The organism is Pseudomonas sp. SST3, assembly GCF_003325755.1.
In genome coordinates, this window is the sequence record NZ_QORI02000004.1 from 170,155 (window position 1) to 227,825 (window position 57,671).

49 protein-coding genes and 3 pseudogenes (2 of these 52 only partly in view) are annotated in these 57,671 nt (G+C 60.3%); 25 read left to right on the forward strand and 27 right to left on the reverse strand.

The features are described 5' to 3' along the window. The 6 genes in view from DQ405_RS05885 to DQ405_RS05910 are tightly spaced (at most 40 nt apart) and all read left to right on the forward strand, a layout consistent with a single transcriptional unit that may run on beyond the window. Positions 1 to 147, forward strand: partial view of a GspH/FimT family pseudopilin gene (locus DQ405_RS05885; RefSeq protein WP_168423332.1) — the 3' end only. Its footprint begins 330 nt before the window's first position; 147 of the gene's 477 nt are visible here — the last part of the coding sequence; its start codon lies beyond the left edge, outside the window; the stop codon is at positions 145 to 147. Next, on the forward strand, positions 147 to 608 hold the full coding sequence (gene pilV / locus DQ405_RS05890; RefSeq protein ID WP_168423333.1) for a type IV pilus modification protein PilV: 462 nt from the start codon (positions 147 to 149) through the stop codon (positions 606 to 608). The genes DQ405_RS05885 and pilV overlap by 1 nt, the downstream gene beginning before the upstream one ends. Beyond that, positions 605 to 1,630 (forward strand): PilW family protein, encoded by a 1,026-nt coding sequence (locus tag DQ405_RS05895; RefSeq protein WP_168423433.1) that lies wholly within the window; start codon positions 605 to 607, stop codon positions 1,628 to 1,630. Before pilV ends, DQ405_RS05895 begins: the two co-directional genes overlap by 4 nt. Continuing rightward, positions 1,627 to 2,100, forward strand: coding sequence for a pilus assembly PilX family protein (locus DQ405_RS05900; RefSeq protein WP_168423334.1), 474 nt, complete (start codon positions 1,627 to 1,629; stop codon positions 2,098 to 2,100). The genes DQ405_RS05895 and DQ405_RS05900 overlap by 4 nt, the downstream gene beginning before the upstream one ends. 40 nt (positions 2,101 to 2,140) lie before the next feature. Next, positions 2,141 to 5,965, forward strand: coding sequence for a pilus assembly protein (locus DQ405_RS27435; protein WP_241729846.1), 3,825 nt, complete (start codon positions 2,141 to 2,143; stop codon positions 5,963 to 5,965). Next, positions 5,965 to 6,414 (forward strand): type IV pilin protein, encoded by a 450-nt coding sequence (locus tag DQ405_RS05910; RefSeq protein WP_168423335.1) that lies wholly within the window; start codon positions 5,965 to 5,967, stop codon positions 6,412 to 6,414. Before DQ405_RS27435 ends, DQ405_RS05910 begins: the two co-directional genes overlap by 1 nt. A gap of 25 nt (positions 6,415 to 6,439) precedes the next feature. Here the strand turns inward: DQ405_RS05910 and ispH are convergent, their stop codons facing one another. From ispH to murJ, 6 genes are all read right to left on the reverse strand, one after another. Then, a complete protein-coding gene (ispH, locus tag DQ405_RS05915; protein WP_168423336.1) occupies positions 6,440 to 7,384 on the reverse strand; it encodes a 4-hydroxy-3-methylbut-2-enyl diphosphate reductase in 945 nt (314 codons plus the stop codon). 165 nt (positions 7,385 to 7,549) lie between these two features. Continuing rightward, complete coding sequence (gene fkpB / locus DQ405_RS05920; protein WP_168423337.1) at positions 7,550 to 7,987, reverse strand: FKBP-type peptidyl-prolyl cis-trans isomerase; 438 nt, start codon at positions 7,985 to 7,987, stop codon at positions 7,550 to 7,552. After that, on the reverse strand, positions 7,980 to 8,483 hold the full coding sequence (lspA, locus tag DQ405_RS05925) for a signal peptidase II (protein ID WP_168423338.1): 504 nt from the start codon (positions 8,481 to 8,483) through the stop codon (positions 7,980 to 7,982). The genes fkpB and lspA overlap by 8 nt, the downstream gene beginning before the upstream one ends. 165 nt (positions 8,484 to 8,648) lie before the next feature. Beyond that, positions 8,649 to 11,480 carry an isoleucine--tRNA ligase gene (gene ileS, locus DQ405_RS05930; RefSeq protein ID WP_168423339.1) on the reverse strand — a complete coding sequence of 944 codons (2,832 nt, stop codon included), beginning with the start codon at positions 11,478 to 11,480 and terminating at the stop codon, positions 8,649 to 8,651. A gap of 1 nt (position 11,481) precedes the next feature. Beyond that, the gene (gene ribF, locus DQ405_RS05935) at positions 11,482 to 12,432 is read right to left on the reverse strand and encodes a bifunctional riboflavin kinase/FAD synthetase (RefSeq protein WP_168423340.1); all 951 of its coding nucleotides are present in this window, start codon (positions 12,430 to 12,432) and stop codon (positions 11,482 to 11,484) included. A gap of 83 nt (positions 12,433 to 12,515) precedes the next feature. Next, on the reverse strand, positions 12,516 to 14,063 hold the full coding sequence (gene murJ / locus DQ405_RS05940; RefSeq protein ID WP_168423341.1) for a murein biosynthesis integral membrane protein MurJ: 1,548 nt from the start codon (positions 14,061 to 14,063) through the stop codon (positions 12,516 to 12,518). Between the two features lie 217 nt (positions 14,064 to 14,280). Between murJ and rpsT the strand changes: the two genes are divergently transcribed. Beyond that, positions 14,281 to 14,559, forward strand: coding sequence for a 30S ribosomal protein S20 (gene rpsT, locus DQ405_RS05945; protein ID WP_014854146.1), 279 nt, complete (start codon positions 14,281 to 14,283; stop codon positions 14,557 to 14,559). 110 nt (positions 14,560 to 14,669) lie between these two features. On the opposite strand, the gene DQ405_RS05950 is transcribed toward rpsT, so the two are convergent. The 5 genes from DQ405_RS05950 to rplU form a co-directional block, all read right to left on the reverse strand. Then, positions 14,670 to 15,128 (reverse strand): CreA family protein, encoded by a 459-nt coding sequence (locus tag DQ405_RS05950; protein WP_168423342.1) that lies wholly within the window; start codon positions 15,126 to 15,128, stop codon positions 14,670 to 14,672. Between the two features lie 8 nt (positions 15,129 to 15,136). Beyond that, positions 15,137 to 16,255, reverse strand: a complete 1,119-nt coding sequence (gene proB, locus DQ405_RS05955; protein WP_168423343.1) for a glutamate 5-kinase — start codon at positions 16,253 to 16,255, stop codon at positions 15,137 to 15,139. A gap of 106 nt (positions 16,256 to 16,361) precedes the next feature. After that, positions 16,362 to 17,579, reverse strand: coding sequence for an Obg family GTPase CgtA (gene cgtA / locus DQ405_RS05960; protein WP_168423344.1), 1,218 nt, complete (start codon positions 17,577 to 17,579; stop codon positions 16,362 to 16,364). Between the two features lie 170 nt (positions 17,580 to 17,749). Further along, the gene (gene rpmA / locus DQ405_RS05965) at positions 17,750 to 18,007 is read right to left on the reverse strand and encodes a 50S ribosomal protein L27 (protein ID WP_003281574.1); all 258 of its coding nucleotides are present in this window, start codon (positions 18,005 to 18,007) and stop codon (positions 17,750 to 17,752) included. Positions 18,008 to 18,041: 34 nt separating this feature from the next. After that, a complete protein-coding gene (gene rplU, locus DQ405_RS05970) occupies positions 18,042 to 18,353 on the reverse strand; it encodes a 50S ribosomal protein L21 (protein ID WP_003302133.1) in 312 nt (103 codons plus the stop codon). Positions 18,354 to 18,601: 248 nt separating this feature from the next. Here rplU and DQ405_RS05975 point away from each other — a divergent pair, with 248 nt between their 5' ends. Continuing rightward, a complete protein-coding gene (locus DQ405_RS05975) occupies positions 18,602 to 19,570 on the forward strand; it encodes a polyprenyl synthetase family protein (protein WP_168423345.1) in 969 nt (322 codons plus the stop codon). Between the two features lie 175 nt (positions 19,571 to 19,745). Next, positions 19,746 to 19,973 (forward strand): PA4570 family protein, encoded by a 228-nt coding sequence (locus DQ405_RS05980; protein ID WP_168423346.1) that lies wholly within the window; start codon positions 19,746 to 19,748, stop codon positions 19,971 to 19,973. A 9-nt stretch (positions 19,974 to 19,982) separates the two neighbouring features. Here DQ405_RS05980 and DQ405_RS05985 read toward each other — a convergent pair whose 3' ends face one another. The 4 genes from DQ405_RS05985 to DQ405_RS06000 all read right to left on the reverse strand — a co-directional run bounded on the left by DQ405_RS05985 (position 19,983) and on the right by DQ405_RS06000 (position 24,356). Further along, the gene (locus DQ405_RS05985) at positions 19,983 to 20,600 is read right to left on the reverse strand and encodes an FKBP-type peptidyl-prolyl cis-trans isomerase (protein WP_168423347.1); all 618 of its coding nucleotides are present in this window, start codon (positions 20,598 to 20,600) and stop codon (positions 19,983 to 19,985) included. Positions 20,601 to 20,740: 140 nt separating this feature from the next. Continuing rightward, positions 20,741 to 21,229, reverse strand: coding sequence for a TIGR00645 family protein (locus DQ405_RS05990; RefSeq protein WP_168423348.1), 489 nt, complete (start codon positions 21,227 to 21,229; stop codon positions 20,741 to 20,743). A 166-nt stretch (positions 21,230 to 21,395) separates the two neighbouring features. After that, positions 21,396 to 21,731, reverse strand: a complete 336-nt coding sequence (locus DQ405_RS05995; RefSeq protein WP_168423349.1) for a PA4575 family protein — start codon at positions 21,729 to 21,731, stop codon at positions 21,396 to 21,398. A gap of 174 nt (positions 21,732 to 21,905) precedes the next feature. After that, positions 21,906 to 24,356: a Lon protease family protein gene (locus DQ405_RS06000; RefSeq protein WP_168423350.1), complete on the reverse strand. Its 2,451-nt coding sequence runs from the start codon at positions 24,354 to 24,356 to the stop codon at positions 21,906 to 21,908. Between the two features lie 275 nt (positions 24,357 to 24,631). On the opposite strand from DQ405_RS06000, the pseudogene DQ405_RS06005 reads away from it, so the two are divergent. Further along, a pseudogene (locus tag DQ405_RS06005) lies at positions 24,632 to 25,149 on the forward strand (nitric oxide reductase activation protein NorD); the annotation flags it as partial. Positions 25,150 to 25,198: 49 nt separating this feature from the next. Here DQ405_RS06005 and mscL read toward each other — a convergent pair. After that, positions 25,199 to 25,609 (reverse strand): large-conductance mechanosensitive channel protein MscL, encoded by a 411-nt coding sequence (mscL, locus tag DQ405_RS06010; RefSeq protein ID WP_168423351.1) that lies wholly within the window; start codon positions 25,607 to 25,609, stop codon positions 25,199 to 25,201. Between the two features lie 206 nt (positions 25,610 to 25,815). On the opposite strand from mscL, the gene DQ405_RS06015 reads away from it, so the two are divergent. Then, a complete protein-coding gene (locus DQ405_RS06015; protein ID WP_168423352.1) occupies positions 25,816 to 26,085 on the forward strand; it encodes a YdcH family protein in 270 nt (89 codons plus the stop codon). 172 nt (positions 26,086 to 26,257) lie between these two features. On the opposite strand, the gene DQ405_RS06020 is transcribed toward DQ405_RS06015, so the two are convergent. Continuing rightward, positions 26,258 to 26,692, reverse strand: coding sequence for a CopD family protein (locus DQ405_RS06020; RefSeq protein ID WP_168423353.1), 435 nt, complete (start codon positions 26,690 to 26,692; stop codon positions 26,258 to 26,260). Positions 26,693 to 26,808: 116 nt separating this feature from the next. Between DQ405_RS06020 and radA the strand changes: the two genes are divergently transcribed. Then, entirely contained in the window at positions 26,809 to 28,170 is a 1,362-nt protein-coding gene (gene radA, locus DQ405_RS06025; RefSeq protein WP_168423354.1) for a DNA repair protein RadA, read from the forward strand. Positions 28,171 to 28,203: 33 nt separating this feature from the next. Here radA and DQ405_RS06030 read toward each other — a convergent pair whose 3' ends face one another. The 6 genes and pseudogenes from DQ405_RS06030 to DQ405_RS06055 all read right to left on the reverse strand — a co-directional run. After that, entirely contained in the window at positions 28,204 to 28,584 is a 381-nt protein-coding gene (locus DQ405_RS06030) for a PilZ domain-containing protein (RefSeq protein ID WP_168423355.1), read from the reverse strand. Positions 28,585 to 28,646: 62 nt separating this feature from the next. After that, positions 28,647 to 29,108 (reverse strand): methyltransferase family protein, encoded by a 462-nt coding sequence (locus tag DQ405_RS06035; RefSeq protein ID WP_168423356.1) that lies wholly within the window; start codon positions 29,106 to 29,108, stop codon positions 28,647 to 28,649. Positions 29,109 to 29,226: 118 nt separating this feature from the next. Beyond that, complete coding sequence (locus DQ405_RS06040) at positions 29,227 to 29,865, reverse strand: response regulator (RefSeq protein ID WP_168423357.1); 639 nt, start codon at positions 29,863 to 29,865, stop codon at positions 29,227 to 29,229. A gap of 202 nt (positions 29,866 to 30,067) precedes the next feature. Beyond that, positions 30,068 to 31,420 carry a cache domain-containing protein gene (locus DQ405_RS06045; protein WP_168423358.1) on the reverse strand — a complete coding sequence of 451 codons (1,353 nt, stop codon included), beginning with the start codon at positions 31,418 to 31,420 and terminating at the stop codon, positions 30,068 to 30,070. Between the two features lie 133 nt (positions 31,421 to 31,553). Further along, positions 31,554 to 32,807 (reverse strand): serine hydroxymethyltransferase, encoded by a 1,254-nt coding sequence (glyA, locus tag DQ405_RS06050; protein WP_168423359.1) that lies wholly within the window; start codon positions 32,805 to 32,807, stop codon positions 31,554 to 31,556. Positions 32,808 to 32,981: 174 nt separating this feature from the next. Then, positions 32,982 to 35,604: pseudogene (locus DQ405_RS06055) on the reverse strand (sensor domain-containing protein); the annotation flags it as partial. Between the two features lie 566 nt (positions 35,605 to 36,170). Between DQ405_RS06055 and ettA the strand changes: the two are divergent. Next, on the forward strand, positions 36,171 to 37,838 hold the full coding sequence (ettA, locus tag DQ405_RS06060; protein ID WP_168423360.1) for an energy-dependent translational throttle protein EttA: 1,668 nt from the start codon (positions 36,171 to 36,173) through the stop codon (positions 37,836 to 37,838). Positions 37,839 to 38,061: 223 nt separating this feature from the next. Here the strand turns inward: ettA and DQ405_RS06065 are convergent, their stop codons facing one another. Together DQ405_RS06065 and gbcA are read right to left on the reverse strand one after the other, a co-directional pair. Next, a complete protein-coding gene (locus DQ405_RS06065; RefSeq protein WP_168423361.1) occupies positions 38,062 to 38,583 on the reverse strand; it encodes a gluconokinase, GntK/IdnK-type in 522 nt (173 codons plus the stop codon). 256 nt (positions 38,584 to 38,839) lie between these two features. Beyond that, entirely contained in the window at positions 38,840 to 40,129 is a 1,290-nt protein-coding gene (gene gbcA, locus DQ405_RS06070) for a glycine-betaine demethylase subunit GbcA (protein ID WP_168423362.1), read from the reverse strand. 394 nt (positions 40,130 to 40,523) lie between these two features. On the opposite strand from gbcA, the gene gbcB reads away from it, so the two are divergent. From gbcB to fdhA, 8 genes are all read left to right on the forward strand, one after another. Continuing rightward, entirely contained in the window at positions 40,524 to 41,624 is a 1,101-nt protein-coding gene (gene gbcB / locus DQ405_RS06075) for a glycine-betaine demethylase subunit GbcB (RefSeq protein WP_168423363.1), read from the forward strand. A 557-nt stretch (positions 41,625 to 42,181) separates the two neighbouring features. Then, positions 42,182 to 43,435 carry a serine hydroxymethyltransferase gene (gene glyA, locus DQ405_RS06080; protein ID WP_168423364.1) on the forward strand — a complete coding sequence of 418 codons (1,254 nt, stop codon included), beginning with the start codon at positions 42,182 to 42,184 and terminating at the stop codon, positions 43,433 to 43,435. A 121-nt stretch (positions 43,436 to 43,556) separates the two neighbouring features. Then, a complete protein-coding gene (locus tag DQ405_RS06085) occupies positions 43,557 to 44,807 on the forward strand; it encodes a sarcosine oxidase subunit beta (protein ID WP_168423365.1) in 1,251 nt (416 codons plus the stop codon). A 55-nt stretch (positions 44,808 to 44,862) separates the two neighbouring features. Then, positions 44,863 to 45,189: a sarcosine oxidase subunit delta gene (locus tag DQ405_RS06090; RefSeq protein WP_168423366.1), complete on the forward strand. Its 327-nt coding sequence runs from the start codon at positions 44,863 to 44,865 to the stop codon at positions 45,187 to 45,189. Beyond that, positions 45,186 to 48,218 carry a sarcosine oxidase subunit alpha gene (locus DQ405_RS06095; RefSeq protein ID WP_168423367.1) on the forward strand — a complete coding sequence of 1,011 codons (3,033 nt, stop codon included), beginning with the start codon at positions 45,186 to 45,188 and terminating at the stop codon, positions 48,216 to 48,218. Before DQ405_RS06090 ends, DQ405_RS06095 begins: the two co-directional genes overlap by 4 nt. A 103-nt stretch (positions 48,219 to 48,321) precedes the next feature. Beyond that, entirely contained in the window at positions 48,322 to 48,951 is a 630-nt protein-coding gene (locus DQ405_RS06100) for a sarcosine oxidase subunit gamma (protein WP_168423368.1), read from the forward strand. A gap of 106 nt (positions 48,952 to 49,057) precedes the next feature. After that, on the forward strand, positions 49,058 to 49,915 hold the full coding sequence (locus DQ405_RS06105) for a formyltetrahydrofolate deformylase (RefSeq protein ID WP_168423369.1): 858 nt from the start codon (positions 49,058 to 49,060) through the stop codon (positions 49,913 to 49,915). Positions 49,916 to 50,135: 220 nt separating this feature from the next. Then, complete coding sequence (fdhA, locus tag DQ405_RS06110; RefSeq protein ID WP_168423370.1) at positions 50,136 to 51,335, forward strand: formaldehyde dehydrogenase, glutathione-independent; 1,200 nt, start codon at positions 50,136 to 50,138, stop codon at positions 51,333 to 51,335. A 354-nt stretch (positions 51,336 to 51,689) separates the two neighbouring features. Here the strand turns inward: fdhA and DQ405_RS06115 are convergent, their stop codons facing one another. Both DQ405_RS06115 and DQ405_RS06120 read right to left on the reverse strand, forming a co-directional pair. Then, positions 51,690 to 52,154 (reverse strand): thioesterase family protein, encoded by a 465-nt coding sequence (locus DQ405_RS06115; protein WP_168423371.1) that lies wholly within the window; start codon positions 52,152 to 52,154, stop codon positions 51,690 to 51,692. Positions 52,155 to 52,243: 89 nt separating this feature from the next. After that, positions 52,244 to 52,549 (reverse strand): annotated as a pseudogene (locus DQ405_RS06120) (L-carnitine dehydrogenase); the annotation flags it as partial. A 180-nt stretch (positions 52,550 to 52,729) separates the two neighbouring features. Between DQ405_RS06120 and DQ405_RS06125 the strand changes: the two are divergent. The 4 genes from DQ405_RS06125 to dgcB form a co-directional block, all read left to right on the forward strand. Beyond that, positions 52,730 to 53,707 (forward strand): dipeptidase, encoded by a 978-nt coding sequence (locus DQ405_RS06125; protein ID WP_168423372.1) that lies wholly within the window; start codon positions 52,730 to 52,732, stop codon positions 53,705 to 53,707. 193 nt (positions 53,708 to 53,900) lie between these two features. Then, entirely contained in the window at positions 53,901 to 54,431 is a 531-nt protein-coding gene (locus DQ405_RS06130; protein WP_168423373.1) for a 4-vinyl reductase, read from the forward strand. A gap of 153 nt (positions 54,432 to 54,584) precedes the next feature. Continuing rightward, positions 54,585 to 56,645, forward strand: coding sequence for a dimethylglycine demethylation protein DgcA (dgcA, locus tag DQ405_RS06135; RefSeq protein WP_168423374.1), 2,061 nt, complete (start codon positions 54,585 to 54,587; stop codon positions 56,643 to 56,645). A 162-nt stretch (positions 56,646 to 56,807) separates the two neighbouring features. Beyond that, a protein-coding gene (dgcB, locus tag DQ405_RS06140) for a dimethylglycine demethylation protein DgcB (protein WP_168423375.1) crosses the window boundary here: on the forward strand, positions 56,808 to 57,671 show its start. It continues 1,125 nt past the right edge of the window; 864 of the gene's 1,989 nt are visible here — the first part of the coding sequence; its start codon is at positions 56,808 to 56,810; its stop codon lies beyond the right edge, outside the window.

Below are 57,671 nucleotides of genomic sequence, written 5' to 3' on the forward strand. Positions count from 1 at the left end.
ACCGGGGTTGTGTTCCATAGCAGCGGGATGGCCGAAGCGGTTGCCAGCTTCACCGCAACCACATCCAGCTGCACTAGCGGAAGCAAGTACACGATCGACGTTTCCTTGACCGGGAGCGCGACCACCAACAAGACAGGATGTCCATGATGCCCGCCCACCCCTTTCACAAAGAAGCCGGGGCGACACTGATCGAAGTGTTGGTCGCCATGGTGGTACTTGCCATCGGCCTCCTTGGCCTGGCAGGTCTCCAAGCCACCAGTATACAGAGCAATCACAGCGCCTATTACCGTTCACAGGCCACACTGCTCGCTGGCGACCTGGGCGATCGCATGCGAGCCAATCGCGCCCAGGCGACGAACGGCGATTACAGTATCGACTTTCCCACCTCATCAAGCAGCCACAGCGTAAGTGGCACACAGGCACAGAAGGACACGGCTGAATGGTTGAACCGACTAGCTCTGACGCTTCCCGAAGGCACTGGCAAGGTGGAAAGGAACGACACCCTCGTAACCATTTCCATACGATGGAACGACACTCGAGGCCAGATCAAGGCCAGCGACGACAACAAAACCCACAATGAAACCTTCGTCTACCGGACCGAGATATGACCTCCTCAATCCTTCAGCGACAGCGCGGCCTATCGCTCGTTGAACTGATGGTTGCCATGGCCTTGAGCTTGTTACTCATGCTCGGCGTCATTCAGATCTTCCTCAGCAGCAAGCAGACTTACAACACAAACAATGCTCTTTCTCGAGTCCAGGAAAGCGGTCGTTTCGCCATACAACTGGTTGTTCCCGATATTCGTAACGCTGGCTACAAGGGTCAATGCTTAGGCGAGCCTAATAATCTACTAAACACCGCTGACGATATGTTCTCGCTCAGCGATCCTGTAGAGGGCTGGGAGGGCTCCAAGAACGAGCAGCACGCTCATCTGGCGGGTAAAAACAGGCTCGCGGGCACCGACTCAATCTTTGTGAAGTTTGCAGCGGGGACAGGAAATTTCAACGGCGACACCAGCAACGCTACTTCAACGCCGAATCTCGGAGTTACGGAGGCAAGCACTGGCATATCGGCGGGAACCATAACACTAGTTTCCGATGCGCTCGGCTGCGACATTTTCCAGAACACCAATAACGAACAAGCAAGCGTTCTTCAACAAAGCGGCGGTAACGTCAAGCCTGGAAACAAAGGCAAGGATACTGATGGCAATTACTGGAGCCATGAATATACAGGCGAGATGGAGATCCTAACGCTACAGAATGTCCTCTTTTATGTGAGGGATAACGGCGACCGCCCCCCTTCCCTCGTTCGTAGCCGCCTGACAGTAGCGGGCACCGAAGCCAAGTTTATTAACGAAGAGTTAGTAGAAGGCATTCAAGATATGCAGATCAGGTACGGAATTACTAACGGGACAAACAAGCAGGTAATTGAATACCGAGATGCGGACAAAATAACTAACTGGGACAACGTCGCGGCCGTTCGCATAGAGCTGCTTGCTGTGAGCAATGCTGCCAACGTAACACCGGAGAACCAGATTGTCCGTCTCAACGGCACGGACGTCACCATAACGGAGCGCCGCCTTGCTCAGGTTTTTAGCTCGACAATTGGCATACGGAACCGCCTGCCATGATCAGACATATCGTTTCGCCTCGCGCAGAGCGTGGCGCAGTACTCATCGTCGCGCTGGTCATGCTGCTTCTGCTGACGGTTATCGGGCTAGCCAGCATGCGTGGCACTTCGCTACAGGAAAGCATGGCAGGTAATCTTCGAGACGGTGATGTCGCGTTTCAAGCGGCGGAAGCCTCCCTGCGCAAAGGTGAAGAAGTCGTCACCACACGCTTTATCGCTGGCACTCACAACGCGCTGGAAACCGCGAACATAACTGGCACTTACGAAAACTTCCCCGGTTCTAGCGAAGATCCCGAATACACAATCACTCTGCTAGCCAAACTCAGAACCAGCACTGAAGCCGGCGCGCCTATCGACGACGAAGGCGCATTGGTGCGTGTCGAGTCCGATGGCTATGGCCTCAGCACCAATAACAATGATCAACCCAGCGTCCATATACAGCTCCGCTCCACCTTTTTGGTCGAGCAATAAAAATTAGTTGCTTGACCAAGCTTGTCACGGAGTTTCCTCTATGAAGTCCTGTCCTTTCGCCTTGAGCACACTGAAATCCAACATTAGCTTTGCGCTGTCACTCTGCATTGCGGTAGCAGCTACTCCCAGCTTTGCGGCTGTATCACAAGCACCTCTGCTGCTCGGAGGCGGTAGCGTGCCGGGCAATTTGGCACTAGTGCCTTCAGTCGAGTGGCCCACGGTGCTCTCGGTTGCAAATACCGGGAGCTATAGTCCTTCAAGTATCTACGTCGGCTATTTCAACTCTAAAAAATGCTACATCTATAACCAAAGCAGTGAATGGTTCGAGCCTGACACCGACGCTATCGAACATATATGCTCCGGTAACAAACGCTGGAGCGGCAACTTTCTCAACTGGGCCGCAACACCCACGATCGATCCGTTTCGCAGCGCTTTAACAGGTGGCTATCGGTATCGTGACACAGCCACCGAGACGATTCTTCAGAAAGCCCGCCATGACGGACAGAGCAGTGCTGGCAACCGCCTAGAGCATACGAACAACAACCCCCAGGGCCTGATAGTTAAATCCGACATTGCAGGAGCAACGCCCGCTGGCACCGACTGGGACAATTTTTATATCCGCCTTCAGGGGCAAGGCCATACCATGTTGTTTTCTAATTGGAAAGATGGTATCGGCGGAGGCGGATCGACGGGCGAGAAGACAGCTGAATGGATAAATTACGAACCCAACACTAGTGCGCAATGGGAAAACAATCGCCTTAAGACAGCCTATACTCCATCCAATCAGATTAAAAGCGTATACCGCGTCAAAATTCGGGTTAAAGTTTGCGACCCCAATAAAGGCCTGGAGACTAACTGCGAGCGCTACCCAAACGGAACCTACAAACCGGTCGGACTTCTCCAGCAATACTCGGGAAATTTACGATACAGTGTATTCGGATACTTGAACGACGGAAACATGCTGAGAGACGGCGGGGTGCTACGGGCTCAGCAGAAATTCATTTCCCCCGACGCTGCAAATCCCGAGTGGAATGCAAACACCGGCGTAATGCTTACCAACCCCGATGCTATCTCAAGCAGCCTAGGGCGCCCTATAAGCAACAGCGGCGTAATGAACTACTTGAATAAATTTGGCGAGCTTAACAATAACAGCTTCAAATCCCACGACCCGGTTAGCGAGCTTTATTACGCCGCTCTGCGCTACTTCAAAAACCAAGGCAATGTCGCTGCTTATAGTGCCTCCACGCCTGCGCACAACCCAAACCCAGGCAATGATACATTGGATCGTTGGAATGATGGCTTCCCTGTTATCACTAACTGGAACGACCCCGTCCAATATGCTTGCCAGAAAAACGTGATCTTGGGGATCGGTGACACCAACACTCACCGCGATAAAAATTTGCCGGGGAATACAGTAGTTACAGATGAGCCGACCGTGCCAGCGGAGGTTAGCGCCGACACCACAATTAACGTTGTTACAGCTACTCAAAAAGTCGCGGAGCTCGAAGGCATCAGCATTGCCACCCCATTCAACAATGGGCGTCGTAGCTCAGCCTATATGGCAGGCCTTGCCTACGATGCGAACACTAAAGACCTACGTTCTGATTATACAGGCAGACAGAATGTGTCTACCTATTGGGTTGACGTTAGGGAAGGGCAAAGTCTTGCGGGAAAAACAGGGAACCAGTACTGGCTTGCAGCTAAGTACGGTGGCTTCAAAGTACCTAAAGACTTCGGGGATCCCTATGCGCGTACAGCCCCGCTGGAAACAGAATGGTGGCGCACCAATACCGATATGCTAGCCACAAACTACCCGCGCCCTGACAACTTTTTCGTCGCCAGTGACGCCACGAATATGGTGGAAAGCCTTCGGAAAGCTTTTGCTCAGATCTCTAATGAGGTACAGAGCACAACCGCCTCCCTGGCGACCAACTCCACCCGCCTGGAAACCGATACGGCCGTTTTCCAATCGCGACTGGATAGCCGTTTCTGGAGCGGTGACCTACTCGCGCGGCGTGTCGGTGCCAATGGCGAGGTAGAAAATGATGCCGCCTGGAGCGCCGCGCAAAAGCTCGACAATCTGAGCCCTGTCGATTCCCGCAAGATTTTCTCCATCACGCCTGCCACTACTTCCGGCAATTCTGGTGAGGCAATTGCTACCAATGGCACCAGTTTCACCTGGGACGGCCTGGATAATGCCCAGCGAGCCTTGCTACAAAGAATTTCTGAAACTGACTCGGTAGAAGCCCAGAAACGTTTAGCTTATCTTCGTGGTGATCGTACGAACGAAATCACTACCGATGACCGTACCAAGCCTTTCCGCCAGCGCGGTAGCCGTCTGGGCGATATCGTCAATTCTGACCCGCAATTCATCCACAAACAGGACTTTGGCTACTCGCGCCTGAGTTGGAATGATGGTGCCATAGGCTCGGCCTACAACACTTTCCGTACCAGCAGCGCCTATCAGAACCGTATCCCTACGGTGATAGTGGGCGCCAACGACGGCATGCTGCATGGTTTCGATGCCCGCGTCAGCGCGACGGCAGACACCAACGGCGGCGCTGAGCTGTTCGCCTATGTACCCAATAGCGTGTTCAGCAACCTTATCAACCTGACCGACCCCGCCTACTCCCACCGCTACTTTGTCGACGGCACCCCTCGCGTATCAGATGTATGGGTAAGCGGGAGCTGGATGACCATGGTTGTAGGTACCACCGGGGCAGGCGGAAAAAGCGTTTTTGCCCTTGATGTAACAAACCCGGGCAGCATGACAAGTGGCGATGTCATGTGGGAGTTCAGCCATCCCGATATGGGCTATACAGTGGGCCAGCCAGCACTAGTAGCGCTACCGAACGAGAAATTTGGGGTTGTCGTCAGCAGCGGCTATCACGACACCGCACCAGAGAGCGGTAAAATCTGGATCTTGGACGCAGCTGACGGCGCCATCATCCGCCAGATAGATTTACCAACCACTGGCAACCTGGGCTCGCCATTGGCTTCGGACACCAATTTTGACCAAGTGGCGGACCGTGTTTATGTCGCCGACACCCTCGGATATGTCTGGCGCATCGACTTGTCAGGCGGGAATCCATCGAGCTGGGATATCCCCAAGAGTTTGGGTGATGACCCGCTGTTTATCGCCAAGAACGCCAGCGGTAACCGCCAGGCTATCACCGCGCCGCTGTCCTCGGCCTTCAATGACAAGAACGAACATATGGTGTTCTTCGGAACCGGCAGTTTTTACCGCGACGGCGATAACGAAATCCCGGAGAATCCGTCCGTCGACACCTTCTACGGCATTATTGACAGAGGCGAGACTATCGATGGCCGTGGTTCGCTGCTGAAACAAGCCGTCATCAAGGAGGCGAAACTGGAGAGCGGGATCAACGCACGGGCAATCACCAACAACGCTCTAACTACCGAAACCGGCTGGTACATAGACCTTGGTTGGCTGGAGGGTGAAGGCGCAACAGGTGCACGAGGTGAACGCGTGATTGCCAAGGCTACATTACGTTCTGATCGTGTGATCTTCACTACGATGACACCTTCAGCCGATCCCTGCGCTTTTGGCGGCACGAGCTTTATCATGGCGATGAACCTCTTCAGCGGCTCACGCTTGAACTATGTTTATTTCGACACCAGCGGCGATGGGAAGCCAGATGATGGAGACACAACCTCCAGCGGCGATGATAAGAACATTCCATGGACAGGCATCGACATAGGTGACGGGGTGGTCAAAGGCACCGCCCCGCTACCAAAACTGCTGTGCTTTGCCGGCTCTAGCGGAGCCACCCCACAATGTATTCCTGTTGCAGGATCGCAACGTTTTGGCCGCCATTCCTGGCGTGAAGTGAGGACGAATTAATGGCTCACGCACCTAAATCGAGCGCGGGTTTCACCTTAATTGAAGTAATGATCGCCGCGGCAATCATCAGCATCCTCGCCGCCATTGCGTATCCGTCATATCAGGAGCATGTACGCAAGGCGCGCCGTGCAGATGCTCAATCTGCCCTGATGGAGTTGGCTCAATTCATGGAGCGTCACTATACGGCGAACGGCAGGTATTTGACGGCCGCTAACGCGAACCCTGCTAACGCAGCCCCTGCGTTGCCCTTTACAGATGCACCAAAGGACGGAGCGACAAAGTTCTATACTTTGGAATTTGCAGCAGCCCCAACCGCCAGCGGCTACACTCTTCGTGCAGTGCCTAAGAATGCCATGGCAAATGATAGTTGCGGCACGCTCACGCTTGCGCATACCGGAGCAAAGGGGCAGAAAGCCGGGGCGACACTAGCACAGTGCTGGAGACGTTAAAAAATAGACGAAATCGAAGGGAGCATCATAGCTCCCTAATCCGCAGCTCCTTGGGCATTGAAAACGTCACATTTTCCGGCCGCCCATCGAGCTCATCCATCCCCGTAGCCCCCCACTCGCGGAGCCGCTCGATTACCCCGCGCACCAGCACCTCGGGTGCTGAAGCGCCGGCGGTGATGCCTATTCGCTCGATGCTCTCGAACCACTCTCGCTTGAGGTCTTCGGCGCCATCGATCAGGTAGGCTGGCGTGCCCATGCGCTCGGCCAGTTCGCGTAGGCGGTTGGAGTTCGAGCTGTTGGGGCTGCCGACTACTAGCATTACATCGCACTCACCGGCCAGTTGCTTGACCGCATCCTGGCGGTTCTGGGTGGCGTAGCAGATGTCGTCCTTGCGCGGGCCGCCGATGCTGGGAAAGCGAGTACGCAGCGCGTCGATCACTCGGCTGGTGTCATCCATCGAAAGAGTGGTCTGAGTAACGAAGGCCAGCGATTCGGGATTACGTACCTGCAGCTTGGCAACGTCTTCCTCATCTTCAACCAGATAAATCGAGCCGCCGTTGGCAGTATCGTATTGGCCCATGGTGCCTTCGACCTCCGGATGACCTTCGTGGCCGATGAGGATGCATTCGCGCCCTTCTCGGCTGTACTTGGTCACTTCCAGATGAACCTTGGTCACCAGCGGGCAAGTCGCGTCGAAGACCTTGAGACCGCGCTTGTCGGCTTCCATCCGCACCGCTTGGGACACGCCGTGAGCGCTGAAGATCACAATGAAGCCATCCGGCACCTGGTCCAGCTCATCAACAAAGATGGCGCCCCGCTCGCGCAAATCTTCCACCACGAATTTGTTATGCACCACCTCATGACGCACATAGATCGGTGGCCCGAACACCTCCAGGGCGCGGTTGACGATCTCAATGGCACGATCAACACCGGCACAGAAGCCACGCGGATTGGCGAGTTTGATTTGCATAATAAATTCCCGACGCTCTGAGCGGGTAAGTTTGAAGTATACCGACTGCCTATAGCGATGAAACGCAGTGGTCTGCAGTGCGCATACGCACAATGAAGCGGCATGATCGCCAGCGAGGACTAAGCATCCCCTGCGCCCCACAAGCCACAGTATGCGATCTGACGATCAGACCGGCTTGACCTCGAATATCTCCACTTCAAAGGTCAGTGCCTTGCCTGCCAGCGGATGATTGAAGTCAACGGTAACTTGGCGATCATCGAAGCTTTTGACAACCCCAGGCAGCTCCGCCTTGGCTGCATCATTGAAAATCACCAGCAGCCCTTCGGATAGCTCCATGCTGTCGAATTGACTGCGCGGCATGACTTGCACGTTCTGCGGATTGTGCTGACCGAAGCCCTGCTCCGGTGCAATCTGGAAGGTGCGCTTGTCGCCGGCCTTGAGTCCGAACAACTGCTGTTCGAATCCTGGCAGCAGGTTTCCATCGCCGACCTTGAACGTCGCCGGTTGTTTGTCGAAGGTAGTGTCAACCTGCCCGCCGTTTTCCAGACTGAGCGCGAAATGCAGCGTCACCTGCATGTCCGGCCCGATGCGCTGTTCAGTCATTTACCGTTTCTCCCGTTTTACTGCTACGGAACATATCCAGCGCCAGCATGACGGCGCCGATGGTGATGGCGCTGTCGGCGATGTTGAACGCAGGGAAGTACCAGCGGTTCTGCCAATGCACCAGGATGAAATCGACGACATGGCCGAGCATCACACGATCATAAAGATTACCCAGTGCGCCACCCAGCACCAGGGCAAGGGCAACGGCAAGCCAAGTCTCACCGACCTTCAAACGCTTCATCCAGACCACCAGCACGACGCTGACGCCAATGGCAATCGCTGCAAACAGCCAGCGCTGCCAGCCGGAGTGATCGGCCAAAAAGCTGAAGGCGGCGCCCGTGTTATAGGCCAGGGTCCAGGCGAAGTAGTCGGGAATCACATCGACTTTCTGATACAGGCGGAAATTGGCTTCGAAATAATGCTTGGTCGCCTGATCCAGCGCGATGATGAGCACGCTCAACCATAGCCATGACAACTTGCCGAGACGGGCACTCATGCAATCAGCCTCGCGTTCACCAAAAGGCTTTCACCGCCAACGCGCAACTCTGACAAGTGCCGCAGAATGGTATGGGTGCTGCCCCGCTGCGATTCTTCGAGAATCGAGCTGCAGCGACGGTGGGCTGAAGCCCACCCTACCCGTACCATGAGCATCGAGCCGCAATCACGCATAGTGGCGGACCTCGCCGGCGCCTTCGATGTTTTCAACGCAGCGACCGCAGATTTCCGGATGCGCCGCATGGATACCGACATCGGGCAGGTGATGCCAGCATCGGCCGCATTTAACGTGGCCGGTCTTGCTGATCCGCAGCTTGAGGCCAGAAAGCTCGCTCTGTACGGCCTCAGCCGGTGCGGCGGTAAGAGGCGCTACCGTCACTGCTGAGGTGATCAGCACGAAGCGCAGCTCGCTGCCCAGCTTGGCCAGGTCAGCTACCAGCGCGTCTTCCGCGTAGAGCACCACTTCAGCTTGCAAGTTGCCACCAATGGTCTTGGCAGCGCGCTGAGCTTCCAATTCCTTATTTACAGCGGCCTTGACCGCCATGACTTTGCCCCAAAACTCACGACCCAGCTCGACATCGTCCGGCAGTTCGGCCAAGCCTTCATACCATGTATTGAGCATCACCGATTCGTTGCGCTCGCCCGGCAGGTATTGCCAGATCTCGTCGGCTGTGAAGGACAGAATTGGTGCTATCCAGCGCACCAGTGCCTCGGCGATGTGGTACAGCGCGGTCTGGCAGGAGCGCCGCGGCAGACTGTCGGCACCTGTGGTGTATTGACGATCCTTGATGATGTCGAGATAGAAGCCGCCCAGCTCCTGCACGCAGAAGTTATGTACTTTCTGGTAGACGTTCCAAAACTTGTACGTGCCATAGGCTTCTTCGATCTCCCGCTGCAACAACAGGGCGCGGTCAATGGCCCAGCGGTCGAGCGCGATCAGCTGGTCGGCTGGAACCTGATGCTGCGCCGGGTCGAAACCGTCGAGGTTGCTCAGCAGGAAACGTGCGGTGTTGCGGATACGCCGGTAGGAATCTGCGCTGCGCTGCAGAATCACCTTGGAAACCGCCATCTCCCCGGAATAGTCGGTGGACGCCACCCACAGACGCAGGATATCGGCACCCAAGGTGTCGGTAACTTCCTGCGGCGCGACGACGTTGCCCAGCGACTTGGACATCTTCCGGCCGTTCTCGTCGACCACGAAGCCATGCGTCAGCAGCCCCTTGTAGGGCGCGTGGCCGTCTATCGCCGAACCAGTCAGCAACGAAGAATGGAACCATCCACGATGCTGGTCGGAGCCTTCGAGATAGAGGTCCGCACGCGGGCCCTGGTCGTGCCCCATCGGGTGCGAGCCACGCATGACGTGCCAGTGAGTGGTACCGGAATCGAACCAGACGTCCAGCGTGTCACTGATCTTCTCGTATTGCGCCGCTTCGTCGCCCAGCAGCTCGGCTGCATCCAGCTTCGACCAGGCCTCAATGCCGCCCTGCTCGACGCGTTGCGCGACGGCTTCCATCAGCTCGACGGTACGCGGATGCAGCTCGCCGCTTTCTTTGTGCAGGAAGAATGGGATCGGCACACCCCAGGTACGCTGACGCGAGATGCACCAGTCAGGACGCCCGGCAATCATGCCGTGCAGCCGGGCCTGGCCCCATGCGGGAACAAATTCAGTCTGCTCGATGGCGTCCAGCGCGCGGCGACGCAACGAGCTGCCATCGTGCGCCACCTTGTCCATGCCGACGAACCACTGCGCCGTGGCTCGGTAAATCAGCGGCGTCTTGTGCCGCCAGCAATGCATGTAGCTGTGTTGGATCGACTCGTGTTTGAGCAGCGCGCCGACTTCACGCAGCTTTTCTACGATCGCAGGATTGGCTTTCCAGATGAACTGGCCGCCAAAGAACGGCAGGTCCGACACGTAAACGCCGTGGCTCTGCACCGGACTGAGAATGTCGTCGTTTTCCATGCCGTAATGCTTGCAGGAGCGGAAGTCGTCTTCACCGTACGCGGGCGCAGAGTGAACGATGCCGGTGCCAGCGCCGGTTTCCACGTACTCAGCCAGATAGACCGGCGCGAAACGCTCGTAGAACGGGTGACGGAAGCGGATGAGCTCCAGCGCCTTACCCTCGCAGCGGGCAATGATCTCGCCCTGCAGCTCGTAGCGCTGCAGGCAAGACTCGACCAGCTCCTCGGCGAGTACCAGCAACGTGTCGCCAGTGTCGACCAGCGCATAGACGAAGTCGGGGTGCACGTTAAGTGCCTGGTTGGCGGGAATGGTCCAGGGGGTGGTCGTCCAAATGACGATGCTGGCCGGCTTGGCCAGCGCTGCGACGCTGAAGGCCGAAGCCAGCTTGTCCGCGTCCTCGACCTGGAAGGCGACATCAATGGCGTCGGATTTCTTATCTTGGTACTCGACCTCAGCTTCAGCCAGTGCCGAGCCGCAATCGAAGCACCAGTTAACCGGCTTTAAACCCTTGAAGACGAAGCCGCCTTCAACCATCTTTGCCAACGCACGGACTTCGCCGGCCTCGTTGGCGAAATCCATGGTGCGGTACGGGTTTTCCCACTCACCGAGCACGCCGAGGCGGATGAAGTCAGCCTTCTGTCCCTCAATCTGCTCCGCGGCATAGGAACGGCAACGCTCGCGCGTCAGGTCAGCCGGCTGATTCTTGCCGTAGGTGATCTCGACCTTGTGTTCGATCGGCAGGCCATGGCAGTCCCAGCCCGGCACATAGGGCGCATCGAAACCGGCCAAGGTTTTGGAACGGACGATGAAGTCCTTGATGACCTTGTTCACCGCATGACCGATGTGAATGCTGCCGTTAGCGTACGGCGGGCCATCGTGCAGGACGAACTTAGGACGACCTTCGCCGATCTGCCGCAGCTTCCCGTAGAGGTCAATGCTGTTCCAGCGCTGCAGGGTCTCCGGCTCGCGCTGTGGCAGACCGGCCTTCATCGGAAATGCCGTAGACGGCAGATTGAGGGTCGCTTTGTAATCGGTCATTTCAGTCCTGACTCGTGGTAAAGGGTGAAGCTCGCCAGTATTCGCGAGCCGCGGCGATATCTGCTTCGATCGCCGTCTTGAGTGCCTCCAGCGAGGCGAAGCGCTGCTCGTCACGCAGCTTGCTATGGAAAGTCACGCGCAGCAGACGGCCATAGAGGTCGCCCTGATAGTTGAGCAGATGCACTTCCAGATGCGGCTGCCCGTCACTTTCCACCGACGGCCGCATGCCGATGTTGGCCACTGCCGGCTGAGTGATGCCGTCAACTTCCGTGCTCACCATGAACACCCCGCTGAGCGGCGTGCTCTTGCGCTTGAGCTGGATATTGGCAGTCGGCGCGCCAAGCTGACGCCCTAACGCCTGCCCATGCATGACCCGCCCGGTAATGCTGAACGCTCGGCCGAGCAGCTTGTGCGCCAGCGTCAGATCGCCATTGGCGAGTACCTGTCGCAGTCGCGTGCTGCTAACGCGCTCACCGTCGACCTCGATAGTGGTGGCGGCCTCGACCGAGAAGCCTTCCATAGCGCCCGCTTTCAACAGAAAGTTGAAATCGCCGGCACGGTCACAACCGAAACGGAAGTCGTCACCAACCTCCAGATGCCGCACACCAAGCCCTTCAACCAGCGTCGCGTGGACGAACTCGGCGGCGCTCAACTCGCGTAAACGCCGATTGAACGCCAGGCACAGCACCAGATCGACGCCCTGCTCATCCAACAACCGAAGTTTCTCACGCAGCCGGGTCAACCGCGCGGGCGCCTTGTCCGGCGCGAAATATTCTCGCGGCTGCGGCTCGAAGATCACTACACAGCTAGGCAGACCGAGCTCGGCGGCACGCTCGCGCAAGCGCGCCAGGATGGCTTGATGCCCCCGGTGAACCCCGTCGAAATTGCCGATGGTGGCGACGCAACCCCGATGCCGGGGTCGCAGGTTATGAAGACCTCGAACCAGCTGCATACCGCACTTCTTGCTTGAAAAGTCGTCGATTATACGCATGAGCCGGCAGCCGCGGACAGGTTTGCCACCCGCCTACCGGCGGATCAATGGCGTATATGCCGCGGCCGCAAGCCGAGCAATACCAGCCCTGCCGAAAAAGCGCCCAGTCCCGCCACCACGAGCAGTCCTAGCTGCAGCGCGCGCTGCTGCCAGCTCCAGGCGAACCATTCGACCGACGGCGCGTTGAGCCACCAGACCATCGCCACCATGGCGGCGCAACCGCCAGCCAAGCGCAGCAGAAACAGCCCCCAGCCCGGCGCGAACTGAAACACGCCGATCCGATACAGCCCCCAGAACAGCAGCCCGGCATTGAGCATCGACGACAACGACGTGGCCAGCGCAAGCCCAACGTGCTGGAGCGGCCAGATGAGCATCAAGTTCAGCGCCATGTTGGCAATCATGCAGATGATGGCGACGCGCACCGGCGTCTTCAAATCCTGGCGCGCGAAGAAACCCGGCGCCAGCACCTTGATCAGCATGAACGCCAGCACACCCAGCGAGTAAGCCTCGAGCGCATTGGCCGATTGCACCACGGCCTCCTCGCTCATCGCGCCGTAAAAGAACAGGCTGGCAATCAGCGGCTCGGCCAGGATACCCAGCGCAAGCGCGGCGGGAATCCCCACCAGTAACACCATTCGCAGCGCCCAATTGAGGGTATTGGAAAAGGCCTTGGGGTCTTCGCCAGCGTGCTGGCGCGACAGGCTCGGAAGGATCACCGTGCCGATGGCGATACCGAAGGCGCCGAGCGGCAACTCCGAAAGCCGATCCGCGTAATAGAGCCACGACACGCTACCGGTCTGCAAAAAGGAAGCGAGCACCGTGTCGAGCAGCAGATTGATCTGGCTGACCGACACCCCGAACAACGCCGGGACCATCAGCAGCATGATACGCCGCACCCCTTCATCACCGAACTTCACCCGAGGCCGCGGCAACAGCCCCAGCTTGGCAACATAAGGAAGCTGGAAGGCCAGCTGAGCGAAGCCGGCAATGAACACACCCCAGGCAAGCGCCATGATTGGCTGATCGAAATAGGGTGTAAGGAACACCGCCGAGGTGATCATGGATACATTCAGCAGTACCGGGGTGAAGCCCGGCACCGCGAAATGTCCATAGGTGTTGAGCACGCCAGAAGTGAATGCCGTGAGGGAAATCAGCAGCAGATAAGGGAAAGTGATGCGCAGCAGCTCTCCTGCCAGCTGCATCTTGGCCGGCTCATCATGAAAACCCGGCGCAAACACCATTACCACATAAGGTGAGGCCAGCACCCCGATGGCGGTAATACCGGTCAGGATCAACCCGAGCATGCCAGCCGTGCGATCGACCAACAGCTTGACCTCGGGCAGCGTCCGCTTGGTGCGGTACTCAGATAGCACCGGAACGAAAGCCTGGGCGAAAGCACCTTCGGCAAACAGACGACGCAGGAAGTTGGGAATCTTGAACGCAATGAAGAAGGCGTCGGCGGCGGCACCCGAACCGAAGTAGCTGGCCACCACCATATCGCGTACCATGCCCAACACCCGGGACAGCAGTGTCATCACGCTGACTACCGCACTGGACCGCAGCAAGCCGCCTTTGCCGGATGTATCGGACATTTGTCTTCCTAGAGTTGCAGCAGGATGATTCCGGCCAGGCACTGGCCATCGAGTCGATGGCCAGTTACGACAGTGAAAGAGGTCGCGAGTTTAGCGGCAGCCCATCTGTCAGGCCAGTGTCTCGGAGGAATCACTCGGGCTTGACAAGGGCTCGATGCATCGGCATGATTCGCGGCCTTATTTGCTTTGTAATCCCACGTTTTCGAGGAGTTCGACGGTGGCCAACAGCCCTTCCGCCAAAAAACGCGCAATTCAGGCTGAGAAGCGTCGCAGCCACAACGCCAGCCTGCGCTCCATGGTTCGCACCTACATCAAGAATGTGGTCAAAGCCATTGATGCAAAAGATCTGGAAAAAGCTCGTACTGCTTACACTGCAGCCGTGCCTGTAATCGACCGTATGGCCGACAAAGGCATCATTCACAAGAACAAAGCAGCCCGGCATAAAAGCCGCCTGAACGGCCATATCAAGGCCCTCGGCGAAGCTGCTGCAGCCTAAACTGCACGTTCTTTAAAAAACCGGCCTAGCGCCGGTTTTTTATGGCCTTTTACTTCGCCCAACAAGGCCGGCCGCCGCTAAAGAGACCGGCATCGGCGGACCTCATCCGGTTATTGCTGCACCCAGGGCAAGATAGGGATCGCGGTCACCGCATTCTGCGGGCTGCCCTCGATCACCCGATCGCTGTAAACCAGATACACAAGCGTATTGCGCGCCTCGTCGAAGAAGCGCACCACCTGCATGGTCTTGAACACCAGCGAGGTTCGCTCCCTGAAGACCACCTCACCATCCTCCAGATCCTCACCCATATGGATCGGTCCGACCTGGCGACAGGCAATCGATGCCTCGGCGCGATCCTCTGCTAACCCTAGCCCACCCTTGATCCCGCCAGTCTTGGCCCTGGACAGATAACAGGTCACACCCTCGACCTTGGGGTCATCGAAAGCTTCCACCACGATCTTGTGGTTCGGCCCGAGCCACTTGAAGACCGTATCGACTTCACCCACTTCCCGCGCCATACCAACCGCCGGCCAGACCAGCAGCGCGATCAAAGCACCTGCGTATCGCATCGAGCACCTCACAGCAGGATCATGTTGTCGCGATGGATAAGCTCAGGCTCGTCGACGTAACCGAGCAACTTCTCGATTTCGTCCGATGAATGGCCAAGGATTTTCTGAGTCTCAGCAACACTGTAGTTAACCAGACCGCGAGCAACCTCCTCCCCTTCCGGCCCCACGCAGACCACCATCTCGCCACGGCGAAAACCACCTTGGGCGGCCTTGACGCCAACCGGTAACAAACTGCGATTGCTCTGCTTCAGCGCATGCACCGCCCCGGCATCCAGCGTGACCGAGCCCCGCGTTTGCAGATGGCCGGCGAGCCACTGTTTGCGCGCAGCGTGACGACTGCGCTCCGGCGCCAGCAGGGTGCCCAGCCGCTCGCCGGCCTTCAGCCGCGCCAGAACCTGATCGATGCGCCCGCCAATGATTACCGTATGGGCCCCCGAGCGCGCCGCCAGGCGCGCCGCGCGCAACTTGGTCTGCATGCCACCGCGCCCCAGCGCACCGCCCGTAGCGCCCGCTACCGCGTCCAACGCAGGGTCGTCGGCGCGAGCTTCGCGGATGAGATTGGCGTCGGGGTTATTTCGTGGATCCGCGTCAAACATCCCGTCGCGATCCGTGAGGATCACCAGCAAATCAGCTTCGACCAGGTTCGCCACCAGCGCCGCAAGCGTATCGTTGTCACCGAAGCGGATCTCATCAGTGACGACGGTGTCGTTTTCGTTGATAACCGGAACCACACCGAGGTCGATTAGCGTGCGCAGCGTACTCCGCGCGTTGAGATAACGCTTGCGGTCCGACAGATCATCGTGGGTCACCAGAACCTGAGCGGTCTGCTGATCGCAGCGCCCAAAACTGGCCTCCCAAGCACGAATGAGGCCCATCTGCCCCACCGCAGCAGCAGCCTGCAACTCGTGAACGGCCTTGGGCCGTGCCGTCCAACCGAGGCGGCTCATGCCGGCCGCAACCGCACCGGACGAGACCAGCACCAACTCGACCCCGACCTGCCGCAGCGCCACCATCTGATCAACCCAGACCGCCATTGCCGCCTGATCGAGGCCGCGGCCGTCAGCCGTCAGCAAAGCACTGCCGATTTTCACCACCCAGCGCCGCGCGCCGCTCACCTTGTCCCGCATCGATCCCGCCTTCTATCCCATATCCGGCCAAACCAGGTCGACGAGCAGCAGACGAGCCAGCCCAACGACCACCCACCTACAGCTACGCAACTACGCGAACAAGCCCCTAGCGAACGTAGAAGATTTCCGCGCTGCCTTCATCATCGTCATCATCATCGAAGTCGTCTTCATCCGCATCGACCGCCGCCTTGACGCCAGCGCGACGCAACGCACGCTGATCATCGAGCTCCTGCAGACGCGCACGGGCCTCATCTTCGATCTGCTGATCCAGTTCGGCAAGCGCCTCGGCATAAGCCGGCTCCTCGCTGATACGCAGCGTACGCTCATCCAGATAGCGCATGATCGCCTGACTCAACGCCTCGGTACCCTCACGCTCCAATGCGGAGATGACGAATACAGGCCCTGTCCATTCAAGGCGATCCACCAATTGGCGCACGCGCTCGTCACGGTCCTCTTCGAGCAACTGATCGGCTTTGTTAAGCACCAGCCAACGATCGCGCTGAGCCAGTGCGGGGCTGAATTTTTCCAGCTCGTTGAGAATGATTTCGGCCGCATCGGCAGGATCACTCTCATCAACCGGCGCCATGTCGACCAGATGCAGCAACAATCGCGTACGCGCTAGGTGCTTGAGAAAGCGAATCCCCAGCCCTGCACCTTCTGATGCCCCCTCGATCAAGCCTGGGATATCGGCAATCACGAAGCTCTTGTAGCGCCCGACACTGACCACACCAAGGTTCGGTACCAGCGTCGTGAACGGATAGTCGGCAACCTTCGGCTTGGCAGCCGATACCGAGCGAATAAAGGTGCTCTTACCGGCATTCGGCAACCCCAGCAGACCGACGTCAGCCAGCACCTTCAGTTCGAGTTTCAAGTCACGAGCATCGCCCGGCTTGCCCGGCGTTGTCTGCCGCGGCGCGCGATTGGTGCTCGATTTGAAACGGGTGTTACCCAGGCCATGCCAGCCGCCTTGAGCAACCAATAACCGCTGCCCCGCCTTGGTCAGGTCACCAATTACGTCCTGAGTGGCGGCGTCAATCACTGTCGTGCCGACCGGCACCGGCAGGATCAGATCCTCGCCCTTGGCACCGGTACATTCGGTACTGCCACCTTTCTGGCCATTCGGCGCATTGAAGCGGCGGGTATAGCGATAATCGACAAGAGTGTTGAGGTTCTCGTCAGCCTCCAGATAAACGGAGCCACCGTCACCACCATCGCCGCCGTTGGGGCCACCTTTCTCAATGAACTTCTCACGACGGAAACTCATCATGCCGTTGCCGCCGTCGCCGGCCTTTACAAAAATCGATACTTCATCGACGAATTTCATGGGAACGCCTCCCGTCGCAGGACGGGCTTAAGAAACAAGAAACGTAAGGGTCTTGCAAAAAAACCCAGCGAAAACTGAATGAGCACCGAGCAGTTCTTTGCAAGAGCCTCACAGGATACAGAAACAAAAAAGCCCCGTCGCATGACAGGGCTTTTCCAGCAACGCCGCAGTTAGGCTGCGACGACGCTCACGTAGCGACGGCCGAAAGCGCCCTTCACTTCAAACTTGATCACGCCTTCCACTTTCGCGAACAGGGTGTGATCCTTGCCCATACCAACACCGTAACCGGCATGGAACTGGGTGCCGCGCTGACGCACGATGATGTTACCGGCCTTGATGGCCTGGCCGCCGTACATCTTCACGCCAAGACGTTTGGCTTCTGAGTCGCGACCGTTGCGGGTAGAACCGCCAGCTTTTTTGTGTGCCATGAGTTCAATACTCCTATAAGGGGATTCAGGCCGATTAGCCCTGAATACCGGTGATTTTGACCTCAGTGAACCACTGACGGTGGCCCTGACGCTTCATATGGTGCTTACGGCGACGGAATTTGATGATGGTGACTTTGTCGTGACGACCTTGAGCGATCACTTCAGCAGTGACCTTGGCACCATCAACCACCGGAGCGCCGATTTTGACATCATCGCCGTTGCCGATCAGCAGAACGCGGTCAAAAGTGACTGCTTCGCCAGTGGCAACTTCGAGTTTTTCAATCTTGAGGTATTCGCCTTCGGCGACCTTGTATTGCTTGCCGCCGGTAACGATAACTGCGTACATCTGTGTATCTCCGTTGATCCTGCTCACCCAGCGCTTAAGTGAAATAGTTAGTGGCTGGCATGGCTGCTCGGGGCCGGAAGGGACGCCCTTGCAATTGCGTAAGGCAGGGAAATGCCCAGGGGGAAAGTTCAGGGTCCGCGATTGTACGCATCCACCAGAGTCGGCGCAATAGCCGCCAGGCCTCGCCTTGACAGTGCCTGACCCGCCCCATAGCATGCCGCGCAATCTCCGAGGAGTACTCGTCGCCGATGCAACCCCAGGCCTTTTACCAAGTAGTAGCTGAAGATTTTGCCGCCGTTGACGGCATCATCCGCAATCAGCTGACTTCCCGCGTACCGCTGGTGGAAAAGATCGGGGACTACATTACCTCGGCCGGCGGCAAACGCCTGCGCCCCTTGCTGGTATTGCTCAGCGGCAATGCGCTGGGACTCAAGGGAGAACAACTGCGCCTGCTGGCAGCCATCATCGAATTTCTGCACACCTCGACGTTGCTGCATGACGATGTAGTCGACATGTCGGGCATGCGTCGCGGCCGCTCAACAGCGAACGCCCTGTGGGGCAACGCGCCCAGCGTGCTGGTCGGCGACTTCCTTTATGCGCGCTCGTTCGAAATGATGGTCGACCTGGGCTCGATGCCGGTCATGCGCATCATTTCCCAGGCCACCCGAGTGATCGCCGAAGGCGAAGTACTACAGTTGTCCAAGGTGCGCGACGCCAGCACCACCGAAGAAATCTACATGGAAGTGATCCGCGGCAAGACAGCCATGCTCTTTGAGGCCTCAACGCACAGCGCCGCTACCCTGGCCGGCGCCAGCGACGAGCAGCGCGAGGCGCTGCGGACCTTCGGCGATTATTTGGGTATCGCATTCCAACTGGTCGATGATCTGCTCGACTACCAGGGCGATGCCGAAACCTTGGGCAAGAACGTAGGGGATGACCTGGCCGAGGGCAAACCAACGCTGCCACTGATCTACACCATGCGCGAAGGCACAAAGGAACAAGCCGCAGTGGTGCGTCAGGCCATCCAGAAAGGCGGTATCGAAGATCTAGAAAGCATCCGCAGCGCCGTGGAAGCGTCCGGCGCACTGGAATACACCGCCCGCCTGGCTCGCGAATATGCCGATCGCGCCATCGCTTGCCTGGAACTCATTCCGGCCAACCGTTATCGCGACGCTCTGGTGGAGCTCAGCCGCTTCGCTGTTGCCCGCACTCACTGAGTCAGCCTCTCTGGCCGAAGGGTGCAATTGCGCGCTCTTCAGCCCTATATCCCCTCCCCGCTTCAGCCTCCCATTAACACCAGCTCGACCACCCTTGATCGGCGCTGAGGATTTTCGTGCTTGCATGTTTGCAAATAACAATTATTCTCATTAAGGAGACCAATTGGAGGCGAGTATGACTTATTTGATCGATGCCTGGCTGGACCGCCCGCAACCCTACCTGCGGATACTTGATCGAAATACCGGTGCGGTGTGCATTTCGCTGGAGGGCGAGGCCCTGGATGAGCTTCGCGACCAAGGAGATCTGGACTTGCAGGAGCTGAGCACCAGCGAACCCTATGTGCTCAAGGAACAGGTACGCAACCTGTTCCTGTTCTGCTATGCCCGAGCATTGCGCCCGTAGCGATCACTCTTACAGAACGGCCAGCAGCTCGACGTCGAACACCAGCACACTGTGCGGTGGGATGCTACCGACGCCCTGCGCGCCGTAGGCCAGTTCGCTCGGCACATAGAGACGCCATTTGCTGCCCACACCCATCAGTTGCAAAGCCTCGGTCCAGCCGGCAATCACACCGCCAACCGGGAATTCGGCCGGCTGGCCACGCTGATAGGAACTGTCGAACACGGTGCCGTCGATCAGCGTGCCGTGATAATGGGTACGCACCTGATCTTCAGCGGTCGGCTTAGCACCTTCACCCGCAGCCAACACTTCATACTGCAGACCCGACGCCAAGGTAGTAACCCCTTCGCGCTTGGCATTCTCGGCCAGGAACGCCTTGCCTTCACCCGCGGCAGCTTCAGCCTTGCGCTGCGCTTCAGCCTGCATGCGTTCGCGAATGACCGCAAAGCTGGCGTTCAAGTCTTCCGGGCTGACCTGGCTGGCAATACCGCCAAAGGCGTCACGAATACCGGCGATCACCGCGTCCAGACTGATGCCCGGCGGCGGATTCTCGCGCAGCTGGTCACCCAGCTGGCGGCCGATGCCATAGCTTACGCGCGTTTCATCGGTGGATAGGTTGAGGTCGGTCATGCCTGCGCTCCGGGGTAAAAAAGGGCCGACAGCCTAGCACAGGCAAGCCTCGATCACTGATCCGTCGTCCAGTGGCGCTGTGAGCCGCGACGGCCCGCTCGCAGTACGAGAGCAGCTCAGCGGCACTACCGACGGCAAAATCAGTGCTTGGTGAGCTTATCCAGATAGCCCATGGCAAAAGCGGAGAAGACGAACGTCAGGTGAATGATCACGTACCACATCAGCTGCTCGCTCTCGAGCTGCTGAGCATCCATGAACATGCGCAGCAGGTGGATCGACGAAATCGCCACGATCGAGGCCGCGACCTTCATTTTCAATGAGCCGGAGTCCATTTTGCCCAGCCAATCGAGCTTTTCCTTGCCTTCGTCGACGTTGAGCTGCGAGACGAAGTTCTCGTACCCGGACAGCATGACCATCACCAACAAACCACCCACCAGCGCCATGTCGATCAACGACAGCAGCTTGAGGATCAGATCGCCTTCGCTCAAGGAAAGTACGGCTGGGAGGATGTGCCAGATCTCCTGGAAGAATTTGATCGCCAGCGCCAGCAGGGCGAATGCCAGGCCGAAGTAGATAGGCGCCAGCAACCAGCGCGCGGCGTACATGGCGTTTTCGATGAGGCGTTCCATCTGTTCTCACTATGAGGTGAATACCGGCACGCGAGTATACGCAGCACCGCGGAGTCTTCAAGAAGGCTCCTGTGGCAGCATGTTTTCCTTGTGGATAAGAAAACGAGGCATCGCACCACATCTGCCGAATCGGCTCGTGCGCCCAGCGCGGAAGCGAGCTTCGCTATCAGGTCTTGGATTGCCAGCCGCCGAGATAACGAGCCTGGTTGGCGTTGATCTTGCGCAGCTCCGCCTGCATATGCAGTTGCCAGATCGAGGGCGAGCCGGATTCGCTATAACCCTGTCCATACAGATTGGTGGCAATTGCCTTCAGCACCGATTCGGCCTCTCGAGGGCCGTGGAATGGGCCCTGCGCCTTGATCGCAGTCGGCTGGCCGGTATCGATACCGGCCGCACAGAGCAACGTCCACAAGCCATTGCCGCCAGCTAGTGGGCGGATGACACATTCAATACGGGTAACCAGGCCCAGACACTGGCGGTTCAGACAGAGAGTGTGAGACATGACGGCGATCCTCGCGCTAGGTTGCGCACCGTCGTTCTGGGTGAACGAGCGGGCCAACCTGTTTATCCCCAAAAGTTGTGGATAACCATGTGGACAGAGAGTGGGAACTCTCTTCCATTGCAGACCTGCCGCCGTCCGTATCGTTCCGTCCAGTTATTGCTCAATGCAGAGCCGCTAGCCCTGCTCGGTTCCCTTCGCCTGTGCCGCCGCCAGTACCTCCTCGGGAGAGGCTGCATCGCTTCGATGATCATCCTCGAGTTCGATCTCAGCGATATCACGCAAACGTTCCACCACCCGGGCGTTGACGCTGCCTTTGGGGAACTGGCCATTCTCGTCTGCAGCCCCTACCGGCTCGCCCACCAGCAGCGACAGCGCCTCATCCACATGACGGACCGCGTAGATGTGGAACCGCTCCTGGCGCACGGCGTCCAGCACGCGCTCGCCGAGCATGAGCGTGGTGACGTTAGCGAACGGAATGATTGCGCCCTGCTCTCCGGTCAGGCCGCGAGCTTCGCAGAGGCGGAAGAACCCTTCGACCTTCTCGTTGACACCGCCTACCGCCTGCACCTCACCGAACTGATTGATCGAACCGGTGATGGCGAAACACTGCTTCAACGGCGTGCGCGAGATGGCTGAGATCAGGGCGCAGCATTCGCCCAGCGAGGCACTGTCGCCGTCGACATAGCCGTAGGATTGCTCCAACGCGATGCTGGCGGAAATTTCCAAAGGGAATTCCTGGGCGTAGCGGCTGCCGAGAAAGCCGGTCAGGATCATCACGCCCTTGGAGTGAATCGGTTGGCCGAGGTTGACCTCACGCTCGATGTCGACAATCCCCGAACCACCCGGATAGACGGTAGCGGAAATACGCGCAGGCATACCGAAGGCCGAATCACCGACTTCAAGCACGGTAAGGCCGTTGCACTTGCCGATCGCCGCGCCTTCGCTGTCGATGAGGATGACTCCGGCGAGGATATCTTCGAGGATGCGCGCCGAGACGCGCCCGGTACGGGTGGCCTTGGCCTTCAGGGCCCGCTCGATATGGCCGACGTCGGTCACCTCATCCTTGGCCAGCTGGCGGATGAAATCGGCTTCGCTAACCAGTTGGAATAGATCGCCAATGCGCGCCGACAGGCGCCCTTGATGCTCGGCCAACCGCGCACTGTAAGTTGCCAGACGCGCCACCGCGGCCGCGGTCAGAGGCGCCATGCCCTCTTCCGAGGTGCGGGTCTTCATCAGCTGGGCGAACTGCTCGAGACTGTCTTCGGCCAGCGGAATCTCTTCATCGAAGTCCACCAGCACACGGAACATCTCCTGGAAGTCCGGATCGAGATCTTGCAGCGTGTAGTACAGCTGCCTTGAACCGATGATCACCACCTTGACGTTGAGCGGAATGACTTCCGGGTTCAAGGTCACGGTGGCCAGGCGCCCCAGCTCTGCCAGCGGCGATTCCATCTTCAGTTTGCGCGATTGCAGAGCACGCTTGAGTGCCTCCCAGACGAAGGGTTCGCTGAGCATCTTCTCGGCCTCGAGCATCAGGAAGCCGCCATTGGCGCGATGCAGCGCGCCGGGACGCAACTGGCGATAGCTGGTGTAGAGCGCACCCTGATCGGTGCTGTATTCGATGCGGCCGAACAGGTTGTCGTAGGTCGGGTGCGGCTCGAAGACTACCGGCGCACCGCCATCCAGCGGATGCCCCACCACCAGACTCGGGCTGTACTGTTCCTCCAGCAGCTGGCGGGTCTGGGCATCTGGGCGATTCTCGTCGACCAGCTGCTCAACCACCGTCTTCAACAGGTTGACCTGCACCGCCTGCAGGTAGGACTCGATGCCGGCATTCTCTCCATACTTTTCCGACAGCGGAGCCAGCAACGGCTGCAGGGCCTGACTGATGGTTTCGTCATTGAGCTGACGCAGCTGATTGCTCGATTCGCGCTTCCACTGTGGCAGGCTGGCGAGCCCTTCATTCAGATGCACTTCCAGCGCGGAAATATCTTCGTGGTAACGCTCGCGATCCGCCTCCGGCAGCTGCGCAAATTCAGCCTCGTCCATCGATTTGCCATCCTTCATCGGCGTGAACGCGATGTTCGTGCTGTCGCGGTAGAGCGCAATTTCCTTTTCCAGCGCGAGCTTCTCGATGACATCCAGCGCCTTGTCGTAGCGCTGATTGAAGGCGCGATCGATGGCGCTCTTCTTTTGCTGGAAGCTCGGGTGCTCGAATACAGCCGGAAAGGTCGCCATCAAGTTGTCGATCAGCTTCCCAATGTCGGCGATGAACTCAGCGGCGCCGCCCTGCGGTAACTCCACCACACGCGGCTCCCGCGGCTCGTCGAAATTGTTCACGTATAACCAGTCCGACGGCGTATCCAGGCGCTTGCCTTCGGCCTTGAGGTAACGTCGCACGAACGAGAAGCGCCCCGTGCCCGGCTCCCCCATCACGTAGACGTTGTAGCCGGGACGTGGCATCGCCACACCGAACTGTAGCGCCTCGACAGCTCGCTCCTGGCCGAGCACACCGAGAAATGGCTCCAGCTCATCGGTGGTCTTGAAGTCGAACTGGCTGGGTTCGAAGGGACGGGTCAGCGCTTCGGGCGCCAGGCGCAGGCCTGCAGCGACAGTTTCGGGCATTGGTAATCCTTGCTGAGGTGGCCTGATGGCCACGATTGATGCCGCCATTCTGGCGATGCCTCTATCAGCCTGCAAGGCTCGGCAAGGCGACGCATGGCGGATTGCCAATCGGAGCCTGTCGTCACCGTGTGACGGCGGCCTGAACCGGCGGTCGGTGCCAGACAGTCACGACCAACGGTAGCGTGCAAAGCCTGGCTGCGCGGCAACGTGCCTGATGAACGAGTGGCCGCACGTCGTCCCTCCGGCTTGCGGCAAAGACCGTAGGAACAGGTAGGCGCCGGATCATCGATGTGGAGCGTGAAGCGCTGCTCGTCGTCTGCATCGCTCTGGAAAGCCTCGGTGAACCATACGCGGTGCAGGCGTTTTCGGGCGAAGGCCCGGACGCCGTGATCGTGCGACAACTGAAACGCTTCGACGAACCCTTCAGCCATGCCGTGGCCCTGCACATCAGCGCGCTCAGGCCGGAACATTACACCCGCGCCGGCGCAGCCATTCGTCATGCGAGCAGCGAGCTACTGCAACAAGCCGCCACGCATCGACTGCTGCTACTGCCCTCCGACGGCAAGCCGAACGACAAGGATGAGTATGAGGGTCGCTACGGCGTGGAGGATATGCGTCAGGCCGTAACCGAAGCCAAACTGCAGGGCATTCAACGTTCTGCCTGACCATTGATCGCCAGGCCGCCGACTACCTGCCGAAGGTTTTCGGCGCCCAACAATACGCCTTGCTGCCCAGGCCGGAGCTACTGCCAAGCGTATTGCTGGAATGGCTCAAGCGACTGCTCGCGACCTGATCAGAAACAGGGCCTTTGTAATCAAACTCCAGTTGAACACTGCCCAGATTCAGGGCCGGTTTTGTGCCCGCAACGCATCGCGAATCTCGGTGAGCAACACTTCCTCCTTGCTCGGCGCTGGCGGTGCAGAAGGAGCCTGCGCCTCCTTGCGCTTCAGGCTATTGATGCCTTTCACGGCAAGGAAGATGGCGAAGGCGACGATGATGAAGTCGAACAGCGTCTGCAGGAAACTGCCATAACTCAAGGTCACTGCAGGCGTATCGCCAACCGCCTGCTTGAGCACGATCGACAGATCCGAGAAATCCACCCCACCGATCAACAGGCCCAACGGCGGTGTTACCACGTCGGCGACAAATGACGAGACGATCTTGGTAAACGCCGCGCCAATGATGATGCCAACGGCCATGTCGATTACATTGCCCCTGACTGCAAACGCTTTGAATTCACTGATCATGCCCATCTGAGAATATCCCGTTCAATTGAAGGTACGGCTGGAGGGCCGGCCGTATGGCTCGGTGATTATAGGCATAGGCAGCGCCAACCGCCGCGCCAGACGGCTTGATGACGAGCGGGAGGTGGCTTCAGCCGATCTTGATCGCGGTCAAAAGGAAATGAAGAGGCGCGCCGCTAAGGTACAAGCCTTCAGAAACAGCCCGGAGCAACACCATGCAGGTTGAACATCAAGCGCTCGTCAAAGACTTTCCCGAGAAGCAAGCACAGCTGTCGAAGCTGCGTCAGCAGAACCCGTCTTTCGCCAGCAAGACCGACGCTTATGAAGCGCTGGACCAGAAAATACGCAGCGTCGAAGCGGGTGCGGTAACGCTGGATGACGAGGCACTCAGCGCACTCAAGCAGGAACATCTAACACTCAAGAACGACATCACCCGCGAACTCAAGCACGCAAGCGGTAGCTGCTGCGGCGGCTGTGGCGGCTGATCTGACTCATGTTCATCACGTCCCGCAGCTGCACGCCAGATAGCCGATGGGGTCGCGGGACGAATGATGAATGCATCGAAATGTTCTCGATCCTGCGCCTCGGTCTCACCCGCTTTTTTGCAATCGCTCGCCTCCGCTCCTCCGCTTCAGCCGCACCTCAACGATCGTTCATTTAGAACAACCCGCCGAATCTGAAACCCGAACCGACCCACGCAAACGCCACGGCTGTCAGCGTGATGAGGACGATATGCACGCCCAGCTGCGGCAACCGCTGTGCATCCAGCTTCGGAATAATCGCCAGCCGCGCATGAACGCCGAGCACCGCCGTGAACGCCAGCAAGACCAGCTTGGCCTGAACCAGATGGGCGATGGGCGAATCGCTGAACCACTGCGAATGCGGCAACCATTTACCCGCCAACCAGACGCCGGTAACGATCTGGAGTAGCAAAGCCGGAATGCCGGCCCGTTCGTAGAGCTGCTCGAATGCGCGCACCGGCTGCACATCGCGCCTTCGCAAGGCACCGGGCAGCACACTGAACAGCAGCACCAGATGACCGCCAACCCAGACACTGGCGCCCAACAGGTGCAGGAATAATAAATGGCGCATGGGGCTGACTCCTGTTCGATTTGTTTACAGTCTGGCGGCTTGTGTAGCGCTTGTGGCTGATGTCGATCAAGCCAGCCGTTATCATGCGACTCCATTCGTCCAACGCGGAGTTCCCCATGGCCAAGGCCAAGCGCATGTATGGCTGCACCGAATGCGGCTCGACCTTTCCCAAGTGGGCCGGTCAATGCGGCGATTGCGGCGCCTGGAATACGCTGGTTGAAACCATCATCGACGGCGCTGCGCCACCGAGCGGTCGGGCCGGTTGGGCCGGTGACAAGGCGAACATCAAGACCCTGGCCGAAGTCAGCGTCGAGGAAGTACCGCGCTTCTCCACGGCATCCGGCGAGCTGGACCGCGTGCTCGGTGGTGGCTTGGTGGATGGCTCGGTGGTGCTGATCGGCGGCGACCCGGGGATCGGCAAATCGACCATTCTTCTGCAGACCTTGTGCAATATTGCCCGACAGTTCCCAGCGCTCTACGTCACGGGCGAGGAATCCCAGCAACAGGTGGCCATGCGCGCGCGGCGGCTGGATCTTCCGCAGGACCAGCTTAAAGTCATGACCGAAACCTGCATCGAATCGATCATTGCCACCGCTCGCCTGGAAAAGCCCAAGGTGATGGTCATCGACTCCATCCAGACCATCTTCACCGAGCAGTTGCAGTCGGCACCCGGCGGCGTCGCCCAGGTCCGAGAAAGCGCCGCGCTGCTGGTGCGCTTCGCCAAGCAGAGCGGCACGGCGATCTTCCTGGTCGGCCACGTCACCAAGGAAGGTGCGCTGGCCGGCCCGCGCGTGCTGGAGCACATGGTCGACACGGTGCTGTATTTCGAAGGCGAGTCGGACGGCCGTCTGCGGCTGCTGCGCGCAGTAAAGAACCGCTTCGGCGCGATCAATGAACTCGGCGTGTTCGGCATGACCGACAAGGGGCTAAAGGAAGTCACCAACCCTTCGGCGATCTTCCTTACCCGTGCGCAGGAAGCGGTGCCTGGCAGCGTGGTCATGGCAACGTGGGAAGGCACCCGACCGATGCTGGTGGAGGTGCAGGCGTTGGTCGACACCAGTCATATGGCCAATCCGCGACGCGTCACCCTGGGCCTGGACCAGAACCGCCTGGCCATGCTGCTGGCGGTGCTGCATCGCCACGGCGGCATTCCCACCTATGATCAGGACGTGTTCATCAACGTGGTGGGTGGCGTGAAAGTGCTGGAAACAGCATCGGATCTGGCGCTGATGGCCGCGGTGATTTCCAGCCTGCGCAACCGACCACTGGATACCGATTTGCTGGTATTTGGCGAAGTGGGGCTATCCGGTGAGATCCGTCCGGTGCCGAGCGGTCAGGAACGACTGAAGGAAGCGGCCAAACATGGCTTCAAGCGCGCCATCGTGCCCAAGGGCAACGCACCGAAGGAAGCGCCCGCCGGGCTACAGGTCATTGCCGTAACCCGACTCGAACAGGCGCTGGACGCGTTGTTCGAATAGGACGACAGGCTGCGTCGACGTGGCAAGCGCTTGTTAGCTTGCCTCGTCGCCCTCCCCTAGCGCCGCTAGTTCGCGCTCGAGCAAGGCTTCATCGCCCAGGTTGAGCTCGACCAGCCGTCGTAGGTGGCTGATGGAATCGACGTCGATATGCCGGCACACCAGACCGATCAGCCCACCCTCTCGATGGGCCATTTCTACCGACATGCGTACCTCGGCGTCATCCGCGAGTCGTATCCGTGCTTCGAACGGCTGGGCGGGGTCGGCATCCCAGTCCGCCGGACGATGCACCAGCAAGCCCTTCAGCGACAGGTCATGCAATTCGACGGGCCAGTGACGTGCGCCCTGAGCCAGCTCGGTTTCGGCATCAAAGGCAAAGCGCTGGAAACGCCGGCGATCGCTGCTTGTGTCGTTCATCAGAACCACTCCCGGGAAATTCTCGTTTTTTAACTATAGGTCAAGCGTTTGCCAGGCCATGGTCAGAGCCAGCGCCGTACGCGCCGCCGGTAGCTCCGGTACTCATCGCCGAACAATCGGGTCAACAAGTGCTCCTCGTGGCCGATCACCGTGCGCTGCATGCAGTAGATCAGTAAAGGCAGCAATAGCCAGGGCCAGAGACTGCCCAGCAATAGCCCGATACCGCAATAGACCAGCGTATCGGCAAGATAGATCGGGTTGCGTGAGAAGCGGAAAGGGCCGGTCTGCAGCAAACTGCTCGGCTTACCGTAAGGGTTGATAGTGGTGCGATGGCCAAACATCGCCAGCGCCGCCCAGAGCATCAGCACAATGCCGACCGCAATCGAAACCCAGCCGGCATACTGCAACAGCTCGTGCGCTGGCAGGTCGAGAGGCATCCACTGCCCCAACCCCCAGGCGATAGCCACGAAGACCAGGTAGATCAGCGGCGGCGGCAGGATCACACCGGAAGATTTGGCAGACATTGGCATGGTCCATAGGCGATTCGATTGAAGGCATCCTACAGAAGCCCGGGACGATGCGTCTGCCCAGTCAACTGTCAGCAGTCAAACGGTCGATCGGCTGCGCAGCGCAGGGCGTCCGCTAGTGCTGGCCCGGCGACCATCCATGAATCATGGCGTGTTTCATCAGGTCGGCGGGCCGGTCGATATCGAGCTTGCGGCGAATGCTCAGCCGATGGGTTTCGACCGTGCGCACGCTGATTTGGAGCGCGCGCGCCATGGTCTTGTTGTTGTGACCTTGAGCCAGCATCAACAACACCTCTCGCTCACGTGGGGTCAGCTCACGCTCCTCGGCGCCGCGGCTGGCCAGCTTCTCGGCGATCCCTTCGCTGTAGTAGGTGCCGCCAGCGGCAATGGCCTCGATGGCGACGATGATTTCCCGCGACGGCGCGTCCTTGAGTACATAACCGCGTGCGCCGACCCTCGCCGAGGTATTCACGTACTCCTGGTTGTCGTACATGCTCAGGATCAGTACGCGAATATCAGGAAACTCCTCACGCAGGGACTGGGTCAGCTCGAGCCCGTTGATGTCTTTCAGACCGATGTCCATCAGGACCACATCTGCCGGCACGCGGCGCAGCAGCTCGATCGCCTCGGCGCCACCGCCGGCCTCGCCGACTACATCCAGTTCGGGTACGGCCATCAGCAGCGCGCGGATGCCGTCCCGAACCAAGGCATGGTCGTCGATCAGTACCACCTTGATGCAAGTTTGCGGGTTCATTGAGCGAGCCTCTTATTATTGGAGATCCATAGGGTCAGTTGCCGTTTCGCCGCGGCCGCGACGGAGCCGGTTTTCGCGCGAGACAAGGCACGAGTCGCGCAGTTTGGTCACTCCAAATAAGCGACGAGAAACGCAATATCGCGCGAAAACGGCCCGTCCCTCCGGGTTGCGCGGCTCGCAGCGAAACGGCAACAGACCCTAGTCATCCGGCCCGTGCCGGCAAGGTAACGTCCAGTTCGGTTCCGCCGGCAGCCGAAAGCAGACTGAAACGCCCGCCGAAGTGCTCTACCCGCTCACGGATATTGCGCAAACCGATACCGCCGCCCCCGATGTTGTCGAGCTGTCGCGGGTTGAAGCCGACGCCGTCATCGCGGACCCGCAGACGCACCGATGCATCGTCACCCTCCAGGCTGATGCGAACCGACCGTGCCGCCGCGTGACGTTCGATGTTGGTCAGCGCTTCTTGCAGAACCCTGAACAGCGCAACGGCCACCGAATCCTCCGGGTCGCCGCCGCTAAGGTCATTGCTGTATAGCATCTTCAGTCCGCTTCGCTGTTCGAACTCGGCCACAAGCTGGCCAACTGCCGCCGACAACCCCAGAGTGTCGAGCAGCGACGGATGCAGATCATGGGAGATCCGTCGTACCTCGCCAATCGCTCCGGCAAGCCGCTCGGTTCCGAGATCCAGGGTTTCCAGCGCCTTGGGATTTCCGCTGACGAGCTGATGGCTGGCCAGCTCGAACTGAAACTTGATCGACACCAGCAGCTGACTGATGCCGTCATGCAGCTCCCGGGACACCCGCGAGCGCTCCTCTTCCTGCAAGCTGACGATACGCTGGGTCAACGCCTGCAGTTTGCGATCCGCCAGTCGGCGCTCGCTGACGTTCAGTGTCAGACCACTGGCGAAGACCAGCAGCACCGCGACCAGGGCCACGCCGGTGATCGCCAGCATGGTGGTGTGGATACCGCCGGATACCTCTTCGTGGACCTTCAGAATCGCCTGATCGACATCCTCCAGATAGAGCCCGGTGCCGAGCATCCAGCCCCAGCGGTCGAGCATTACCACATACGCGAGTTTCGCCGCGAATTGCCCAGAAGAAGGTTTCTGCCAGGTGTAGCGCTGAAAGCCCTGGCCGCTTCTTGCGCTCTGCATCAAAGCCTGGATCACGGGCAACCCGTTCGGGTCGGTCATGTCCCACAAATTCTGCCCCACCAGCTCGGGCTGCCGCGGGTGCATCAGGTTGCGTCCGTTCTGGTCGTACACAAAGAAGTAGCCATCGCTGCCAAAGCTGAATCGGCTCAATGCCGCGAGGACCTTCTGCTTGGTCTCTTCGTCGTCCAGACCGCTGTCATAAAGCGGCGCGATGATGCTGGTGGCCATCTCCACGTAGTGCTTCAGCTCAGCCTGCTTGCTCGCCAGGATACTGGCCTCGATCAACTGCGCCTGCTGCTCGCCCAGCCGCTGGTTCTGCACGATGACCAACGCGCAGACAACCGCCACGGCCAACAGCAATGGCAGGATACTCAGTGCGGCGATTTTATGTCTGAGCTGCATCGAGCCTCTTCGGGACGAAATGTCCACTAACCGGGCGTTGCAAAATTAACCCAGGCGACTTGGCTGATTATCTAGCCTGGGCAAAAACGAAAAAGCCCGGCATTGGCCGGGCTTTCGCTGCTGCTAGGCAATATTACTTCCCGTAAACCGGGAACTTGGCGCAGACGGCTTCGACCTTGGCGCGCACCGCCTCGACCACCGACTCATCGCCCATCTTGTCGAGGATGTCGCATATCCAGCCCGCCAGGTCGCGGCACTCGGTCTCGCCGAAACCGCGGGTAGTGACGGCCGGGGTGCCGATACGCAGACCGGAGGTGACAAACGGGGAGCGCGGATCGTTCGGCACGCTGTTCTTGTTCACGGTGATGTGCGCATTGCCCAAGGCCGCGTCGGCATCTTTGCCGGTGATGTCCTGCTTGATCAGGCTGAGCAGGAACAGGTGGTTCTGCGTGCCACCGGATACCACGTCAAAGCCGCGCTGAATGAACACGTCGGCCATGGCCTGAGCGTTCTTCACCACTTGCTGCTGGTAGGCCTTGAATTCAGGCTGCAGCGCTTCCTTGAAGCACACCGCCTTGGCCGCGATGACATGCTCCAGCGGGCCACCCTGGGCACCGGGGAATACAGCCGAGTTCAGCTTCTTCTCGATGTCGGCGTTGGCGCGCGCCAGGATCAGGCCGCCGCGCGGGCCGCGCAGGGTCTTGTGGGTGGTGGTGGTAACGACGTCGGCGAACGGTACCGGGTTCGGGTAAACGCCAGCAGCAACCAGACCGGCGACGTGCGCCATGTCGACGAAGAGATACGCACCGACCTTGTCGGCGATCTCGCGGAAGCGGGCAAAGTCCAGCACCTGCGAATAGGCGGAGAAGCCGGCGACGATCATCTTCGGCTTGTGCTCGACGGCCAGGCGCTCGACTTCGTCGTAGTCGATCAGGCCTTGATCGTTGATGCCGTACTGCACGGCGTTGTACAGCTTGCCGGAGGACGACACGGAAGCGCCGTGGGTCAGGTGGCCGCCGTGGGCCAGGCTCATGCCGAGGATGGTGTCACCGGCACTGAGCAGGGCGAGGTAAACCGCGGCGTTGGCCTGGGAGCCGGCATGCGGCTGAACGTTGGCGTAATCGGCACCGAACAGTTCCTTGGCGCGATCGATGGCCAGCTGCTCGACCACGTCGACATGCTCGCAGCCGCCGTAGTAACGCTTGCCCGGGTAGCCTTCAGCGTACTTGTTGGTGAGTACCGAACCCTGGGCTTCCATTACCGCCGGACTGGTGTAGTTCTCCGAGGCGATCAACTCGATGTGGTCTTCCTGACGCTTGGCTTCCTGCTCCATGGCAGCGAAGAGATCGGCGTCGAAACGGGCGAGGGTCAAATCACGGCTGAACATGGTTGGCAGTCCCCTGAGAATCAGCTGGCGGTAAAAAAAGAGAGGCGCGGATTCTACCTCATCCGCCCGAGTGCGGGTATGAGACGTGGTCATGTGCAACATGAACGCAAGCTGCAAGCGAATCGGCGCGAGGCTTGTCACCTAAGATAGCGACGGTTCTGCCTAGCCTGCGCCTTAGCGCAGGCGGTTCGACACTGCCTCTTCCAATTGATCCGCCGGCACCGGGCGGCCGAGATAGAACCCCTGCACCTCATCGCAGCCATGCGCCTGAAGAAAATCCAGCTGCGCCTGGGTTTCCACGCCCTCGGCAATCACTGACAGCCGGAGGCTGTGCGCCATGGCGATGATCGCCTGGGCGATCTGCGCGTCCCGTTCGCCCGCAGGCAAACCATCGACAAAGCTGCGATCGATCTTCAGCACATCAATGGGGAACTGCTTGAGGTAGTTCAGCGAAGAGTAGCCTGTGCCGAAGTCGTCAATGGCGATCGAAGGTCGAGCCGCTTCAGCGACTCGAGAATACGCATCGCCTCGCCGACATCCTGCATCAGGATGCTTTCGGTCAGCTCCAACTCGAGACAACCGGGCGCGATGCCGCTGGTCTGCAAGATAGCCGCAATGCGCTGACCGAGCCGGCCAGCGGCGAATTGCCGGGCGGAGAGATTCACCGAGACTTTCGGCACAAACGGCCCTTGCGCCTGCCAATGAGCCATTTGTCGGCAGGCCTCGCCTAGCGCCCAGTCACCGACTTCGACCACCAGCCCCAGCTCTTCCAATGCTGGGATGAAATCGCCCGGCGGAACCAGGCCACGACTCGGATGCTGCCAACGCAGCAGCGCTTCGACACCCGTCAATGTTCGACCATCGGCGAGAAACTGCGGCTGGTAATGCAGCACGAACTGCTGCTGCTCGAGAGCATGGCGCAGGTCGTTTTCCAGCTCCAGGCGCTCCAGTGCACTGGCGTTCATTTCAGCCTGGTAGAACTGGAAATTGTTCTTGCCGCGCTCCTTGGCGTGATACATCGCCGTATCTGCGTTTTTCATCAGCTGGCTGAGGTCATCCCCGTCCTGAGGGCTGAGGGCGATACCAATGCTGGCGGTGACGAAGAACTCACGACCTGACAACACGAATGGCTCGCTCAGGCTCGCTAGGATGCGTTCAGCGACGTGAATTGCGCGGGTCAGGGCCTCGTCGCGGTCACCGCTGGGGTGCAAGAGAAAGGTGAACTCATCACCGCCCATGCGCGCCACCGTATCGTCCTCATCGACGCATGAGGCCAGCCGCATGGCGACATCTTTGAGCATTCGATCACCTGCCGCATGGCCGAGCGAATCGTTGATCGGCTTGAAGCGATCCAGATCGAGAAACATCAGCACTACCCAGCTTCCGCGTCGTGCGGCCAGCTGCAGACTGTTGTGCAGACGGTCCTGAAACAGCGTCCGGTTCGGTAGCTGGGTCAGGCTGTCGTAGTAGGCCAGCCGATGAATGCGTTTCTCGCTGGCTTTGCGCTCGCTCATATCACTGAAGAAGCAGACGTAGCTGACCAGGTCACCGTCGGCGTCGCGCACTGCGGTAATACCAATCCAGCACGGGAAAGCTTCTCCATCTTTGCGCTTGAGCCAGAGTTCACCTTCCCATTTGCCAACCTCGAGGATCTGGTTTCGCACGAACGACATCTGGTTGGCTTGCTGGCGATCCGCACTGAGCGTGGTCGGCTGTTCGCCCACTATCTCGGCGCTCGCGTACCCGGTGATGCGCTCGAACGCATCGTTGACCTGGACGATGTTGCCGTCCGGATCGGTGACCACGATGGCAGCCGTGGAATGGTCGAACACCGTCGCCGCGCGGCGCAGCTCTTTTTCCGCCTGGCGCTGGTTGCTAATGTCGCGACCGATGCACAAGGCGCCTCCGAAACGGTTGTTCTCGTTCCAGATCAGCGTGATGCGCAACTCGATTGCCACTGGCCGACCGTCCGCAGCAACGCAGTCAAAGTACAGCGTCTCGCCTTGCAGGCGCTGTCCAAGTTCCGTGAGCGCTGCCAGATTGAACGAGGCCTTGCGTACCCTGCGCATCAAATCGTAGAAGCGCGCGGCCTGGCGTGGTTTCGTCACGACCCGATCGAGTCCGTGGCGCATCGTCCACTCCGGACTGTAACCGAACACGGTCTGCACTGACGGGCTGACATAGTCGATGTGAACCGAGCTGTCCGTGGTGAAGATGACATCCTGCAGACTGCGGCCAGCATTCGATAGCGCCGCTCACTTTCACGCAGCGAGTGGCTGTGTTCGATATTCGCAGTGACGTCACGGGCCACGCCGATCAGCCGCCATACTCGCCCATGATCGTCGCGCGACAGCACCTGCTCGCGAATGCTGAACCAACGCCAACTGCCATCCCGGTGGCGCCAGCGCAGCAGCGACTCCTGGCCCACCCCCTCGCGCATCGATTTGCGCAGTGACAGCAGGCGCCAGATATATTCCTGCTCGTCGGGGTGGCTGATGCGTGCCCAGAAAGCGTTGCCGTCCTCCCCGCGCTCCTCTTCGCTGTAGCCCAGCCGGGAGGCGAGATTGCTGTTGCTGAAAACCAGACTGCCGCTCTGGATATCCTGAACGTACAGCGTGTCGGGCACCGCTCTCAGCACCTCGGACCAGAAGCGCTCGCGCTCTTCCAGCGCAGTCTGCGTCAGGTGTTCGCGTGTGATGTCACGCATGACCCAGACGAAGCCCGAGGGCTGCACCTCATTTTTCAGACGCAACGCTCGGCGGGTCACAGCATAGAGGTGTCGCTCGCCATCCTGCAGCAGACTCACCGGGTCAAGGACGATATCGGCCTCGGCGTTACTGGCGTCGAACGCTTGCCGCCCCAGCGATGGCAATAATCGTTGCAGGGAATACCGAGACAAATCGCGCTGGCTCAAGTCGAACATCGCCGCGGCAGAACTGTTTATGTACTGGAGCCGACCGGAAAAACCAGTAATGAGGATACGCTCCTCAACGGCATCCAGCGCCGTAGCCGAATAGCGCCATGCCTGCCAATGCGGCTCCAAACGTCGCGGCAGCAGAAACCGAGCAACTGCCTTGGTGAGGGAGTGGCCAAACCTGGCGATCGCCCGGGCGATGCGTGCATAGCTGGTGCGGATCGGTGTCGGCCAAAACGGATCGGACCCTAGTACTGAGCGATAGCCTTGTAGCTGACGCGTGGTAGCGCAAAGAATGCCTCGTCGTAAGGCAAAATGCCATCACACCAAAACCATTCCCCTGGTTTGCCCTGCCTGTTTCATTCCGGTAGCTTTGCCCAATTGTTTTGACCCGTCCAACGCGACGGGTTTCGTCCTTTCCTTTTTCTTTGTCGCGGGCATTCGTCTCCATGGCTCAATACGTCTATACCATGCACCGGCTGAGCAAAGTCGTTCCGCCGAAGCGTGAGATTCTCAAGAACATTTCCCTGTCATTCTTTCCCGGCGCCAAAATCGGAGTGCTAGGCCTCAACGGCGCGGGCAAATCCACGCTGTTGCGGATCATGGCCGGCGTCGACAAGGAGTTCGACGGCGAAGCCCGGGCGATGCCCGACCTGAATGTCGGCTACCTGCCGCAGGAACCGGAGCTTGATGCGAGCAAGACCGTTCGCGAAGTCGTCGAAGAAGCCGTCAGCAGCATCAAGGACGCCCAGGCGCGCCTGGATGAGGTCTACGCCGCGTATGCCGAGCCGGATGCCGACTTCGACAAGCTGGCCGCCGAACAGGCCAAGCTCGAAGCTATCCTCCAGGCCAGCGATGGCCACAACCTCGAGCGTCAACTGGAAGTCGCCGCCGACGCCCTGCGCCTGCCGCCATGGGATGCGAAGGTGGGGCACCTGTCCGGTGGCGAGAAGCGCCGCGTTGCGCTGTGCCGTCTACTCTTGTCGGCACCGGACATGCTGCTGCTGGACGAACCGACCAACCACCTGGACGCCGACTCGGTGGCCTGGCTGGAGCACTTCCTTCACGACTTCCCCGGCACCGTGGTGGCGATCACCCACGATCGCTACTTCCTCGACAACGTCGCCGGCTGGATTCTGGAACTCGACCGCGGCGCGGGCATTCCCTACGAGGGCAACTATTCCGGCTGGCTGGAAGCCAAATCCAACCGTCTGGCGCAGGAATCCAAGCAGCAATCGGCCCATGAAAAGGCCATGAAGGAAGAGCTGGAGTGGGTGCGCAAGGGCGCCAAGGCCCGTCAGGCCAAGTCCAAGGCCCGCCTGCAACGCTTCGAGGAACTGCAGTCGCAGGAATTCCAGAAGCGCAGCGAAACCAACGAGATCTACATTCCGGCCGGCCCGCGGCTGGGTGACAAGGTCATCGACTTCAATAACGTCACCAAGGGTTATGGCGACCGCGTCCTGATCGACAACCTCTCGTTCAGCATGCCCAAGGGCGCCATCGTCGGCGTGATTGGCGGCAACGGCGCGGGCAAGTCGACCCTGTTCCGCATGATCATGGGCAAAGAGCAGCCGGATTCGGGGAGCATCGAGATCGGCGATACCGTGCAGGTCGCCTGCGTCGACCAGAGCCGCGAAGACCTGGACGGCAGCAAGACCGTGTGGGAAGCGGTGTCCGACGGCTCGGACATGATCCGCATCGGCAATTACGAGGTCCCGTCGCGCACCTACGTGGGGCGCTTCAACTTCAAGGGCGGCGACCAGCAGAAGTTCGTCAAGGACCTTTCCGGCGGTGAACGCGGCCGCCTGCATCTGGCGCTGACGCTCAAGGAAGGCGCCAACGTATTGCTGCTCGACGAACCCTCCAACGACCTCGATGTGGAAACCCTGCGCTCATTGGAAGAAGCGCTGCTGGACTTCCCCGGAGCCGCCATCGTGATCTCCCACGACCGCTGGTTCCTCGACCGCGTCGCCACACACATCCTCTCTTACGAGGACAACGGCGATATCGTGTTCTTCGAAGGCAACTACACCGAGTACGAAGCCGATCGCAAGAAGCGCCTGGGGGATGCTGCAGCCCAGCCGCACCGGGTCAAGTACAAGAAGTTAGCTCAGTAACGGAGCCGAAAACGGCACCGCAAGCGCCGTCAGGTCACCGACGAACCCCGCCCATAAGGCGGGGTTTCGTTTTCAAGGGCGTTCGTTTCGTCGGCTGGTACGCTTGTTGATCGTTCAGCCTGGAGGCGCGTCCCGGCAATCGGACATAAAGCGTAACGCCTGTGCTAAACCGGCGACACGGGCAGTTTTCTTTACTAACAAGGGTGACCATCCAGGAATGCGGCTAGCGCTGCTCGGGTCCTGCTGAGTCTCTTCCCGGTGCCAGGGCCTGAACGATCTGCTCGACGATCTCGTCCGGCGTGTTGCGAATATCAACGATCAGCGCCTCATCCTCCGTTGGCGGCTCGAGGTTGGCCAGTTGATCGCCCAGCAGCGAAGACGCGAAGAAATGTCCACGACGGTTGCCAACGCGCTCGGCCAACACCTCACGGGGGCCATGCAGAAAGACCAGCCTCACGTTCCGGATGCCACCACGCAGCAATTCGCGATATCGCCGCTTGAGCGCCGAGCAGGCGAACACATGATTCCCGCCCTGACGCGCCTGTTCGACAATTGCTTCATGCATCGCCTGAAGCCAGGGCTCACGATCTGCATCGTCGAGCGCGACCCCGGCAGCCATCTTCGCCTTGTTGGCGGGTCCGTGATACTCATCGGCATCCGAAAACCCGCACCCCATGCGGCTGGCCAGCAGCTCGCCAATTGTCGTTTTGCCACTTCCGGACACGCCCATGATGACGACGATCACTTGCACCTCTTCGTTGCAGCCATTCGGGGTCGGGGGATGACGCGCGTTCGAACACCCGCGCGACCATCTGGCGCGGATGACCCGCACTTCCCACTTCGGTCATGTGGATGTATCGAAGTTCCTCGTCCGAGGTTTCACAACGTGTCGCGGCGCTGGATCCGAGCGGCATCGACAGGCACTCGATGACGCTCTCATGCGGTTCAGCAAGAGGCGACGCACCCACGTCTGATGCGGGTGCGCCGAATGCCTCATCGGATCATTGGCTGATCTGTCTGAGATAGGGCGCTGGCGCGGCGCCGAGGTTGTGTAGCATGCGCTCGCTATACCAATCGATGAAATTGACCACGCCGAACTCGTAGGTCTTCGAATACGGCCCGGGCTGATAGGCGGTGGAATTGATTCCACGCTGGTTCTCTTCGGCGAGGCGGCGGTCCTGGTCGTTGGTGGCGTCCCAAACCTTGCGCAGGTTTTCCACCGAGTAGTCGACGCCCTCCACCGCGTCCTTGTGCACCAACCATTTGGTGGTGACCCGGGTTTCCTGAGCGCTTACCGGCCACACTGTGAAGACGATGATGTGATCGCCCATGCAGTGGTTCCAGGAATGCGGCAGATGCAGGATACGCATCGAGCCGAGCTCGGGGTTCTTGATCCGCCCCATCAGCTTTTTCGAGCCCAGCTGACCGTCCATGGTCATCGATACGGTGCCTTTGAGCAGCGGCATGCGCACGATACGGTTGCGCAGTCCGAAGCTGGCGTGAGCGTAGGGAATCTGCTCGGCATCCCAGGCGGCGGCCGATGCGGCAACATGGTCCTTGAATTCCTGACTGGCGCGTGGATCGGTAACGTCGTCCCATTCCAGCAACGACTTGAGCAGCTCCGGGTGCGCGCCGTTGCAGTGGTAACACTCGCGATTGTTTTCCAGCACCAGCTTCCAGTTGGCCTTCTCCACCAGGGTGCTCTGCACCGCCACCTTGGTGTTCTCCATGTCGTACGGTTCCATGTAGTGCGTCAGGGTCGCGAGGAAATCGTCGATGGCTGGCGGGTTCTCGGCAAGGGAAATGAAGATGTAGCCGCCCGCCGTCTTGCACTGCACGGGCTTCAAGCCGTATTGGTTCATGTCGAAGTCGGCACCCATCTCGGTGCCAGCGAACAACAAGCGACCGTCCAGTTCGTAGGTCCACTGGTGATAGGGGCAAACCAGCTTGGCGACCTTGCCCTTGTCGCTGGTGCACAACCGCGAGCCGCGATGGCGGCAAACGTTATGAAAGGCATGCACCACGCCTTCGGAACCACGGATGACCAGAATCGGGTTATCGCCGATCTGTAGCGTCAGGAAATTGCCCTTGGCGGGGATCTCGCAGGTCATGCCTGCAATCAGCCACTCCTTATGGAAGATCTCCTGCATATCCAGCTGGAACAGGCGCTCATCACTGTAGAAGGGCTGCGGAAGGGAAAACGTAGGCTCGCGGGTCTGCAGCATCTCGGCCGTCGCCGTGCGCGCGGCTTCGAGCGGATCGCCCAGGCTCAGGGTGAAAGTGGCATCCATCGGTTACTCCTCAAGCCGGCCGCGCCCTGACGGGCATCTATGGCTGGCGACAAAATGGCTATACGGGTGCTACGCAAGGGGTGCCGGACGACCTCCAGTCACCGGGAGGAAAAGCGACTCCTACGAGATCTCCTCCCTTGTTCGGCTGCGACCGAGTGTGTCCCGGTGCAAATGGAAAACCTTATCTATGGGCGACAGCCGCACATCCGTTACCGACGCCGGAACGCCCGTGTAACAGGACTGGTCGCGATAAGCATGCCGATGTCGCGGATAGGTAAGTGGGCACCGAGAGCGTTGCGCACAATTCTGCGCCAGAAGGGCCGCACATCAATTCAGTTGCAGCCCTGCAGACGGGCCTGGAAGGGCCGTAGTAGCCAGCGCAATCGAGGTGAGCATGTCCAGCAATTTCCTCAATCCGGTCAATACCCAGACATGGACCAACGGCCGCCATCTGGTGCGCTGCGTGAAGGTGATCCAGGAAACCTGGGACGTGCGCACCTTCTGCTTCATGTCCGATCAGCCGATCATGTACTTCTTCAAGCCGGGACAGTTCGTCACCCTGGAACTCGAAATCGACGGCCAACAGGTGATGCGCTCATACACCATCGCCAGCTCGCCCTCGGTGCCCTACAGCTTTTCGGTGACGATCAAGCGCATCCCCGGCGGCAAGGTCTCCAACTGGCTACACGACAACCTCACCGAAGGCGACCAGTTGCCGGTACACGGTCCGGTCGGGCTGTTCAACGCCATCGATTTCCCCACGGATAAGGTCCTGTTTCTTTCCGGTGGCGTCGGCATCACCCCGGTAATGTCGATGGCGCGCTGGTTTTTCGATACAAACGCCAATGTCGATATGACCTTCGTACACAGCGCGCGCTCGCCCAAGGACATCATCTTCCACCGCGAGCTGGAACACATGGCCTCGCGGGTCAACAACTTCAGCCTGCACATCATCTGTGAGCGCCATGGCATGGGCGAGGCTTGGGCCGGTTACCGCGGCTACCTTGACCAGCGCATGCTGGAGCTGATCGCGCCGGATTTCGCTGACCGGGAGATCTTCTGCTGCGGACCGACTCCGTATATGAATGCTGTCAAGCGACTGCTGAGCGCCAATGGCTTCGACATGCAGCGTTATCACGAGGAGTCCTTCGGTGCGACCCCGGCAGACGTGCGCGAAGACGTCAAAGAGCTGGCCGAGCTGGCCGCCGGCGCACCCGATGTGCCGCTCGCAGACCTTAATCAGGTGGAGTTCACCGCGACCGGCAAGAGCATCCGTGTCGGCCCAGGAGACACCGTCCACTCGGCTGCCGCGCAGCTCGGCCTGCATATTCCCAAAGCTTGCGGCATGGGCATCTGCGGCACTTGCAAGGTAATGAAGACCGCCGGCGAAGTGTCCATGGAGCACAACGGCGGCATCACCGACGAAGACGTCGCAGAAGGCTACATCCTGTCGTGCTGCAGCGTACCCAAGGGCGACGTGGTCATCGATTACTGAATCGTTCAATCCCCCGCACACCCGGCTGCCCTAGCCAGCCGGGCACGCTTCCGATCCGCCTTTTGGCAGCCGCTCGACCCGCCAGCACATGAGCCTCAGCCGCAAACGCCCTTGCGGCGCCATTCGTAACTGAGACGTGAAGCCTCACCTACGTTCGGTGTATGCGGATTCATTGGAGGACAGGCCTGTTCTCAATCGCTGATTGAAAGCCTGCTTCGCAAGCGCTCGCCCTGGCGAAAGCCATGCCAATTGGGACCCGTGGAGTGGCTTCAGTCACGAAGCGGCGTCACGACCAACTCCCGGCTGAGGCCGTTCCCAACACCAAATCATGCGACTCACGCGAAGGGAGAACGCCTACCTGCTGGCGCGCGCTGACGGCGCTGAGTGAGGCCGCCCGCACGCCGATTCCGATAACGACGAAGCATGTCGCAAACGAACTCTCACGAGGCGCAGGCAGGCATCTTCCCGGCAAGGCCCGGCCATACCATCGCATCCAGACAGACAGACCAAAGCCTTCACCGAGGCGAGTGGCGCATCCGCGCCTTTAGGAGATCGAGATGTTCAGCAAGCAAGACCAAATCCAAGGCTACGACGATGAACTCCTGGCTGCGATGAATGCCGAGGAGGCTCGTCAGGAGCACCACATCGAACTGATCGCCTCGGAGAACTACACCAGCAAGCGCGTGATGCAGGCCCAGGGCAGCGGGCTGACCAACAAGTACGCCGAAGGCTATCCGGGCAAGCGCTACTACGGTGGCTGTGAGCACGTCGACAAGGTCGAGCAACTGGCGATTGACCGTGCCAAGCAGCTGTTCGGTGCCGACTACGCCAACGTCCAGCCGCATTCTGGTTCGTCGGCCAACAGCGCCGTCTACCTTGCCCTGCTCAACGCCGGCGACACCATCCTCGGCATGAGCCTGGCCCACGGCGGCCACCTGACCCACGGCGCCAAGGTCAGCAGCTCCGGCAAGCTCTATAACGCCGTTCAGTACGGGATCGACACCGACACCGGCCTGATCGATTACGACGAGGTCGAGCGCCTAGCCGTCGAAAGCAAGCCGAAGATGATTGTCGCCGGCTTCTCCGCCTACTCGAAGACCCTGGACTTCCCGCGTTTCCGCGCCATCGCCGACAAGGTCGGTGCACTGCTCTTCGTCGACATGGCCCATGTTGCGGGGCTGGTGGCTGCAGGCCTGTATCCCAACCCGATTCCCTTTGCCGATGTGGTCACCACCACCACCCACAAGACCCTGCGCGGCCCGCGTGGCGGCCTGATCCTGGCCAAGGCCAATCCCGAGATCGAGAAGAAGCTCAACGCCGCGGTGTTCCCCGGTGCCCAGGGCGGCCCGTTGATGCATGTGATCGCCGGCAAGGCGGTGTGCTTCAAGGAGGCACTGGAGCCTGGTTTCAAGGAGTACCAGCAGCAGGTGATCAACAACGCCCAGGCCATGGCCAAGGTGTTTATCGAGCGCGGCTTCGATGTGGTCTCCGGCGGCACCGACAACCACCTGTTCCTGGTCAGCCTGATCAAGCAGGGCATCACCGGCAAGGATGCCGACGCCGCTCTCGGGCGCGCCGGTATCACCGTCAACAAGAACGCCGTACCCAACGATCCGCAGTCGCCCTTCGTCACCTCCGGGCTGCGCATCGGCACGCCGGCCATTACCACGCGTGGTTTCAAGGAAGCCCAGAGCATCGAGCTCGCTGGTTGGATCTGCGACATCCTCGACCACCTGGGCGATGACGACGTGGAGGCCCAGGTGGCCCGACAGGCCGCTGGATTGTGCGCTGATTATCCGGTGTACCGCTGATTCGTAGGGTGGAAGGCGCTGTTTCCTTCCACCGCAAACCGGTGGATCGATAACCGGCGATCCACTTTGCGAGTCGCATTGCGTCACCGCTTCGAGGCGGTCGTTTTTCAGGAGCATTTATATGCAACGTTATTCCGGCTTCGGCCTGCTCAAGCACTCCTTCAGCCATCATGAAAACTGGCAGCGCATGTGGCGCAATCCCACGCCCAAACCGGTGTATGACGTGGTCATCGTCGGCGCTGGCGGCCATGGCTTGGCCACTGCTTATTACCTGGCGAAAGAGTTCGGCGTGAAGAACGTCGCGGTGATCGAGAAGGGCTGGCTGGGTGGCGGGAACACCGCGCGCAACACCACCATCGTGCGTTCCAACTATCTGTGGGACGAATCGGCGCAGCTCTACGAGCATGCAATGAAACTGTGGGAAGGCCTGTCCCAGGACATCAACTACAACGTCATGTTCTCCCAGCGCGGCGTGTTCAACCTGGGCCACACCCTGCAAGACATGCGCGACATCGAGCGTCGGGTCAGCGCCAACCGCCTCAACGGTGTCGACGGTGAAGTGGTCGACGCCAAGCAGGTGGCGGAGATGATCCCCTACCTGGACTGCTCGAAGAACACCCGCTACCCGATTCTCGGCGCCTCGCTACAGCGCCGCGGCGGCGTCGCCCGTCACGACGCAGTGGCCTGGGGCTATGCCCGCGCCGCCGATGCCATGGGCGTCGACCTGATCCAGCAAACCGAAGTGACCGGCTTCCGCAAGGAAAACGGCGTTTGCATCGGCGTGGAGACCAATAAAGGCTTTATCGGCGGCAAGCGTGTTGGCGTGGTCACGGCCGGTAATTCCGGGCATATGGCCAAGCTCGCCGGCTTCCGCCTGCCCCTCGAGTCCCACCCGCTGCAGGCCCTGGTATCCGAGCCGATCAAGCCAATCATCGACACCGTGATCATGTCCAACGCGGTGCATGGCTACATCAGCCAGTCGGACAAGGGCGACCTGGTCATCGGCGCCGGCATCGACAGCTACAACGGCTACGGCCAGCGCGGCTCCTACCCCACCATCGAACACACCCTGCAGGCCATCGTCGAGATGTTCCCGGTGCTCTCGCGGGTGCGCATGAACCGCCAGTGGGGCGGCATCGTCGACACCACCCCGGACGCCTGCCCGATCATCGCCAAGACCCCGGTGAAGAACCTGTTCTTCAACTGCGGCTGGGGTACCGGCGGCTTCAAGGCTACCCCGGGTTCGGGTCATGTGTTCGCCGCCAGCCTGGCCAAGGGCGAGATGCACCCGCTGGCCAAGGCGTTCTCGATTGAGCGCTTCCACAACGGCGCCTTGATCGACGAACACGGGGCGGCCGGGGTCGCGCACTGATTTTGGCCCCCTCTCCCGACGGGAGAGGGAGGATGGTTTTCTGGAGGTACCGAGCATGCTGCATATCTTCTGCCCTCACTGCGGCGAACTGCGTTCCGAAGAAGAGTTCCACGCCGGCGGCCAGGCGCACATCCCGCGCCCGCTCGACCCGAACGCCTGCACCGACGAGGAGTGGGGCGAGTACCTGTTCTTCCGCGACAACCCGCGCGGCATCCACCACGAACTGTGGATTCACGCGGCGGGCTGCCGCCAGTACTTCAATGTCACCCGTCATACGGTGAGCTACGAAATCCTCGAAACCTACAAGATCGGCGAGCGGCCCAGCGTGACTGAGGCTCCGCTCGCTGCGAAGAAGGCTGTCGACCAAGGAGTAACGGCATGAGCCAGGTCAATCGTCTTTCCCAGGGCGGTCGTATCGACCGCAGCCAGCCCCTGACCTTCAGCTTCAACGGCGAAACCTATCAGGGCTTCGCCGGTGACACCCTGGCCGCCGCGCTGCTGGCCAACGGTGTCGATGTGGTCGGCCGCAGCTTCAAGTACTCGCGACCACGCGGCATAGTCGCCGCCGGCGCCGAGGAACCCAATGCCGTGCTGCAGATCGGCGGCAGCGAAGCCACACAGATCCCCAACGTGCGCGCTACCCAGCAAGCACTTTACGCCGGCCTGACCGCCAACAGCGTGAACGGCTGGCCGAGCGTCAACACCGACCTGATGGGCATTCTCGGCAAGGTCGGCGGTGGCATGATGCCGCCCGGCTTCTACTACAAGACCTTCATGTATCCGCAGAATCTGTGGCTGACGTACGAGAAGTACATTCGTAAGGCCGCAGGCCTGGGCCGCGCGCCTAAGGAAAACGACCCGGACAGCTACGACTACCTGAACCAGCACTGCGACGTATTGGTGGTCGGCGCTGGCCCGGCCGGTCTGGCCGCGGCCCTGGCTGCCGGACGCAGTGGCGCACGGGTAATTCTGGCCGACGAACAGGAAGAGTTCGGCGGCAGCCTGCTCGCCACCCGCGAGACCCTCGACGGCAAGCCCGCCGCCGACTGGGCCACCAAGGTCATGGCCGAGTTGGAGAACATGCCGGAAGTGACCCTGTTGCCGCGCGCTACCGTGAACGGCTACCACGACCATAACTTCCTCACCATCCATCAGCGCCTGACTGACCATTTGGGTGAAGTTGCACCCATGGGGCCACTCGGTCAAAGACTCGTACGCCAGCGCATGCATCGCGTACGCGCCAAGCGCGTGGTACTGGCCACCGGCGCCCACGAGCGCCCACTGGTTTATTCGAACAACGACGTGCCGGGCAACATGCTTGCCGATGCGGTATCCACTTATGTGCGCCGTTACGGCGTGGTGCCGGGCCGCCAGCTGGTGTTGTCGACCAACAATGATTACGCCTACCGGGTGGTGCTCGACTGGCTCGACGCCGGCCATCAGGTGGTCGCCGTCGCCGATGCGCGCAGCAATCCACGCGGTGCCTGGGTCGAGGAAGCGCGCCGGCGTGGCGTACGCGTTCTTTCAGGCAGTGCGGTGGTCGAAGCGCGCGGCAGCAAGCGGGTTACCGGTGCACGCATCTGCGCCATCGATCTTGCCAGCCATAAAGTCACCAGCTCCGGCGAAGTGATCGACTGCGACCTGATCGTCAGCTCCGGCGGCTACAGCCCGGTGGTCCACCTGGCCTCGCACCTCGGTGGCCGTCCAACTTGGCGTGAAGACATTCTCGCCTTCGTCCCCGGCGAAGGCTTCCAGAAGCGCCTCTGCGCCGGCGCGGTGAATGGCGTGTTCGCCCTCGGCGACGCCCTCGCCGACGGCTTCGAGGCCGGCGCCATGGCCGCCGCCGAGACTGGCTTCAAGGCGGTCACCGGCACCCTGCCGAAGGTTGAGCAACGCCTCGAAGAACCCACCGTCGCGCTGTTCGAGGTGCCCCACGACAAACCCACGGCGCGTGCACCCAAGCAGTTCGTCGACCTGCAAAACGACGTCACTGCCGCCGGCATCAAGCTGGCCACGCATGAAGGCTTCGAGTCGGTCGAGCACGTCAAGCGCTATACCGCGCTGGGCTTCGGCACCGATCAGGGCAAGCTGGGCAATATCAACGGTCTGGCCATCGCCGCCCATTCGATGGGCATCAGCATCGCGCAGATGGGCACCACAATGTTCCGCCCGAACTACACCCCGGTGACCTTCGGCGCCCTCGCCGGCCGTCACTGCGGTGAGCTGTTCGAGGCCAAGCGCTACACCGCCATGCACGCCTGGCACCTGCAGAACGGCGCCGAGTTCGAGGACGTCGGCCAGTGGAAGCGTCCCTGGTACTTCCCCAAGAAGGGCGAAGACCTGCACGCCGCCGTGGCTCGCGAGTGCCTGGCCGTGCGCAACGCGGTGGGCATCCTCGACGCCTCGACCCTGGGCAAGATCGATATCCAGGGTCCGGATGCGCGCGAATTCCTCAATCGCGTCTACACCAACGCCTGGACCAAGCTGGACGTGGGCAAGGCGCGCTACGGGCTGATGTGCAAGGAAGACGGTATGGTCTTCGACGACGGGGTAACAGCCTGTCTGGCCGACAACCACTTCCTGATGACCACCACCACCGGCGGCGCCGCACGGGTGATGGAATGGCTGGAGATCTACCATCAGACCGAGTGGCCGGAGCTGAAGGTGTACTTCACCTCGGTTACCGACCACTGGGCGACCATGACCCTGTCCGGCCCCAACAGCCGCAAGCTACTGGCCGAGCTCACCGACATCGATCTGGACAAGGAGGCCTTCCCGTTCATGAGCTGGAAGGAAGGTCAGGTCGGTGGCGTGCCGGCGCGGGTGTTCCGCATCTCGTTCACCGGTGAGCTGAGCTACGAAGTCAACGTCCAGGCTGACTACGCCTTGGGCGTCTGGGAAAAGATCATCGAAGCCGGCAAGAAGCACGGCCTGACGCCTTACGGCACCGAGACCATGCACGTACTGCGCGCAGAGAAGGGCTTCATCATCGTTGGCCAGGACACAGACGGCTCGGTCACCCCGGACGACCTGAACATGGGCTGGTGCGTCGGGCGCACCAAACCCTTCTCCTGGATCGGCTGGCGCGGCATGAACCGCGAGGACTGTCTGCGCGAGAACCGCAAGCAACTGGTCGGCCTCAAGCCGGTCGATTCGACCAAGGTTCTGCCGGAAGGCGCACAGTTGGTGTTCGACCCGAAACAGCCGGTTCCGATGAGCATGGTCGGTCACGTCACCTCCAGCTACATGAGTGCGGCGATGGGTTACAGCTTCGCCATGGCCGTGGTCAAGGGTGGCCTCAAGCGTATCGGCGAACGGGTATTCGCGCCTCTGGTGGATGGCAGTGTGATAGAGGCTGAGATTGTCAGCTCGGTGTTCTACGACCCGAAGGGCGAGCGGCAGAACGTTTAAGGCATGACCCTTTAGGAGCAGCTTGCTGGCGAATGGTCTCGACCCGTGACCGCCAGCAAGCTGGCTCCTACGGTGTCCGACGAAACAGAATGAGAGAGCGCCCATGACCGCAGTGAACGTTTACAAACAACGCCCGGACAATCTCGAGGGGCAATCGCCGCTGCACCACGCCGGTCTCGCCGAGCTGGTCGGCAAAGGTCGCAGCGGCGCCGGCATACGCCTGCGTGAAAAGAAGCTGCGCGGTCACCTGACCCTGCGCGGCGACGCCGATGATCCGGCCTTCGCCAAGGGTGTACACGAGGCCCTCGGGCTGCAATTACCCGTCGCGCTGACGCTGGTGGCTGAGGGCGAAACCTCCCTGCAGTGGATGGGCCCGGATGAATGGTTGCTGATCGTCCCGCAGGGCGAGGAATTCACCACCGAACGGCGACTGCGTGACGCCTTGGCGGGGCAGCATATCCAGGTGGTCAACGTCAGCGGCGGGCAGACCCTGCTCGAACTCAGTGGGGAAAAGGTCCGCGAGCTGCTGATGAAGTCGACCTCCTACGACGTGCATCCGAGCAACTTCCCGGTGGGTAAAGCGGTGGGCACCCACTTCGCTAAGAGCCAGCTGGTGATCCGCCACACCGCCGAAGACGTCTGGGAACTGGTGGTGCGGCGCAGTTTTGCCGACTACATCTGGCTATGGCTGCAGGACGCCAGTGCCGAGTACGGGCTGGCAATCGAGGCGTGAGCGTAGGGTGGACGACGCCTTGTTCGTCCACCGTCGTACAGCAAAGGTGGATGGGTGAAGCATCAGCCACGCACCCCACCCTACGTGCCCAGACTGGGAGATAAACATGAGCCGAACCCCCGATACCTGGATCCTCACAGCACACAGCCCGAGCCTGCTTGGCACGGTCGACGTGGTGACACGCTATCTGTTCGAGCAGAACTGCTACGTCACCGAGCACCACAGCTTCGATGATCGCCTGGTGAGCCGTTTCTTTATCCGGGTCGAATTTCGCGCACCCGCCGGCTTCGACGAGGGAAGTTTCCGGGCCGGGTTGATCGACCGTGCCGCGCCGTTCGACATGCATACCGAGCTGACACCACCGGGCTACCGGCCCAAGGTAGTGATCATGGTCTCCAAGTCCGATCACTGTCTGAACGACCTGCTCTATCGTCAGCGCATCGGCCAGTTGCCGATGGATATCGCCGCCGTGGTCTCCAATCACCCGGACCTCGAGCCCTTGGCGCGCTGGCATGCCATCCCCTACTACCATTTTCCGCTCGATCCTCAGGACAAGCCGGCGCAAGAGCGCAAGGTGCTACAGGTGATTGAGGACAGCGGCGCGGAACTGGTGATCCTGGCGCGCTACATGCAGGTTCTCTCACCCGAGTTGTGCCGCACCCTGGACGGCCGAGCCATCAACATTCACCACTCCCTGCTGCCCGGGTTCAAGGGCGCGAAACCCTACCACCAGGCGTACCAGAAGGGCGTCAAGCTGGTCGGCGCCACCGCTCACTTCATCAACAACGACCTCGACGAGGGCCCGATCATTGCCCAGGGCGTCGAGCCGGTGGACCACACCCACTACCCCGAGGACCTGATCGCCAAGGGCCGTGACATCGAATGCCTGACTCTGGCCAAGGCGGTCGGCTATTTCCTCGAACGACGCGTGTTCCTTCACGCCAACCGAACGGTGGTGTTGTAGCCCCGATAGCACTTCGCATTTGTAGGAACCAGCCTGCTGGCAATCAAACCACCAGCGGATCGCCAGCAAGCTGGCTCCAGAAACACGGCATACGCCCTAACCATAAAAGCGGCTTGGCACTGCGTTCGGCAAGCCAGCCAGGCCGCAACTGACAGCTCCACTACAAGCCCGCGCGGCCTCCGCCGCGCCTTGTATTCACAAAAACAAAGGAGAAAGGCAGATGGCTGATAATCGTGGCGTCGTTTACCTCGGCGCAGGCAAGGTCGAAGTGCAGAGCATCGACTATCCGAAAATGCAGGACCCACGCGGACGCAAGATCGAACACGGTGTAATCCTGCGCGTCGTTTCCACCAACATCTGCGGCTCCGACCAGCACATGGTCCGCGGACGCACCACTGCACAGACCGGCCTGGTGCTCGGCCACGAGATCACGGGTGAAGTGATCGAGAAAGGCAGCGACGTCGAAAACCTGCAGCTTGGGGATCTCGTCTCGGTGCCCTTCAACGTCGCCTGTGGCCGCTGCCGCTCTTGCAAGGAACAGCACACCGGCGTCTGTCTGACGGTCAACCCGGCGCGCGCCGGTGGCGCCTATGGCTATGTCGACATGGGTGACTGGACTGGTGGCCAGGCCGAGTACGTGCTGGTGCCCTACGCCGACTTCAACCTGCTCAAGTTGCCCAATCGCGACAAGGCGATGGAGAAGATCCGCGACCTGACCTGCCTGTCCGACATCCTGCCCACCGGCTATCACGGCGCGGTCACCGCAGGCGTGGGCCCAGGTAGCTCGGTGTACATTGCCGGTGCCGGTCCGGTCGGTCTCGCCGCGGCGGCTTCCGCGCGGCTGCTAGGTGCGGCGGTGGTCATCGTCGGCGACGTCAACCCGGTACGCCTGGCCCACGCCAAAGCCCAGGGCTTCGAGATCGCCGATCTGTCCCAGGACACGCCCCTGCACGAACAGATCGCTGCCCTGCTGGGCGAGCCGGAAGTGGACTGCGCCGTTGACTGCGTGGGCTTTGAAGCACGCGGGCACGGCCACGACGGCGTCAAGGCCGAAGCCCCGGCTACCGTGCTCAACTCGCTGATGGGCGTGGTGCGCGTGGCAGGCAAGATCGGTATTCCCGGCCTGTACGTGACCGAAGATCCAGGCGCCGTCGATGCCGCCGCGAAAATGGGCAGCCTGAGCATTCGATTTGGTCTGGGCTGGGCCAAGTCTCACAGCTTCCACACCGGCCAGACCCCAGTCATGAAATACAACCGCGCCCTGATGCAGGCCATCATGTGGGACCGCATCAACATCGCCGAGGTGGTCGGCGTACAGGTGATCAGCCTGGACGATGCGCCCAAGGGTTACGGCGAGTTCGATGCCGGCGTGCCGAAGAAATTCGTCATCGACCCGCACCGGATGTTCAGCGCCGCCTGAACGGGAATGTGAGCTACATCATTGCGTGTGGCGCTGGCAAATTCACCTAGCCTCCGGATTGCCAATGTTGGAGCTTTCCGACTCCCCTTCGAGTTGAAGACGAACCCGCCGCTCTGGCGGGTTTCGTTTTTTCAAAAGCTGCTTTGTGCGCTCCGCCTTGTGACCCGTCCATGGTTCATCGACAGGCCTAAGTCAGCATTCGCCGCGGGTCGCGCCTCCCACGACAAGTGGCCCGGCTTAGGCTTGGCAGGGCGTTTCTGATTTATAGGAGGCCCACCCTTGGGGAAGCTTTGGCTTTGGCTTTTTTTGTCAGCGGTCCGAGAGAAGCCCTCCGGCTCCAGGCTAATGCCAGGCTCAACCCGGCAGCCCTATGGCCCGTCCGACATGGATGGGCCTGGGCAGACCATTCTGAGCCTCCTGTAACGCCTGCACCTGGGCCAGCACCGCGTCATCGAAGGGTGCCGAGCGTCCAGCGTGGCGATCGATGTTCATCAACATCTGCTCATTGGCCGCCAGCAGCTGTTCATCGCCGGGCCGATAAAGGCCGTGGTAGACATGCAGGCGTTTGCGATCGTGGGCCACCAACTGGGTGCGCACCTCGACCTCGGCACCGAGCTTGACCTCGGCCAGATAGTTCAGGTGGCACTCGAGGGTGTACAGCGTATGACCGCTGCGCTCACGCCCGGCCTGATCGAGGCCGATATGCTCCATCAGTGCATCGGTGGCGTAGCTGAAGATCAGCAGGTAGAAGGCGTCACGTAGATGATCGTTGTAATCGACCCACTCGGGCAGGATGGGGGTGCGATAGGTGTTGAGCATGCTGATGTGTGTCCTTTGGCAGAGCCAGGCTGGTCGAGACCATCGCCAGTTATCGAGTTGGCGAGTGCCCGACCGTTGAGCTGGCACGTTCATTCATAGAAAGCGAAACCATGTTGCGCCTTGGTCGTACTGATAGCACCGAGCACGGCCAGCAGCCAGTCGTCGCGGAAGCGCTCGAGCTCGAGCTCGGCAATGCTGCGTTGACCCTGCTGCTCGCCAGTGCCCTCGACCACGCTGTCGATCAGCGACTCGGTTAGCTCAGGGGCTTTCAGGTAGCTCCAAGGCAGCTCCAGGGCCGGACCGAACTGCGTCATGAAGTGGCGCATGCCCGCATCGCCACCGGCCAGAGTGTAAGTCAGGAGGCTACCCATGAACGACCAGCGCAAGCCGGCACCAGAATTGCCCGGCCATTGCTCGTTGAGCCCGCCGATCGGCGCTATAGCACCCGGAGAACCGGACCTGACGTTTTAAGCAATACCCCAGTCGTTTTTGCATCGGGACGACATCCCCCCCAGGGATAAGCTGCCGCAAAGCGTCGACAAAAGATTCGATGCGCCGCACTGGGGAGTGACCTGATGAGCCCAACCGAACTGCACGCCGACAGCATCGTCATTGATGGTCTGATTATCGCCAAATGGAACCGCGAACTCTTCGAGGACATGCGCAAGGGCGGCCTGACCGCCGCCAACTGCACCGTTTCGGTATGGGAAGGTTTCCAGGCCACAGTCAACAACATCGCCGCCAGCCAGAAGCTTATCCGCGAGTGCAGCGACCTGGTGATGCAGGTGCGCACCACCGCCGATATCCGCAAGGCCAAGGAGCTGGGCAAGACCGGCATCCTGTTCGGCTTCCAGAACGCCCATGCATTCGAAGACCAGATCGGCTACGTCGAGGTGTTCAAGCAGCTGGGCGTCGGCATCGTACAGATGTGCTACAACACCCAGAATCTGGTCGGCACCGGCTGCTACGAGCGCGACGGAGGCCTGTCCGGCTTTGGCCATGAAATCGTCGCCGAAATGAACCGCGTCGGCGTTATGTGCGACCTCTCCCACGTCGGCAGCAAGACCAGCGAAGAAGTCATCCTGGCGTCGAACAAGCCGGTCTGCTATTCGCACTGCCTGCCTTCCGGCCTCAAGGAACACCCGCGCAACAAGTCCGACGAAGAATTGAAGTTCATTGCCGACCATGGTGGTTTCGTCGGCGTGACCATGTTTGCGCCATTCCTCGCCAAGGGCATCGACTCGACCATCGACGATTATGCCGAGGCCATCGAATACGTGATGAACATCGTCGGCGAGGATGCCATCGGCATCGGCACCGACTTCACCCAGGGTCACGGCCAGGATTTCTTCGAGTGGCTGACCCACGACAAGGGCTACGCCCGCCGCCTGACCCGCTTCGGCAAGATCGTCAACCCGCTGGGTATCCGTACCGTCGGCGAGTTCCCCAACCTCACCGAAACCCTGCTCAAGCGCGGAATGCCTGAGCGCACCGTGCGCAAGGTCATGGGCGAGAACTGGGTGAGGGTTCTTTCCGATGTCTGGGGCGAATGATGAATACCTCCGGAGCCTACTGCGCACACCGATAGCCGCGTCGCGTCCTCGCGACAAGCTCGCCGTACATGCGTACTGCTCTCGCCTGTCGCTGCGGGTCTCCTTGCTCTCGGCGTGCTCGCTACGGCTCCACAGGCATCCATCCGCGCTTTTCTAATACGCAAGACACCATCTAATTCCGGAGCTTGAACACATGTCCACACACGCCCCTGAAATGCCCATCCAGGTCGACGACGAAACCGGCGTCTGGACCACCGACGCGCTGCCGATGCTCTACGTGCCCCGGCATTTCTTCGTCAACAACCACATCGGCATCGAGGAAGTACTCGGCGCCGAAGCCTATGCCGAGATTCTCTACAAGGCCGGCTACAAATCGGCCTGGCACTGGTGCGAGAAGGAAGCCGAATGCCATGGCCTGGTCGGCGTGGAAGTCTTCGAGCATTACATGAAGCGCTTGTCCCAGCGCGGCTGGGGCCTGTTCAAGATCCAGGCGATCGACCTGGACGCCGGCACCTGCGAAGTACGTCTGGACCACTCGGCCTTCGTTTACGTCTACGGCAAATGCGGGCGTCCGGTGGATTACATGTTCACCGGCTGGTTCGCCGGCGCCATGGACCAGATTCTCCAGGCGAAGGGCAGCAGCATCCGCACCGTCGCCGAGCAGGTCTATGGCGCGTCGCAGGAAGGCCACGACCACGGCTTGTTCCGCGTTAAACCACTCTAAAAACAACTTCAACCGTGATCGAAAACGTAGCGAGCGAAGCGTAGGCAAGGCGGAGGCAAAGCGAAAAGCGGAGTTTACTGTTGTAAATGAGCATTTTCGCTTCTGCCTCCAACGCCGCATAACCGAGCGCAGTAGTTTTCAGAGGATGCCGCCATGGCTTTCGAAGCAATGTTCCAACCCATCCAGATCGGCAAGCTGACCATCCGCAACCGCGTGATCAGCACTGCCCATGCCGAGGTCTATGCCACCGACGGCGGCATGACCACTGAGCGCTACGTGAAGTACTACGAGGAGAAGGCCAAAGGCGGTATCGGCCTGGCGATTTGCGGCGGCTCTTCCGTAGTGGCCATCGATAGCCCTCAGCAGTGGTGGAGTTCGGTGAACCTGGCCACCGACCGGATCATCCCGCATTTCCAGAATCTGGCCGACGCCATGCACAAGCATGGCGCCAAGATCATGATCCAGATTACCCACATGGGCCGCCGCTCCCGCTGGGACGGCTATCACTGGCCGACCCTGATGTCGCCGTCCGGTGTCCGTGAGCCCGTGCACCGGGCCACTTGCAAGACCATCGAGCCGGAAGAAATCTGGCGGGTGATCGGCAACTATGCCCAGGCCGCGCGCCGCGCCAAAGAAGGCGGGCTGGACGGCGTTGAGCTGTCCGCCGTGCACCAGCACCTGATCGACCAGTTCTGGTCGCCACGGGTGAACAAGCGTACCGACGAATGGGGTGGCACCTTCGAGGGGCGCATGAAATTCGGCCTGGAAGTGCTCAAGGCCGTGCGCGCCGAGGTGGGTGACGACTTCTGCGTCGGCATGCGCATCACCGGTGACGAGTTCCACCCTGACGGCCTCACCCATGAGGACATGAAAGAGATCGCCAAGTACTACGATGCGACCGGCATGCTCGACTTCTTCGGCGTGATCGGCTCGGGTTGTGATACCCACAACACGCTGGCCAACGTGATCCCGAACATGAGCTACCCGCCGGAGCCCTTCCTGCATTTGGCTGCCGGGATCAAGGAGGTAGTCAAGGTTCCGGTGCTTCACGCACAGAACATCAAGGATCCCAACCAAGCCTCGCGCATCCTCGAAGGCGGCTACGTGGACATGGTCGGCATGACGCGGGCGCATATCGCCGATCCACACCTGATCGCCAAGATCAAGATGGGCCAGGTTGACCAGATCAAGCAGTGCGTCGGCGCCAACTACTGCATCGACCGCCAGTACCAAGGCCTGGACGTGCTCTGCATCCAGAATGCCGCGACCAGCCGCGAATACATGGGCTTGCCACATATCATCGAAAAGACCACCGGACCCAAACGCAAGGTGGTGATCGTTGGCGGCGGCCCGGGCGGCATGGAAGCGGCACGCGTTGCTGCAGAGCGCGGCCATGACGTTACCCTTTTCGAGAAAAAGGACAGCCTCGGCGGGCAGATCAGCATTGCTGCCAAGGCGCCCCAACGTGACCAGATGGCCGGCATCACTCGCTGGTTCCAGCTTGAACTGGCGCGCCTGAACATCGACCTGCGCCTGGGTACCGGTGCGGACGTAGCCACCATCCTCGACCTGCGCCCGGACATCGTAGTGCTGGCCAACGGCGGCCATCCGTTCATCGAACAGAACGAGCACTGGGGCGCTGAAGAAGGCCTGATCGTCAGCAGCTGGGATGTGCTCGATGGCAAGGTCGCACCCGGGAACAACGTCCTGGTCTACGACACCATTTGTGAATTCACCGGCATGTCAGTGGCTGACTTCATCGCTGAGAAAGGTGCGAAGGTTGAAATCGTCACAGACGACATCAAACCCGGTGTGGCCGTTGGAGGTACGAGCTTTCCGACTTACTACCGCAGCCTTTACCCCAAGGAAGTGATCATGACCGGCGACATGGTGCTGGAGAAGGTCTACCGCGAGGGTGACAAGCTGGTGGCGGTGCTGGAGAACGAATACACCGGCGCCAAGGAAGAACGGGTGGTCGATCAGGTGGTGGTGGAAAACGGCGTGCGGCCGGACGAGACGCTCTACTACGCGCTCAAGGAGGGCTCGCGCAACAAGGGGCAGATCGACGTCGAGGCGCTGTTCGCCATCCAGCCACAACCCTGCCTGTCGGAGGCCGGCGATGGTTACCTGCTGTTCCGCATCGGCGACTGCGTGGCCCAGCGCAACACCCATGCAGCGATCTACGACGCGTTGCGGATCTGCAAGGACTTCTGACCTTCCAGCCCAGGCCCTGTAGGAGCGAGCGGGACGGTTGTCCTTGCTCGCGATGGCTGACGGAACACGTCGTCGGCACCGCCATCGCGAGCAGCCTCGCTCCTGTGCAGGCCTTGGCCAGTTGGCGCTTTCTGAGTTTCGATGCGTTCGCTAGGAGCCATCATGCTAGACACCCTACTCCCCATCCTGCTGTTCGCCGCCCTCGGCCTCGCCGTGCTCGGCGCCGGCAAGCGCTTCGCCATGTGGCGTCGCGGCCGGCCCTCGAAGGTTGACTGGCTTGGCGGCCTGCTGAAGATGCCGCGACGCTACCTGGTCGATCTGCACCACGTGGTCGAGCGCGACAAGTACATGTCCAAAACTCACGTCGCCACGGCTGGCGGCTTTGTGCTGGCCGCGCTGCTGGCGATCATCGTGCATGGTTTCGGCCTGCAGAACCGGATTCTCGGTTTCGCACTGCTAGCGGCCTGCATATTGATGTTCGTCGGCGCGCTGTTTGTCGCAAAGCGCCGCCGCAACCCGCCGGCGCGGCTGTCGAAAGGGCCCTGGATGCGCCTACCGAAAAGCCTGCTGATGTTCTCGTTCAGCTTCTTCATCGCCACCCTGCCGGTGGCCGGCATCCTGCCGCAGGACTTCGGCGGGTGGATACTCGCCGCCGTCCTGGCTGTGGGCGTGGCCTGGGGTGTGTCCGAGATGTTTTTCGGCATGACCTGGGGCGGGCCGATGAAGCACGCCTTCGCCGGCGCGCTGCACCTGGCCTGGCACCGCCGCCCGGAGCGATTCCGCAACCCCCACAATGCCAGCGCGGCGCGCTCCAGCGGCTTGAAAGCCCTTGATCTGGACGATCCGGACGCACCGCTGGGTGTGGAGAAACCCAAGGATTTCACCTGGAACCAGCTGCTCGGCTTCGATGCCTGCGTGCAGTGCGGCCGCTGTGAGGCGGCCTGCCCGGCTTTCGCGGCGGGCCAGCCGCTGAACCCGAAAAAGCTCATCCAGGATATGGTCATCGGCCTCGCGGGCGGCAGTGAC

Coding starts and splice junctions, on each gene's coding strand:
- DQ405_RS27435 (WP_241729846.1), top strand. CDS start 2,141: ATGAAGTCCTGTCCTTTCGCCTTGAGCACACTGAAATCCAACATTAGC.
- DQ405_RS05980 (WP_168423346.1), top strand. CDS start 19,746: ATGACTTATTTGATCGATGCCTGGCTGGACCGCCCGCAACCCTACCTG.
- DQ405_RS06015 (WP_168423352.1), top strand. CDS start 25,816: ATGCAGGTTGAACATCAAGCGCTCGTCAAAGACTTTCCCGAGAAGCAA.
- DQ405_RS05900 (WP_168423334.1), top strand. CDS start 1,627: ATGATCAGACATATCGTTTCGCCTCGCGCAGAGCGTGGCGCAGTACTC.
- DQ405_RS06090 (WP_168423366.1), top strand. CDS start 44,863: ATGCTGCATATCTTCTGCCCTCACTGCGGCGAACTGCGTTCCGAAGAA.
- mscL (WP_168423351.1), bottom strand. CDS start 25,609: ATGGGCATGATCAGTGAATTCAAAGCGTTTGCAGTCAGGGGCAATGTA.
- DQ405_RS06100 (WP_168423368.1), top strand. CDS start 48,322: ATGACCGCAGTGAACGTTTACAAACAACGCCCGGACAATCTCGAGGGG.
- DQ405_RS06000 (WP_168423350.1), bottom strand. CDS start 24,356: ATGCCCGAAACTGTCGCTGCAGGCCTGCGCCTGGCGCCCGAAGCGCTG.
- DQ405_RS05990 (WP_168423348.1), bottom strand. CDS start 21,229: ATGGAACGCCTCATCGAAAACGCCATGTACGCCGCGCGCTGGTTGCTG.
- dgcA (WP_168423374.1), top strand. CDS start 54,585: ATGGCTTTCGAAGCAATGTTCCAACCCATCCAGATCGGCAAGCTGACC.
- DQ405_RS06130 (WP_168423373.1), top strand. CDS start 53,901: ATGTCCACACACGCCCCTGAAATGCCCATCCAGGTCGACGACGAAACC.
- gbcB (WP_168423363.1), top strand. CDS start 40,524: ATGTCCAGCAATTTCCTCAATCCGGTCAATACCCAGACATGGACCAAC.
- cgtA (WP_168423344.1), bottom strand. CDS start 17,579: ATGAAATTCGTCGATGAAGTATCGATTTTTGTAAAGGCCGGCGACGGC.
- DQ405_RS05995 (WP_168423349.1), bottom strand. CDS start 21,731: ATGTCTCACACTCTCTGTCTGAACCGCCAGTGTCTGGGCCTGGTTACC.
- DQ405_RS06045 (WP_168423358.1), bottom strand. CDS start 31,420: ATGCAGCTCAGACATAAAATCGCCGCACTGAGTATCCTGCCATTGCTG.
- DQ405_RS06125 (WP_168423372.1), top strand. CDS start 52,730: ATGAGCCCAACCGAACTGCACGCCGACAGCATCGTCATTGATGGTCTG.
- DQ405_RS06020 (WP_168423353.1), bottom strand. CDS start 26,692: ATGCGCCATTTATTATTCCTGCACCTGTTGGGCGCCAGTGTCTGGGTT.
- DQ405_RS05975 (WP_168423345.1), top strand. CDS start 18,602: ATGCAACCCCAGGCCTTTTACCAAGTAGTAGCTGAAGATTTTGCCGCC.
- rplU (WP_003302133.1), bottom strand. CDS start 18,353: ATGTACGCAGTTATCGTTACCGGCGGCAAGCAATACAAGGTCGCCGAA.
- DQ405_RS05985 (WP_168423347.1), bottom strand. CDS start 20,600: ATGACCGACCTCAACCTATCCACCGATGAAACGCGCGTAAGCTATGGC.
- DQ405_RS05910 (WP_168423335.1), top strand. CDS start 5,965: ATGGCTCACGCACCTAAATCGAGCGCGGGTTTCACCTTAATTGAAGTA.
- lspA (WP_168423338.1), bottom strand. CDS start 8,483: ATGAGTGCCCGTCTCGGCAAGTTGTCATGGCTATGGTTGAGCGTGCTC.
- radA (WP_168423354.1), top strand. CDS start 26,809: ATGGCCAAGGCCAAGCGCATGTATGGCTGCACCGAATGCGGCTCGACC.
- glyA (WP_168423364.1), top strand. CDS start 42,182: ATGTTCAGCAAGCAAGACCAAATCCAAGGCTACGACGATGAACTCCTG.
- DQ405_RS06030 (WP_168423355.1), bottom strand. CDS start 28,584: ATGAACGACACAAGCAGCGATCGCCGGCGTTTCCAGCGCTTTGCCTTT.
- fdhA (WP_168423370.1), top strand. CDS start 50,136: ATGGCTGATAATCGTGGCGTCGTTTACCTCGGCGCAGGCAAGGTCGAA.
- DQ405_RS06085 (WP_168423365.1), top strand. CDS start 43,557: ATGCAACGTTATTCCGGCTTCGGCCTGCTCAAGCACTCCTTCAGCCAT.
- DQ405_RS06115 (WP_168423371.1), bottom strand. CDS start 52,154: ATGCTCAACACCTATCGCACCCCCATCCTGCCCGAGTGGGTCGATTAC.
- DQ405_RS05950 (WP_168423342.1), bottom strand. CDS start 15,128: ATGCGATACGCAGGTGCTTTGATCGCGCTGCTGGTCTGGCCGGCGGTT.
- proB (WP_168423343.1), bottom strand. CDS start 16,255: ATGCGGGACAAGGTGAGCGGCGCGCGGCGCTGGGTGGTGAAAATCGGC.
- glyA (WP_168423359.1), bottom strand. CDS start 32,807: ATGTTCAGCCGTGATTTGACCCTCGCCCGTTTCGACGCCGATCTCTTC.
- gbcA (WP_168423362.1), bottom strand. CDS start 40,129: ATGGATGCCACTTTCACCCTGAGCCTGGGCGATCCGCTCGAAGCCGCG.
- ettA (WP_168423360.1), top strand. CDS start 36,171: ATGGCTCAATACGTCTATACCATGCACCGGCTGAGCAAAGTCGTTCCG.
- fkpB (WP_168423337.1), bottom strand. CDS start 7,987: ATGACTGAACAGCGCATCGGGCCGGACATGCAGGTGACGCTGCATTTC.
- DQ405_RS05895 (WP_168423433.1), top strand. CDS start 605: ATGACCTCCTCAATCCTTCAGCGACAGCGCGGCCTATCGCTCGTTGAA.
- murJ (WP_168423341.1), bottom strand. CDS start 14,063: ATGTCCGATACATCCGGCAAAGGCGGCTTGCTGCGGTCCAGTGCGGTA.
- DQ405_RS06040 (WP_168423357.1), bottom strand. CDS start 29,865: ATGAACCCGCAAACTTGCATCAAGGTGGTACTGATCGACGACCATGCC.
- ileS (WP_168423339.1), bottom strand. CDS start 11,480: ATGACCGATTACAAAGCGACCCTCAATCTGCCGTCTACGGCATTTCCG.
- rpmA (WP_003281574.1), bottom strand. CDS start 18,007: ATGGCACACAAAAAAGCTGGCGGTTCTACCCGCAACGGTCGCGACTCA.
- DQ405_RS06035 (WP_168423356.1), bottom strand. CDS start 29,108: ATGTCTGCCAAATCTTCCGGTGTGATCCTGCCGCCGCCGCTGATCTAC.
- ribF (WP_168423340.1), bottom strand. CDS start 12,432: ATGCAGCTGGTTCGAGGTCTTCATAACCTGCGACCCCGGCATCGGGGT.
- DQ405_RS06095 (WP_168423367.1), top strand. CDS start 45,186: ATGAGCCAGGTCAATCGTCTTTCCCAGGGCGGTCGTATCGACCGCAGC.
- ispH (WP_168423336.1), bottom strand. CDS start 7,384: ATGCAAATCAAACTCGCCAATCCGCGTGGCTTCTGTGCCGGTGTTGAT.
- pilV (WP_168423333.1), top strand. CDS start 147: ATGCCCGCCCACCCCTTTCACAAAGAAGCCGGGGCGACACTGATCGAA.
- DQ405_RS06105 (WP_168423369.1), top strand. CDS start 49,058: ATGAGCCGAACCCCCGATACCTGGATCCTCACAGCACACAGCCCGAGC.